The organism is Paenibacillus lutrae (assembly GCF_009757775.1).
Classification (GTDB): domain Bacteria; phylum Bacillota; class Bacilli; order Paenibacillales; family NBRC-103111; genus Paenibacillus_F; species Paenibacillus_F lutrae.
Genome location: NZ_RHLK01000011.1, coordinates 115,343 through 161,653, shown reverse-complemented (window position 1 = coordinate 161,653; position 46,311 = coordinate 115,343). Strand labels below are relative to the sequence as shown.

General features: G+C 50.6%; 46 protein-coding genes (1 of these 46 running past the window's edge). 17 read left to right on the top strand and 29 right to left on the bottom strand.

Features of this window, described 5'->3' with window-relative positions:
• Positions 1–6 precede the first annotated feature (6 nt).
• A complete protein-coding gene (locus EDM21_RS17790) occupies positions 7–90 on the top strand; it encodes an IS3 family transposase (protein ID WP_338043979.1) in 84 nt (27 codons plus the stop codon).
• 181 nt (positions 91–271) lie between these two features.
• Here EDM21_RS17790 and EDM21_RS17785 read toward each other — a convergent pair whose 3' ends face one another.
• From EDM21_RS17785 to EDM21_RS17775, 3 genes are all read right to left on the bottom strand, one after another.
• Complete coding sequence (locus tag EDM21_RS17785) at positions 272–1,438, bottom strand: ROK family transcriptional regulator (RefSeq protein WP_157337688.1); 1,167 nt, start codon at positions 1,436–1,438, stop codon at positions 272–274.
• A gap of 63 nt (positions 1,439–1,501) precedes the next feature.
• Entirely contained in the window at positions 1,502–2,101 is a 600-nt protein-coding gene (locus EDM21_RS17780) for a YdcF family protein (RefSeq protein WP_157337673.1), read from the bottom strand.
• 121 nt (positions 2,102–2,222) lie between these two features.
• Positions 2,223–3,029, bottom strand: a complete 807-nt coding sequence (locus EDM21_RS17775; protein ID WP_157337671.1) for a Cof-type HAD-IIB family hydrolase — start codon at positions 3,027–3,029, stop codon at positions 2,223–2,225.
• Positions 3,030–3,333: 304 nt separating this feature from the next.
• Between EDM21_RS17775 and EDM21_RS17770 the strand changes: the two genes are divergently transcribed.
• Complete coding sequence (locus EDM21_RS17770) at positions 3,334–4,629, top strand: NCS2 family permease (protein WP_157337669.1); 1,296 nt, start codon at positions 3,334–3,336, stop codon at positions 4,627–4,629.
• Positions 4,630–4,899: 270 nt separating this feature from the next.
• Here the strand turns inward: EDM21_RS17770 and EDM21_RS17765 are convergent, their stop codons facing one another.
• A complete protein-coding gene (locus tag EDM21_RS17765) occupies positions 4,900–5,451 on the bottom strand; it encodes a DNA-3-methyladenine glycosylase (RefSeq protein ID WP_157337667.1) in 552 nt (183 codons plus the stop codon).
• Positions 5,452–5,684: 233 nt separating this feature from the next.
• On the opposite strand from EDM21_RS17765, the gene EDM21_RS17760 reads away from it, so the two are divergent.
• Positions 5,685–6,023: a DUF4183 domain-containing protein gene (locus tag EDM21_RS17760; RefSeq protein ID WP_235918254.1), complete on the top strand. Its 339-nt coding sequence runs from the start codon at positions 5,685–5,687 to the stop codon at positions 6,021–6,023.
• A 65-nt stretch (positions 6,024–6,088) separates the two neighbouring features.
• On the top strand, positions 6,089–6,526 hold the full coding sequence (locus tag EDM21_RS17755; RefSeq protein ID WP_157337665.1) for a DUF4183 domain-containing protein: 438 nt from the start codon (positions 6,089–6,091) through the stop codon (positions 6,524–6,526).
• Between the two features lie 448 nt (positions 6,527–6,974).
• Here EDM21_RS17755 and EDM21_RS17750 read toward each other — a convergent pair whose 3' ends face one another.
• Both EDM21_RS17750 and EDM21_RS17745 read right to left on the bottom strand, forming a co-directional pair.
• The gene (locus EDM21_RS17750; protein WP_157337663.1) at positions 6,975–8,027 is read right to left on the bottom strand and encodes a hypothetical protein; all 1,053 of its coding nucleotides are present in this window, start codon (positions 8,025–8,027) and stop codon (positions 6,975–6,977) included.
• A gap of 70 nt (positions 8,028–8,097) precedes the next feature.
• Positions 8,098–8,670, bottom strand: a complete 573-nt coding sequence (locus EDM21_RS17745; protein WP_157337661.1) for a hypothetical protein — start codon at positions 8,668–8,670, stop codon at positions 8,098–8,100.
• Between the two features lie 314 nt (positions 8,671–8,984).
• Between EDM21_RS17745 and EDM21_RS25275 the strand changes: the two genes are divergently transcribed.
• On the top strand, positions 8,985–9,107 hold the full coding sequence (locus tag EDM21_RS25275; protein WP_268893093.1) for a hypothetical protein: 123 nt from the start codon (positions 8,985–8,987) through the stop codon (positions 9,105–9,107).
• A gap of 18 nt (positions 9,108–9,125) precedes the next feature.
• Positions 9,126–9,416: a hypothetical protein gene (locus EDM21_RS17740; RefSeq protein ID WP_157337659.1), complete on the top strand. Its 291-nt coding sequence runs from the start codon at positions 9,126–9,128 to the stop codon at positions 9,414–9,416.
• Positions 9,417–9,508: 92 nt separating this feature from the next.
• Here the strand turns inward: EDM21_RS17740 and EDM21_RS17735 are convergent, their stop codons facing one another.
• From EDM21_RS17735 to EDM21_RS17725, 4 genes are all read right to left on the bottom strand, one after another.
• Positions 9,509–9,811 (bottom strand): hypothetical protein, encoded by a 303-nt coding sequence (locus tag EDM21_RS17735; protein ID WP_157337657.1) that lies wholly within the window; start codon positions 9,809–9,811, stop codon positions 9,509–9,511.
• Positions 9,812–9,997: 186 nt separating this feature from the next.
• Positions 9,998–10,132, bottom strand: a complete 135-nt coding sequence (locus tag EDM21_RS25270; protein ID WP_268893092.1) for a hypothetical protein — start codon at positions 10,130–10,132, stop codon at positions 9,998–10,000.
• A 74-nt stretch (positions 10,133–10,206) separates the two neighbouring features.
• A complete protein-coding gene (locus EDM21_RS17730) occupies positions 10,207–10,803 on the bottom strand; it encodes a DedA family protein (protein ID WP_157337655.1) in 597 nt (198 codons plus the stop codon).
• Between the two features lie 395 nt (positions 10,804–11,198).
• Positions 11,199–12,098 carry a LysR family transcriptional regulator gene (locus EDM21_RS17725; RefSeq protein WP_157337654.1) on the bottom strand — a complete coding sequence of 300 codons (900 nt, stop codon included), beginning with the start codon at positions 12,096–12,098 and terminating at the stop codon, positions 11,199–11,201.
• A gap of 120 nt (positions 12,099–12,218) precedes the next feature.
• Here EDM21_RS17725 and EDM21_RS17720 point away from each other — a divergent pair, with 120 nt between their 5' ends.
• Positions 12,219–12,962, top strand: a complete 744-nt coding sequence (locus tag EDM21_RS17720; protein ID WP_157337652.1) for an SDR family NAD(P)-dependent oxidoreductase — start codon at positions 12,219–12,221, stop codon at positions 12,960–12,962.
• Between the two features lie 349 nt (positions 12,963–13,311).
• Here EDM21_RS17720 and EDM21_RS24645 read toward each other — a convergent pair whose 3' ends face one another.
• From EDM21_RS24645 to EDM21_RS17705, 4 genes are all read right to left on the bottom strand, one after another.
• Complete coding sequence (locus EDM21_RS24645; RefSeq protein WP_166542077.1) at positions 13,312–13,485, bottom strand: hypothetical protein; 174 nt, start codon at positions 13,483–13,485, stop codon at positions 13,312–13,314.
• A gap of 272 nt (positions 13,486–13,757) precedes the next feature.
• Entirely contained in the window at positions 13,758–14,549 is a 792-nt protein-coding gene (locus tag EDM21_RS17715; RefSeq protein WP_157337650.1) for a formate/nitrite transporter family protein, read from the bottom strand.
• Between the two features lie 223 nt (positions 14,550–14,772).
• A complete protein-coding gene (locus EDM21_RS17710) occupies positions 14,773–16,761 on the bottom strand; it encodes a methyl-accepting chemotaxis protein (RefSeq protein WP_235918253.1) in 1,989 nt (662 codons plus the stop codon).
• Positions 16,762–17,191: 430 nt separating this feature from the next.
• Positions 17,192–17,356 (bottom strand): hypothetical protein, encoded by a 165-nt coding sequence (locus tag EDM21_RS17705; protein WP_157337648.1) that lies wholly within the window; start codon positions 17,354–17,356, stop codon positions 17,192–17,194.
• Positions 17,357–17,681: 325 nt separating this feature from the next.
• On the opposite strand from EDM21_RS17705, the gene EDM21_RS17700 reads away from it, so the two are divergent.
• On the top strand, positions 17,682–18,713 hold the full coding sequence (locus EDM21_RS17700) for a YrpD family protein (RefSeq protein WP_235918262.1): 1,032 nt from the start codon (positions 17,682–17,684) through the stop codon (positions 18,711–18,713).
• A 220-nt stretch (positions 18,714–18,933) separates the two neighbouring features.
• Complete coding sequence (locus EDM21_RS17695) at positions 18,934–19,929, top strand: peptidoglycan-binding protein (protein ID WP_157337644.1); 996 nt, start codon at positions 18,934–18,936, stop codon at positions 19,927–19,929.
• Positions 19,930–20,074: 145 nt separating this feature from the next.
• Here the strand turns inward: EDM21_RS17695 and EDM21_RS17690 are convergent, their stop codons facing one another.
• A complete protein-coding gene (locus tag EDM21_RS17690; RefSeq protein WP_157337642.1) occupies positions 20,075–21,085 on the bottom strand; it encodes a HoxN/HupN/NixA family nickel/cobalt transporter in 1,011 nt (336 codons plus the stop codon).
• The gene (gene larE / locus EDM21_RS17685; RefSeq protein ID WP_420850674.1) at positions 21,082–21,939 is read right to left on the bottom strand and encodes an ATP-dependent sacrificial sulfur transferase LarE; all 858 of its coding nucleotides are present in this window, start codon (positions 21,937–21,939) and stop codon (positions 21,082–21,084) included. The genes EDM21_RS17690 and larE overlap by 4 nt, the downstream gene beginning before the upstream one ends.
• A 267-nt stretch (positions 21,940–22,206) precedes the next feature.
• Between larE and EDM21_RS17680 the strand changes: the two genes are divergently transcribed.
• The 3 genes from EDM21_RS17680 (at position 22,207) to EDM21_RS17670 (ending at position 25,403) form a co-directional block, all read left to right on the top strand.
• Entirely contained in the window at positions 22,207–23,358 is a 1,152-nt protein-coding gene (locus EDM21_RS17680; RefSeq protein ID WP_157337630.1) for a Gfo/Idh/MocA family protein, read from the top strand.
• Positions 23,359–23,475: 117 nt separating this feature from the next.
• Entirely contained in the window at positions 23,476–24,333 is an 858-nt protein-coding gene (locus tag EDM21_RS17675) for an AraC family transcriptional regulator (RefSeq protein ID WP_157337628.1), read from the top strand.
• Positions 24,334–24,554: 221 nt separating this feature from the next.
• Positions 24,555–25,403 (top strand): sugar phosphate isomerase/epimerase family protein, encoded by an 849-nt coding sequence (locus EDM21_RS17670; RefSeq protein WP_157337626.1) that lies wholly within the window; start codon positions 24,555–24,557, stop codon positions 25,401–25,403.
• Between the two features lie 80 nt (positions 25,404–25,483).
• On the opposite strand, the gene EDM21_RS17665 is transcribed toward EDM21_RS17670, so the two are convergent.
• Complete coding sequence (locus tag EDM21_RS17665; protein ID WP_157337624.1) at positions 25,484–25,645, bottom strand: hypothetical protein; 162 nt, start codon at positions 25,643–25,645, stop codon at positions 25,484–25,486.
• Between the two features lie 119 nt (positions 25,646–25,764).
• On the opposite strand from EDM21_RS17665, the gene larC2 reads away from it, so the two are divergent.
• Positions 25,765–26,253, top strand: a complete 489-nt coding sequence (larC2, locus tag EDM21_RS17660; RefSeq protein WP_157337622.1) for a nickel pincer cofactor biosynthesis protein LarC2 — start codon at positions 25,765–25,767, stop codon at positions 26,251–26,253.
• Between the two features lie 254 nt (positions 26,254–26,507).
• On the opposite strand, the gene EDM21_RS17655 is transcribed toward larC2, so the two are convergent.
• The 5 genes from EDM21_RS17655 to larB form a co-directional block, all read right to left on the bottom strand.
• A complete protein-coding gene (locus EDM21_RS17655) occupies positions 26,508–27,467 on the bottom strand; it encodes a YitT family protein (protein ID WP_157337620.1) in 960 nt (319 codons plus the stop codon).
• Between the two features lie 81 nt (positions 27,468–27,548).
• Positions 27,549–28,784: a cation:proton antiporter gene (locus EDM21_RS17650; protein ID WP_157337618.1), complete on the bottom strand. Its 1,236-nt coding sequence runs from the start codon at positions 28,782–28,784 to the stop codon at positions 27,549–27,551.
• Positions 28,785–28,788: 4 nt separating this feature from the next.
• Positions 28,789–29,283, bottom strand: coding sequence for a cation:proton antiporter regulatory subunit (locus tag EDM21_RS17645; RefSeq protein ID WP_157337617.1), 495 nt, complete (start codon positions 29,281–29,283; stop codon positions 28,789–28,791).
• Positions 29,284–30,192: 909 nt separating this feature from the next.
• On the bottom strand, positions 30,193–31,254 hold the full coding sequence (gene larC, locus EDM21_RS17640) for a nickel pincer cofactor biosynthesis protein LarC (protein WP_157337615.1): 1,062 nt from the start codon (positions 31,252–31,254) through the stop codon (positions 30,193–30,195).
• Between the two features lie 5 nt (positions 31,255–31,259).
• The gene (larB, locus tag EDM21_RS17635) at positions 31,260–32,048 is read right to left on the bottom strand and encodes a nickel pincer cofactor biosynthesis protein LarB (protein WP_157337613.1); all 789 of its coding nucleotides are present in this window, start codon (positions 32,046–32,048) and stop codon (positions 31,260–31,262) included.
• A gap of 235 nt (positions 32,049–32,283) precedes the next feature.
• Between larB and EDM21_RS17630 the strand changes: the two genes are divergently transcribed.
• Positions 32,284–33,399, top strand: a complete 1,116-nt coding sequence (locus EDM21_RS17630; protein ID WP_157337611.1) for a VanZ family protein — start codon at positions 32,284–32,286, stop codon at positions 33,397–33,399.
• A 146-nt stretch (positions 33,400–33,545) separates the two neighbouring features.
• Here EDM21_RS17630 and EDM21_RS17625 read toward each other — a convergent pair whose 3' ends face one another.
• The 4 genes from EDM21_RS17625 to EDM21_RS17610 all read right to left on the bottom strand — a co-directional run bounded on the left by EDM21_RS17625 (position 33,546) and on the right by EDM21_RS17610 (position 39,475).
• Complete coding sequence (locus EDM21_RS17625) at positions 33,546–35,516, bottom strand: glycerophosphodiester phosphodiesterase family protein (protein ID WP_338044010.1); 1,971 nt, start codon at positions 35,514–35,516, stop codon at positions 33,546–33,548.
• 347 nt (positions 35,517–35,863) lie between these two features.
• Positions 35,864–37,621, bottom strand: a complete 1,758-nt coding sequence (locus tag EDM21_RS17620; protein WP_157337609.1) for a fibronectin type III domain-containing protein — start codon at positions 37,619–37,621, stop codon at positions 35,864–35,866.
• 397 nt (positions 37,622–38,018) lie between these two features.
• Positions 38,019–38,300 (bottom strand): GNAT family N-acetyltransferase, encoded by a 282-nt coding sequence (locus EDM21_RS17615; RefSeq protein ID WP_157337607.1) that lies wholly within the window; start codon positions 38,298–38,300, stop codon positions 38,019–38,021.
• Positions 38,301–38,512: 212 nt separating this feature from the next.
• Positions 38,513–39,475 (bottom strand): DUF4097 family beta strand repeat-containing protein, encoded by a 963-nt coding sequence (locus EDM21_RS17610; RefSeq protein WP_157337605.1) that lies wholly within the window; start codon positions 39,473–39,475, stop codon positions 38,513–38,515.
• Between the two features lie 243 nt (positions 39,476–39,718).
• On the opposite strand from EDM21_RS17610, the gene EDM21_RS17605 reads away from it, so the two are divergent.
• The gene (locus EDM21_RS17605) at positions 39,719–40,123 is read left to right on the top strand and encodes a hypothetical protein (protein ID WP_157337603.1); all 405 of its coding nucleotides are present in this window, start codon (positions 39,719–39,721) and stop codon (positions 40,121–40,123) included.
• Positions 40,124–40,214: 91 nt separating this feature from the next.
• On the opposite strand, the gene EDM21_RS17600 is transcribed toward EDM21_RS17605, so the two are convergent.
• Positions 40,215–41,114, bottom strand: a complete 900-nt coding sequence (locus EDM21_RS17600; protein ID WP_157337601.1) for an aldo/keto reductase — start codon at positions 41,112–41,114, stop codon at positions 40,215–40,217.
• A 360-nt stretch (positions 41,115–41,474) separates the two neighbouring features.
• Between EDM21_RS17600 and EDM21_RS17595 the strand changes: the two genes are divergently transcribed.
• Entirely contained in the window at positions 41,475–43,055 is a 1,581-nt protein-coding gene (locus EDM21_RS17595) for a M4 family metallopeptidase (RefSeq protein ID WP_157337599.1), read from the top strand.
• Between the two features lie 103 nt (positions 43,056–43,158).
• On the opposite strand, the gene EDM21_RS17590 is transcribed toward EDM21_RS17595, so the two are convergent.
• Both EDM21_RS17590 and EDM21_RS17585 read right to left on the bottom strand, forming a co-directional pair.
• Entirely contained in the window at positions 43,159–43,650 is a 492-nt protein-coding gene (locus tag EDM21_RS17590; protein ID WP_157337597.1) for a DinB family protein, read from the bottom strand.
• 180 nt (positions 43,651–43,830) lie between these two features.
• Positions 43,831–44,706 (bottom strand): helix-turn-helix domain-containing protein, encoded by an 876-nt coding sequence (locus tag EDM21_RS17585; protein ID WP_157337595.1) that lies wholly within the window; start codon positions 44,704–44,706, stop codon positions 43,831–43,833.
• Between the two features lie 374 nt (positions 44,707–45,080).
• On the opposite strand from EDM21_RS17585, the gene EDM21_RS17580 reads away from it, so the two are divergent.
• On the top strand, positions 45,081–46,311 hold the 5' portion of the coding sequence (locus EDM21_RS17580) for a S8 family serine peptidase (protein WP_157337593.1). It continues 2,066 nt past the right edge of the window; only the first 1,231 of its 3,297 coding nucleotides appear in the window; the start codon lies at positions 45,081–45,083; its stop codon lies off the right edge, out of view.

Below are 46,311 nucleotides of genomic sequence, written 5' to 3'. Positions count from 1 at the left end.
GAATTCATTTATTTTTACAACGAAGACCGGGCACAACGTAAACTAAACAAGCTGACTCCGGTTGAGTACCGAAGCCAGCTTGTTGCCTGAGGCTTTTTCTGATGTCCACTAAAAGGGGTCTTGACCAGCACGCCGCAAGGGAGTTTTTTTGCTTGCTTATGCCCGGGTTCCCGGAGTCGGAGTTCTCATCGTCGTTGCAGCGTCAATAGCCGGCCGCTTCGCCCACCCGGCGGACAATTCGGCTCCTATCCGGGTTCGGACAATCGGCATCCTATAATGACAAACTATCGACAGGCACGTCAAACAGGTTCTTCATCACAAAGCCGACCGCAAGCGCCGTCTCATCCGGAGAAGCGGCTAATTGCTTGAGCTCCACATTCCTGCATGTTTCCGGAATATCCGTCTTAAGAGTATCACGGAGCCTTGGCATCAGCTGCTCACTAAGCGCTTCCGTAACCCTTCCTGTCAGCAGTACCTGATCGGGGTTGAGAATAGTAATCAGATTCGACACCGTCACTCCGATTGCGGTCATAATCCGTTCTCTTAGTTCCAATGCCTCCGGTCTGCCTTCCCGTAACCTTTGCAAGAATTCCTCGAATGTCTGGCCGGTATTCCCTTGAAGCCCGCTGATCGAAGCCAGCGTAGTCAGGCATCCCGTTCCTCCGCAGAAGCACCGGTGAGCGCCCGGTCCGAAGAAAGCCTTATAGTGCCCGACTTCTCCCGCTACGAACGAAGCTCCCGCAACCAGCTTATTGTCCGATATAATCGCGCCCCCGATGCCGTAGTCAAACTTGATTGTCAGATTGTCTCTGGAGCCGCTTAAGACGCCGTTCACGTTCTCCTTCAGCGAGAGAAGGTTCACATCATTCTCAATGAAGATGGGAATGCCGTATTTATCTTCCATCCGCTCTTTCACAGGTATTCGTACCCACCGGAGTCCCGGAGAACGGAGAACAACCCCATGCCTGGAGTCCACAAGACCCTGGACGCTCAGCCCCACACCCTTCAAGGTGCTCCGGTCCGGAACGTGCTGAAGAAGATCATCCATACAGGCGTAGATAATATCCAGCAGATGCTGCTCGCTCTCATATTTGGTTACCTCGCGCTCAAAACTGCCGAGCCGGTTAAAGCCAAAGTCCAGGAGAGAACCGCGCACATACTTGCCCGCGACCACAATACCGATTCCGTGCAGGTGAGAGCCTTTGATCGTTAAGGGGACGGGTTTGCGGCCTCCGGTGCTGGACACCGGCTCCCCCTCCTGCACGAGCTTTTCTTCCAGTAGACGATTCACTATATTGGTTACGGTCTGCTGCGTCAGACCCGTTTTCTCCGCTAATTCAACCCGCGAGATCGGTCCTTCCGTAAAGATCAGATGGACCACCTTTTGCTGGTTAATCGATTTTAAAAGCTGGTGACTGCCGAATTTTTCGAGTTGCATCAATAACCTCCCCCCTTCTTATTTTAAATTATAAATGACTCGCTCCCTTACGCATACGGCCTTCTATCTTTTACCCATCATCTCCCGCTTCTCCATCTGCGCCACCTTCTTAAGCCAGGGCAGTGTCAGCCGGAAAGCCTTAATTTCCTGCCAGGTCATTCCCCACTGATACAGCACAAACAAAGGGCGTCTGCTCGCATAGAACATCGCTTTCATCCCCAGGGAATCCGTAATATATTTCATCCGTCTGATGTGAAAAGAATTAGAGACCACCAGGCACGTGCTCAGGCCTTCCTCTGCCATCATGATGCCGCAGTTCACCATATTCTGAACGGTATTGCGGGATAATGTCTCCAGGCGGATTCTGCTTTCCGGCATCCCGTTCCGAGCCAGGTACCGCTTCATGATCTCAGCTTCACTAAGGACCGAAGCTACCGCACCGCCCGACAAAATAACGGTATGGTAGCTGTGCTTTTCGAACAAATAAAGTGCCGTATCCAGACGATCCTTCAGAAGCGGATGCAGAGAATCCCCTTCGCATTTGAAGCCCAGCACAATGAGCGCATCCGCATCCCGGCCGGACATTCTCGAAGAATGCATCCAGATAAAGTAGGCCAGGTATAAACCGGCCGCCGCCATAACCGCCCACACCAAGATAAGCATATTCTCATCCTATTCTACCTATATATTAAGCTTTGCGGAAATCACCGGGACATTCTGGGCAGGCTGACAAATTGTATTGTCCAGGAATTCTCTCCTGCATTACGGTAAAACGCCTGCCCAATCAGGTGATCGAACGCGCATCCCCGCGCTGATACGTACCCGTCTTGTCAGGTGTCAGCGGCTGCGGCTCCAAGCCAAAAACATACCGCTGAATCGCCCGTGCCACCCCGTCCTGCTCATTGGTATCCGTGACAGCATCCGCCGCACGTTTGAGCTCCTCCTCCGCGTTGCCCATCGCTACGCCCCAGCCGGCAGCCTGAATCATCAACATATCATTATGGTGATCCCCGATTGCCATCACTTCGTGCATACCTATTCCAAGCAGCTCGCATACCTTGCGTACCCCATACTCTTTGCTCACTCCCTGACGGGTAACTTCCATATTAATATCCGCAGAGCGGGTAATCTCCAGATTGCCGCATGCAGCCGCATCTTCACGCAGCTTGGCAATTGTAGGCAGATCGTCATGCCGGATCCCGAATTTGAGCCAGTCGCGCTCGAACATCTCTTCTGTCCATTCCCGGGCACCGGTCAAGCTCTCTACACTGTACCCCCAGAACCATGCTCCCGCATCGACCGCAAGCTTATGCAGATTGCGGATTTCCTGACGGGACAAATAATGACGCTCCCACAGCTGGCCCGGGCCTTTCCAGATTTCCGCCCCATTGAGCATGACCATCGGAACCTCCAGCTGCAGGTCATCCCAATAGATGCTTGCCGTCTGCATCCCCCGCCCTGTCGAGAAAATAACCGTGACACCCGCTTCCATTGCGCGTTTAATCCAGTACCGGGTTTCATCACTAATACGTTTGTCTTCGGTCAGAGTCGTACCGTCTAAATCCAGGGCCACTAATTTGTATGACGTCATTATGCCAATCTCCTATCTTTGAAAAAAAGTATGTAACAAGCTGTTCCTGATAAAAATATGCATCCGCCAAAACTTAAACAAACTTAATCAAAACAAATGATTAAGTTTATCTTATAAGACCCTTTCTAATTAAGCAATGTTTTTCTGGGTATACTGGCAAGACACATATTTTTCTAACCTTCCCTTGGCTCCTCTTCTATTTTCCTGTAAAATAAAAACATTGATTACGTATAACCAAGAGCTTCGAACCCCTCGGACGCTTGCTTCCGCAGGGATTTTTTTGTTGTAACGGAAGGAGAACATCATGTTTCAGCTCAAAGAAAGATCAACGAATGTTAAAACAGAGATACTGGCGGGACTAACCACTTTTCTCACACTGGCTTACATTATTATCGTGAACCCCAAAATTTTGTCCGACGCCGGGGTTCCGTTCGAGCAGGGCTTTACCGCCACGATTGTGGCAACAGTCGTCGGTACGCTTTTCATGGCGCTTCTGGCCAACTACCCGATCGTCATTGCTCCCGCTATGGGACTCAATGCTTATTTCACTTACTCGGTGATCGTAAATCACCAGCTGCCTCTTAGCGTAGGCTTCTCGACTGTTTTCATAACAGGCCTGCTGTTCCTTCTGCTGTCCCTGACCAAATTCCGCTCCAAGCTCATTGAAGCGATTCCGAATAATCTGAAGCATGCCATAGCGGCAGGGATCGGCTTATTCATCGCTTTTATCGGACTCCGGCTCTCGGGCATCGTCACGGATCACCCGACTAATCTGGTCACCCTCGGGGATTTCAGTTCTCCGGGCGTCGCCCTTACCCTCATCGGGATAGCGGTCACGATTGCGCTCATGGCGCTGAATATCAACGGTGCGCTCTTCATCGGTATGGTGATTACCGGTATTATCGCTTATGCGACCGGGCAGCTGCAGTTTAACGGAGGAATCGTATCCGTCCCTCATTTGCCGGAAGGCCTGGTCGCCGTGAATCCGATTCAATCCATTCAAGATATTGTCGAATATGGATTGTACGGGGTGGTGTTCTCCTTCTTATTCGTGATGCTGTTCGACACGACCGGCACTTTGCTGGCGATCACCCGCCAGGCCGGACTGCTGAAGGACGGCAAGCTCGAACGCGCCGGACGGGCTTTCACCGCCGACTCGGTAGGCACCATCGCCGGGGCGATGACGGGCACGAGTCCGACGGCGGCGACTGTCGAGTCTTCCGCCGGCGTAGGCGCGGGCGGCAAGACCGGCTTGACGGCACTGACGGTCGTCGTGCTGTTCGCGGCCGCATCCTTCTTCGGCCCGCTGATCAATACGCTCGCCGGGGTGTCCGCGATTACAGCGCCGAGCCTGATCATTGTCGGCTGCCTGATGATCCGCAGCATCTCCGAGATCGAGTGGAACGACTTCGAAGAAGCGTTCCCCTCCTTCCTGATCATCGTCGGCATGCCGCTCACATCCAGCATTGCGAACGGGATCGCACTGGGCTTCATCGCCTATCCCGTGATGAAGATCGCCAAGCGCAAGTTCCGTGAGGTGCATCCGCTTGTGTATGTGTTCGCGGTGCTGTTCCTGCTTCAGCTTATTTTTATAGCTTAACTTGACAAGATCAATTGGATGGAGCTCGTTCATTCATGCCCCTCTCTTACGTCCATACAAGCAAAAGCTGCTCCTGTCTGTACAAGGAGCAGCTTTTTTGGTTTTGGATGCAGGGACTATCCCCGCTCGTTAATTATTGGCCCCGTGAATTTTTAACTCGGGAAATGATTTCCCAAGTTAAAAATGAACCACCCGCGACATTAAAAGGGCCAACAAAGATAGCGGGAAACAGGCAGCACGACTTCAGCGCAGTTCGCCTGAAGGAACGAGTCATTCCGCTACAAACCGCCACGGCAGATCAACAGCTTTGCTGATACCGATTCTCGGCGTGGCCCTAATGAGGCCCGTGTCCAGTTTGCCTCTCTCCAAAGACAATGCCCTGTCCGGATTCAGGAGCAGATCATGCCCGTTCAGCTCCAAACCGATGCCCAGACCCTGAGCCAATTTCCCCGGTCCGCTTAACAAATTCCGTTCCGGCACATTGCCCCTGTTAGCACGGATAAGGTCCACTCCTTCCAGCGGCCTGGCCCCGCGCAGCAGTACAGCCCCTACTCCGCCGGGTTCATGAGCCACTACGTTGATGCACCGGTGTATGCCATAAATCAGGTAGACATAGAGCATTCCTGCTTCACCGAACATCAGCTTATTACGCGGCGTTACGGCCCGGCAGGCATGACTGGCGGCGTCTTCCGCTCCTTTGTAAGCTTCCGTTTCTGTAAGGACTACACGGATAAGCCCATTCTTGGTCTCTCTGACCAGTTGACAGCCTATTAATTCCCGGGCCACCAGCACCGGATCCCGCTCTAAAAATGCTTTATCCATCGTTCTTCCCCCTGTCGGCAACATCCCTCTTCACATACCTTACCCAAAATTTTAACGACCGCTATGAAAAAAGTCGGCAGGGCTTCCGGCAGCAGCCCGGTTAAACGGCTGTATCCTTCTTTTCACGCCACTTCTTTTCACGCAAGAAAAGCGGTCCAAATGTCCCGTTTACCAACCTCTGCTGCCGTGCATATAGATACATTACAAGCAGGAACCGGAGGAGAGGGCGCACAATGCGAGCAAAGAAACCCGGCACGAAAACATGCCGCCCGCTTCGCGTGATGAAAGCAAGAGCCACTCTGTTTGTTACCTTCTCGGATGGAATTAAGCGGTCGTTCCGAAACCGGGACCAAGATCCCTCATACGGAAAAATCCGTATCCCGTCATCCCGCAGCGTATCCTACACGAACTTATTCGTTAATGGGGTTCTGCAGCCCTCCAGCGTATACAAGGTTAGCTTGGGGAAGCTCACACTCCTCCAGCCAGGAGATTCCCGAGAAAGGCGTTCCGATTATCCTCCAATTCGTTTCAATATTGGGTGGCAACTGCCGCTGCCGCTGCCGCAAGTTTAGAAGACCACGACATTCCCGCTCAAGGTGCATACAGTAAAGTAAACAAGCCAAAGAGGTGATCGCGTATGCCCCCGTCCTTAATTAAACTCTTCGTTACCGCAAGCAGTGTAGTAGCCGGAACCGTGACAACTGTCACGACGACAACTGTAGATGACAATGTAAGAAGATATCATGCCGTTGTAACGCTTGGAATGATCGATGGCACAGCAGGCACTACAACAATCCCGGATACCAGCTTCCTCGACGATTCGGGTACAGCGGTAGCAGCCGGAGCCCTGCCTGTCCTGCCTGTCCTGCCCGCCGGAGGTTATTACAGTCTGTATATAAACGGCGTTCTGCAAGAAGGCGATCTATCTGCGCTTTCGACTACCGAACTGGTCATCGCTTCCGCCGCGCTCCTGCCGGGGACGCCTGTCATTATCGAAACCCACGACTACTCCGGCACGATCTCCGCTTCCGCATCTACTCCTGCTTTGACGGTTACCACGACTATGAACACGTAAGAGGGGATTGGAGTGTGCTGCGCCGTATTCCGGTGGATTCAGCTTCTTCGTTCGAGCATATGTAATATGTAATATATTCTTCAACCTGCCGACAACCTGCGTGTATGCGAGGAGAGAAATCCAATTGCCCGGAAACAGACAGTAAGTTAGCAGCGGAGTCGGATAACTCTTGACGTGAAATCGAAAAATTAACTATTCATTGCAATAAAAGAGCAGCCCGATTATAAAAACGATCTGCTCCTCTCCAGTTTTATTTATTTTTGGCGTATAGAAAATTATAATAGGCCGCGTGTTTAACATCTGCTCAAAAAATAAAGCCTCCGATTCCACTTTGACAGTGGTTTTGGAGGCATCTACCTTTTTTCTCGGGTAACTCTTCCGAATACAAATATTCTGAGCTTTTCCTTTTATAAATCCAAGAAATATGTTTCCACAATCTAAGCCGATTCTATTTAGGTTGAAGTGGGAAAACTTCGATAACTTGCTGAAACGAAGTAGGGAATGCTTTGTTCATTTCATTTATAGACATCATATCGGTTAACATAGATTTCCCTCTATTATTCAACAATAAGAGAAACTGTCTAGAATTTTCATGGGTTTTATTAAATATTTCTGGTGGAAAGGTCAGATTAGTTTCTCGTCCTTCGTACATCTGAATGTTTCTTTTAACTACCTCAATTTCAAAATTTTCGTTTAGTAGTAGTAAATCTGATACCGTAGAGTATGGAGTTGCTGATATCTTTAAAGAATAAGATTTTGTATTAGACAACATCATCTGATTTTTATCTAAGACTAATTTAGTAGGATTACCATCATCTCCAATCCACGTAAGTGTAGGCACTGGCGTAATCCCTTCTTGAGAAACAAGTTTATCATTTATTCCTGATTGTTTACGTATTTCATCCTTACTAATAGTTGGACTATTTGTGTTTTGAATATAATAACGAACAAGTCCTAAATTTCCACCAGAGTAGTATTCTCCATGCTCATCTTTTTTGATTGGAAATACAATTAAATCTTCTTCTTTATCAGGATTCCATTTTATTTCTACTGGGATTTTTGTTGTTGAGTTAGCGGCAAAGTTAATACGCAAAGAGTTGTTCCATTTATCATCATTTTTAACTCTGAGTGGAGCAACTTCGTATCCCTGGATTGCCACAAGAATTATCTCGTTCGCATCATCAATCGTATCAATAGTATACTCACCGGAAATAATATCTTTTTTATCTTTATTTATATAATATCTAAAATAATCATCGTCTCGTAATTCATACTTGACTTCCATATTAGGGTCTAATCGAAGCCGTTGTGCGAAACTAAAAGCGGAGCTACTAAATGAAGCTGTGTTTGAAAGTAATACGTGTTCATTTTCTAAGACATTGATCTCGTTTAACGTAACATTTCTGACTTGGCTATTCATTTTATCTCCATTAAAAAAATAATATTTAATAGCTAATGCAAATATACAAATAAATAATACTATTAGGACTATTTTCTTCACACTATAATATTCTCTCCCTGAAAGAAATAATAGATGGGAATTTAAATCCCCATCTTACGAAATTTATTTTTTAATATACTGTTACAGATTCAGAAGTTTTTAATTCATACAGGGTAAAGTCATATACACAAGAGTGGTAAGTAATACCACGATATGAACCACTAACTACTGTATTGTCAACTAGAGTAGTAGATCCTGTTGTTGATGATGCAGTTCCGTATGCAATTGCCGTATTCTTTGGACCAGTGTTTAGTAAACCAGCAGAGAAATTACCTTCAAACCAGATAGATGCAGTTGCAGAAGTGGTTACTGATATTTTTTTTCCTTTAGTGCTTCCGCTGGTCATAACATGTTTTATACTGGAAATATAATCGGTGTCAGTCGTTCCTGAAGCAACGTTAATAAAAGCAAGTGAAGAAGGGGATACCTCATTCTCATTACTTCCACTTGGTGCACTTGGCGCGTTAATTGTTCCAGTTTTAGGCGCTTTTTCGTAAGTGATTTCTGGAGAATAACTTGTAATGATTTTAAGATTTTCCTCAATAGCTTTATCTTCTTTTGAATTCGCATATACAGATCCTGGAATAGATAGGGCAGTTACTACGCTAGCAATCGAAACTATTTTCAATAATTTCTGCTTCAAACTCTAATCACTCCTTATGGATTATTGGTAAAATCTACTAAATATTTTCGTTATAGCCTAATATGTTTTTAAAAGTCAAATTATGCCATATTGTATAACCAGAGCATATTTCTATAAAATCGCGGCCTTTTTTATATTTCTGGATTCCTATTCCCTAAAGGCCTATTACGTGAACGCATGCCTTATAGTGCCCGAGAGGTCTTTGTCCATTTTATTCCAAACATGTCATCTTTGCCGGAAGTGTAAATCCGGAACCCTTAGTCCGCTTTATCATATGATGTAGAACATAACTATGAAATTAAGGGTGGGCACATATGAGCGACGATGACGGCAAGTATCTGATCAATTTAATCATTTTGTTTGTGATTGCTTTCGGATTCATTGCGGGGATTGGGACGGATGGCGAAGGCGGTGACAGTGAAACCGTTATAGTTTGATATGGATGGTGACGACCCATGATAAAAAAAGGGAATGGGAATGGCAGCGGCAACGGCAATGGTAACGGCAATGGTAAAAAAGGCAAAAAGAAAGCCTCGTCCGCCCAGCTCACCCCCCAGCAAATCGCGGTCGTCGTCGGACTGCTGACGAATGCTCTCGAAGTCCTTTCGGTCTTAATCGACAAAGACCAGAACATTCAAATTGTCCTGCAGGGCTCCATCCGTAAGAAAACCAAGGCGGACCGGCTTGCCGAGGAGCTTGATGAGGTCAGTGTCGGGGACCTGATCGAAGCATTTATACGCAAATAAATCCGGTCACTCCAGTCACAAGCTACGGACCGGACTCGTCCGCCTTGAGGACATGCAGACGGGAATGTCTCCGCACTTCCCGGCAGCCGTCTTCAGAGCATGCGAAACCGCTCCAACTGCTCCCACAACCCCTCTTTCCGCAAAATTTCTACCTGCTTAGGACCAATCAGGTCAAAATGCGGGAAAGGTGAACGGTTATGGATGTAGCGCGGACTTAAGCCGTTCTCTATGCACCAATTGGACAAGCGGTCCAGATCTGCACAACCTACCTTCGTAACGGTAGTCACACCCGGAAATCTGGGCTCCAGCCAGTAGTGAGTCAAGTAAGCAATTTCTCCCCGGGAGACCGCTTCTTTCCACAGCTGCAATTCTTCTCTCTTGATGCCGAAGGCCATCTGCTGTCCGTCCTCCTTTTAGGCGCGTTATATCTATAAGATTAGTTTATTATAACGCCGAAAAGCCGCCTGGCAAAAAGGCGGCCGCTCTATGTTAGCATCCGGCAGGGAGTGAAGAGGACTGCCCCTCCAGAATCCGGGACAGAAGGAAGGTTTCTGCTTAGACCTGTGATGGACAACTCTCCTTCAGATCCCCCCTCTGTCACCTTGTTTCCTGCGGCCCTTCGCCGATTTCATAATTCCCATGACAGCCGCCGACACGAAAATAAGCCAGCTCAGATGGACTCCCACATAATCTGCGGTCATATACATTTCATCCATTATAATTCCTCCCGAATTTGTATGATGATTTCATCGTCTATGTTGTCAGTGATCAGTGAAGAAACTATCTTCTGTCATACACCCGACTGGGATTTCCTTATTCCTTTTTTCCAGATTACAAAGACTCCTGAAGCAAGAATCGCAACAATGAGAGCGGTTTTTATCTCGGTCCTGGCCAGCAGTGCAGTTAAGCTTTCCCCCCACAACACGCCAAGTCCGAATACAAGTAACGTCCACACAAGAGCGCCTGAATATGCGTATACCGCAAATTTCTTATATGGCTTGCCTGCGGCACCCATAAATACCGGCAGTAAATAGCGGACGATCGGGATAAACGTGCTGACGCACAGCGCCGCGCTCCCGTACTTGTCCAGCAAGCTTTCGGCCGTTGAATAGTAGCCGCTGAACCGCTCATTGCGGCGCAGTCTTCTAAGCAAAGGCGGTCCGAAATATTTGCCCAATCCGTATCCGGCCGTCAATGCAACCAGCAGACCGGATAACGTGCTGCTATATACAAGCCACGGATTCAGCAGTCCGCTGTCTCCAATCATACCTGCAGTCATCACCGTTACTTCGTTCGGTACAGGAATGCCGAAAGGCCCCAGCGCCAAAGCCAGGAAAAAGATGAAATAACCGTACTGATCCACAAGTTGAAGGATGGTGTCATTCATCGCCCTCGCCTCCTTTATCTATATATGTACCTTTTCAACCCTTATCCTAATCTAAAAATCTTACTAACTCCGGTCGGTAATTCTGAAGAAAATCTTAAGAAACGGAATTCTTACGATTAAGCGTCCACAATTACCCCCGAATTGTTCCTTGCATTTCCTCGATTGGAAGCAAAAAACAAGCCGACCCCCGTCCGGTCCGGCTTGCCTGTCTATAGCTGCAGCTTTTCTTTTAAGGAGATAATCAGTTTCCTTCATCGTTCTTTTATCTGCACAACTTAACGCTGGTACATCGCCGACCGGCACGGCCGATCCACAGGTCCGAAGCCAGCCAAACGAGCGGTTGGTGAGCGGATCGCCCGGCCTTCATCAAGACCCTTATTCGCGGCCGGCTGTATCTATTCGAACTGTTTTCTCAGTTGTTCAACAAATGTTTTGGCTATCCGCGAAAAGTGCCTCCCCTCCGATCGTACCCAGCCCAAGTAGACCGGCTGATTAACTGCAAACTCCAGTTCAGCCGTCATAATTTCCATATCTGCATAATAGGAAGGATCTCCCCTGAACGAGTAATCCATTCCGACGGTTACCGCGTTATGATCTCGAACCGCTTTACGGATCGCATCCGTATTATTGGTCGTGAATAACACGTCCACCGGACCATATTCAGCAGCGAACTTGTTCATGAACCACTGGACATACTCATCGTCGTACAGAACAACCGGCTGGCTGCGGAGTTCGGCGGGAGTCACCCTTTGGCGGATGGCCAGCGGAGATCGGCTGCTCATCCCCACCACCATTTTCCCTTTTAACAGCCGTTCGAAAGAAAGGCCCTCACTTGTCTCCAGCAAGCTTTCAAATAAAATAACAAAACCGAGATCCAGCCTATGATGACGGATGTCATCCAGAATTTCCTGTGAACCTTTCTCTGCGATTTCCATCTGCACCAAGGGGTAATCCTTCTTGAAGCCTGCTACCGCATCGACCAGCAAGGACATCGGACCGGGAATCGCGCCCATCCGAAGCTCGCCGCTCAGTGTATCGGCCCAGCCTCTCGCCGCTTCCTTAAGCTCGTCCCGTTTGCTAAGCACTTCAAACGCTATGCGGATAATCTCCTTGCCTTGGGCAGTCGGAACCGCTCCCTGTCTCGAACGCTTGAATAGAACAACGCCCAGTTCATTCTCCAAGTGAGTAATGGACTGGCTGACGGCCGACAAAGACACATGAAGATTGCGGGCCGCATTTGTAATGGAACCCGTCTTGGCCACTTCCACTATATATTCCAGCTGCTCCAGGTGCATGCTGTCACCATCCTCTTTCCTTAATTACAGCTTAAGTATAGCTCACCATGTTTAAATAGTGCCTTATGAATAAAAAAGATACAATACATACAAGATGATAAAGAAACGGAGTGAATTCATATGAGATTTCAAGATAAAGTCGCCATCGTTACGGGCGGAGCCAGCGGAATCGGGGAAGCGACGGTCCGTCTGTTCGCACAGGAAGGCGCGAAAGTCGTCATCGCGGACTTTTCGGACCGCGGACAAACTGTGGCCGATGAACTTCAAGCAGCCGGCAGCGATGCCCTGTTCGTCAAAACCGACGTGACCAAAGAAGAGGACGTTAAACATATGGTGGCCGAAACGGTCAAACAATATGGCAAACTGGATATTCTGTTTGCAAATGCCGGTATTGCCAAAGACGGTCCTGCCGATCAGTTGAGCTGGGAAGCCTGGCAGAAAACGATCGACATTAACCTGTCGGGCGTATTCCTCAGCGACAAATATGCGCTGGAGCAAATGCTTGCCCAGGGTACCGGAGGCGCTATCGTCAACTGCGGCTCCATCCACAGCCATGTCGGCAAAGCGGGCGTAACCGCCTACGCTTCCGCCAAGGGCGGCGTCAAGCTGCTGACGCAGACGCTCGGCATCGATTATGCTCAGCGCGGCATCCGCGTGAACGCAGTGTGCCCGGGCTACATCGACACACCGCTGATCGCCGGGCGGACCGAAGCCATTACGAACCATCTGACCGCCCTGCATCCGATGGGACGACTGGGCAGACCGGAAGAAGTGGCGAAAGCCGTGCTCTTCCTCGCCAGCGACGATGCTTCCTTCGTCACCGGCACGACTCTGCTGGTAGACGGCGGCTATACGGCTCAGTAAGCGGACGGCTGATTTCATGGGACTCATGATTGCTTCCATGAAGCTTAAATCCCGTAAGATGAACCTCAAACCACCTTAACGGGCAGCATAGTCGATTAGGGTGGTTTCCTTTTTCAACATTAATAGTGCAAATAAGAATGAGCCCCAATCTTCTACCCGATTAAAAGATCTGCGGGTTAAAGAAAGTGCGCACAATAAAAGACATCCACACCGAAAGTGCGGACGCCTTTTGTACATAAACATATACATAGTTAGAATTGACTGGTTAGATTGATTAGTTTTGTCTGGTTGGATTGATTAGTTTAGTCTGGTTGGATTGATTAGTTGGATGAGAGGACAGGCTTCTTCATTATCTTCTGCCTGAACTCAGTTCATATTCATTCTGATGGAGCTCCTTAATCATGCTTCGGAGGAAACTGCTTTCCTGCATGCCGAGCCCTTTTTGATTTTCTTTGAGGATCATTTCTCCGATGGTGCGTTTTAGAATCTCACTGCGTCTTCCCAACATTTCAGCATACGTCAAAACGATTCAACTCCCGGTTGTTTTAGTTTCATTTTGCTCTCTTATAAGTATAGGGAAAGATCGCTTTTATGGAAAACGCGCTGATAATGGCTCACTCCAGCTGAGCCGGGGTGAGCCGGGGTGAGGGGAAGTCAGCGGCTGGCGTTCAAAAACATCCTGCCAAATCCTCCGGTATCCTATAGAAAATGGTAATAATAGCTTGTATGGAGCACGGGCAATCTGGTTATTGGACATAATGAGGCTTTCTTGCGTTTTCTTGTGAAGTCTTGTCCTTATGCTTCCTCTTGCTCGTCCATAAACGGTTTATTCACATAATGATACATGACGCCCATGAAAATAGACCCGCCGATCAGATTGCCTAAAGTAACCGGAATCAGATTATGAACAACCCCGCCCCAGGAGATCGTCTCCGGATGATCGACCACCAGCGCGATTGCAAAAGTACACATGTTTGCGATGCTGTGCTCATAACCGGAGATGAAGAAGCAGAAGACGAACAGCATCATCGCGAACAGCTTCGCTCCGTCCCCTTTAAGAGACATAGGAATGAAGAATGCCAGACATACCAGCCAGTTACATAGAATGGCCCGGAAGAACAGCTCCATCGAAGGGGCGTTCATCTTTTTCTCCGCCACACTGAGCAAGAACGCATTGACCTCGTGTTCTCGGAACAAGCCGGTCGCAAGAATAAGCAGCGCGAAAGCTCCAGCCCCGAGAATGTTGCCGCCGTAGCTTGTCAGCCACAAGCGGATGACCTCCGGCCAACGGAGCTTTTTGCGCAGCGCCGCGAACGTGTAATAGAACGTATTGCCCGTGAAGAGATCCCCGCCGCCGTAAGAGATTAGAATAATTGCGGCACCGAAGGTCAGCGCAGCCATCGGGTAAGTGAACGGCGAATGTTCCAGATAGAAGAAGCTTCCTGTCTTGAAAGCCACAATGACACCAAAACCGATAAACATACTTGCCAGCGCTGAACGGGACAAGTAACGCAATTTGCTCTGCCTGAAAATTTTCATCTTCTTCAAAGCCAGCTTCTCTACCTGCAGCAGCGGCTGTACTTCCATGCTCCGATCTACCACCCTCCCGGCGGACAATCCGCCCGTACCTTGTTTTTATTTTCCATTACCAAGTAGCTTACAATGATTTGAGCTTTTTTTAAAGGACAGAGATCATTGAATTTAAGATAGCCGGTCTATCCATACATATTTAAGAACCCAACTGGTATTCATGAACATATAAAAAAGGACTTCCCACATGGGAAAGTCCTGCTACCCTTTGAGCAGCTCTCTACACTTTAAACTTGCTCAGCTCTTCACGCAGCTGCTTCATCATACTGTCCAGCGAGTGCATCGATTCCTTCATCTCTTCCATCGCACCCAGCTGTTCCTGCGTAGCGGCAGCCACCTTATCCGAATCCTGCGACGTATGCTTGGCAATCCCCTGCATTTCTTCCAGAGACGCCGAGACTTCCTGGGCACCTGCGGACATTTCTTCGGAAGCTGCAGACACTTCTTGGATGTTGGCGGCCACATGACGGGATGAGCGGAGAATATGACTGAACTTATCGCGCACTTCCTCGATCAGCTTCAATCCTTCCTGCACATTCCGGTTGCCGTCAGACATGGCTTCAACGACGCGGTCGGTCTGGCTGCGGATATCGCTGAGCAGATCCGAGATTTTACCCGCGGAATATTTGGACGCCTCGGCCAGTTTCTTCACCTCTCCGGCCACCACTGCAAATCCGCGTCCGTGCTCACCGGCACGGGCCGCTTCAATTGAAGCGTTCAGCGAGAGCAGGTTGATCTGCCCGGCCAGTTCCGTAATCGTATCCACGATACCGGAGATTTCGCCGGAGCGCTCGTGCCACTGCTCCGCTGCATGCAGCGCATTCGAGGTGCCGCTGCTGATCTCGCCCATCTGGTGGACGGTATGCTCGACGACCTCCGCTCCTTCTTCCGCTTCGCGTGCCGCTTCAGTAGCCGATTCGGCTACCATCGCAGACGTTTCGGCGATCCGCACGATACCGCGCGACATCTCGTTCATCGAGATGGCCATCTCTTCCGAAGCGTATGCCTGGGACTGCGCGCCTACCGCAATTCCGGCGATAGCCTTGTTCGTCAGGCGGCTGGAGTCTGCCGCGCTGTCGATCCGCTGCCCAAGCTCGCTTCCCAGTTGAATAACCTCGTTCGAAGATTTCGAGACCCCTTCGATCAGATGCTTCAAGTGACCGACCGTCAGATTGAAATCTTGTGAAAGCGTAGCGATTTCATCATTCCCCGCAACCTCGACGGAGTTGGACAGGTTTCCTTCCGCCACGAGTTTTACCGCCTTATTAAGGCGAACAATAGGCTGTATGAGCCTGGTCGCGAACAAATAAATCAATCCGCTGGCAATCAGCAGAGTAACGACCGATACCAGCACAAGGATAACCGACAGCCGGTCAACCGGCGCAAACAGTTCTGCAGTAGGAGCCGTGATGAAGATCCCCCAATTCAACCCCGTAGGGGCGTAGGAGACATACTTCATCTCTCCGTCTAATTTGTACTCAGCCGTGCCGCTTTCGCCGGCTGTAATTTTGCTGAACGCCTGCTGCAGCTCCGGAACGTCGACGTCCTTCAGGTTGGATTTCAGAATCATCTCGTTATCGGGATGCCATAGGAACATGCCGCTCTTAGTGACCAGATAAGCGTAACCGCTTTCGCCGAATTTCTCCTCGGACACATACCGCTGGATTTCGTTAATCTGAATCGTTGCACCTGCATAGCCGGTTTGAGTTGTGCCCTTCATGATCGGAACAATCAAGGTCACCACGTTATTCCCCGTCCTTATGGAAACATTGGGCTCGGAAACGACTATTTTGCCGGTCGCTTTGCCCGCTTCCTGGTAATGCGGACGGTCGCTGAGGTCCTTGGATTCCCCTTGGAAACTGATTACCTTTTTGCCGCTCAAATCATGAGAAAAGAAGAACGTCTCAAATTCGGGATACTGCTCTTGAGCCTGTTGAATCGTCTTCAAATCCTGATTGTAATTCGAGTCTTTGGAGAGAAGCTTGGTAACGGTCTCCGCAATAGCGATTTTGCTCTCAAAGAACTTATCCAGCTTCATAGCCAGCTGCTTCGACTGCAAAGCCGATTCCTCGTCCAGGGAATTCGTCAACATGGCGGAAGCCGTTAAATAACTTGCCGCATACACAGTGCCTAAACTAATGACAAGAATAAGGCACATAAGCACAATCAATTTCTTTTTCAAACTGTCGAAAAACATCAGACCCTTCATACACCGTTCCCTCTCCTGATCCGTTCTGTCATACTGTCTGCTTTATGGTAACAAGCAAGCTCTAGGCTGGCTGACCACGCAGATGGTTGTTTCCGCTTTGTAGGTTTTTCCAAACTTGTCCATTAGGTCCCTTAATTTATATCGGCTTTTTACGGTACTTCTTTATGCCTAATTTCGACATTTCACGATAAATATTGTTGTTATTTGTTGAATCATGGTGTTTTAGATTAAATCATTAGCGATAAAGATCTAAATCTATACATATAAAAAAGCCATTTCCAGTTTTAATTAAATAATTGGAAACGGCTCTAAGTCATAGGCTAACCTATTTATAGCTATTCACTTGATTCCCCTTTAGCATCCTGAAAAAAATCACCGATCCGTTCCGAGGTCGTCGCCGTCACAGGATCGAAGTCTCCAGAGTCCTCGCTTAACTTAGATCCCCTTTCACATAATCCAGACTCAAACCATGGAAAGGAAATGCTTCTGTCCCGCTCAATTTCTTATCGTCCACGTATACAACCTTATCTTTTCGCAAAAGAATCGGCTTATCATTCAGCTCCAGGACACAGTTTCCATCCATGCTTACCGACATGACCACTACGACCTCGTTCTCCGGCCTTGCTGGATGCCCCGTTCAATCGGACTATTAGAGCAGCCAAGGCATAAAATGATAGTTTAATATTACCATCTCATCAATGTCCTGGGTAATAATTAAATGCCTGAATATGATATTTGTTTAGGATTATTCTTCAGCGTTTAAAGAGTAGTGCATGATTTGGAAAAATAAACCACAAAATATTACCTCATTTATTTTTACATTTTATATTAAAAAAAGAATTACTTTACAAATTTATGGAACTTGTATACACTTTTCTTGTAATAAAAAAACTATAAAGGATGTGTATCGATTGAAGAAAATGAATGTTACCGTTGCCTCCAGTCTTGCTCTACTATCCCTTGTAGTCTCATTAAACCCGATTACAGCTGCGTCTGGCGGCAAGGACCTGGAAGGCGATATTGCTGCCGGAATTGCAGGAAGCGAGCGACAGCTCATGCTGGATGTTATGAAGAACATTCCTGAAGAAGAGCGGGAAAATGTTATTTATATTGACGATAACGGACAAGTATATGCTAATAAACCTGAGTTAAAAGACGTATTCGTCAAAACAGACCCGTCTGCCGATCATACAGTAACGGTCAACGGCGGAGAGAAGTTCACCCTATTAAACGAATCTACTAAAGTCAGGCAACAGGCAGCTCCATCCGCTATCACTCCACTTGCGGGCTATGCTTGCGGAAATGCGGGCGGTCCGTACAGACGCGTATTCTCACAACCCGGTTATTCGTGGTGGTCAGGCAAAGTTTATCTCCCTTCTAGCACCAATAATGAAGTATACGTAAATAACACGAATTCCAATGATACTCCGTATATTTACACCGGCGGGCATGCCAGCAACGGGGCCTCTGAAGTCGATGCCGGTTTCCAGTACAGCAAGACTTATAACAACTGGGCGCATTCTATATTTACCGGCGGCCAATATTACCACAACACTTCGTTCCGGTTTAAGGCTGGTCAGACTTTGACTTTTAAATATTATGTACCTGCCGACGGGCAGGTCGCACTTTATGCAGCCGGGGTCCGCTATGATAACAATGCGGCGGACAATTACACCGTTGTAACGAATGCCGCAGGCTGGAAAAAAAGCGGAGCAGGAAATGAGATCAAAAGAATAACGGCCATTGCGAGCAACGATCCGCAGCCTTACGATACCGGCTCGTACTTGAACAATGTTAAATGGTCCGCCTCCATGATCGGTACCAGCTCTACGAGCAATCATCAATGGCTTGCAGCGGATACAGGCGGATACTGTTCATATCCGAATTCCACGCAAGTAAGCACAAGCTTTGTCAACGCAGGTGAAGAAACCGTCAATATCAAGATGAACTGATACTTGTTCTTGTATGAAAAGTAAAGTAAAGCTGTCTTCTTTTTAGACAGCTTTATTTTTATTTAACACACCCGTTGAGCCCATATATATTAAGGGTCTACCTGCTCTCTACCCTCGGTCTTTCTGGTCTAATTTGGAATTAATCGGTTAATTATCGGGTGATAAGTTTAATAATAATTGGTTCGATAACCAAAATTTATAGCAACGGAGGGAAATTATAATGTTAAAAAGACTAGGCAAAAAGTCGATGATCGCGGTAACTTGTACGGGACTGATGTTCTCCTCTCTTTCACTCGCAGGCTCAGCATCCGCATCGGAAACATGCGGAGGGTATTTAACAAACATGACGGACCCGCTCGCTATTAAAATGGAAAACGGACAGAAAGTGATCTGGGATAATGTCGATCCGGATCTGATAAAAAAAAGAGACACCTATGTCAATTTAATCAAACAGAAGAACTGGACCATTACTTTTAATTCCGCCTACCGGCCTTTTCAATACCAGCGTCACTTGTATGAGATTGTAGAAAATGCATCGAAATCAACCTGTGTCGCCAACGAGAAGGCGGCTCACGGCCTCGGCTCTGTCGTAGCCAAACCGAGCAGCACCGCGCCGCATACGCGGGGAATCGCCTTCGATGCGACCGTCCGGGACGCTGCCGGGAATGCGCTTAACGGCAAAACTTTCGTTAACAGCCAGCTTAAGACTGTCGCGCAGCAAGCCGGACTCAGCCTCCCGCTTCCCACTACGGACGGCGTGCATCACGTACTGGCAAGCGGTGGTGGCGGCGGCGAAGAGCCGGACGACGGTGTCCTCAAGGTAGGCGATTCCGGCGAGCAGGTGAGATCCATGCAGCAGCAGCTGAATAAAGTCGGCTACACGCTGGGTGCGGACGGAATCTTCGGAAGCGGCACTGAAACCATCGTCAAGCAGTTCCAATCCGCACACGGATTGACGGCGGACGGGATTGTCGGACCGGCGACATCCGACAAGCTGGACGCGCTTGCGACCACAACGGCTGTTCTGCGTAACGGAAGCTCCGGAGATGCAGTGAAGGTACTCCAGCGTCTGCTGACGAAGAAGGGTTATAGTGTCACAGCCGACGGTGCCTTCGGCAGCGGTACAGAGACAGCCGTGAAGAAGTTCCAGACAGCCAATTCGCTGACTTCCGACGGGATTGTCGGCTCTGCAACCTGGAGTAAGCTGAGATCTTAATAGAATCCATCGGCCCCATCTGCCGAACAGACAAGCACCCGGGTTCCTTATGGTTCCCGGGTGTTTTTTATTTGCTTTGCTGCGGGCGGTATTCGGGCGTGAATAACGGTATTCCTCCCGTCACTCCTATGTCGAACAATTGGCCTTAAATCTCTGAACTCTTCAGCTTTTTCATACGCCAAATCCCCCTCGACACTGCCCAGCTGAGCAGGAAGAGTGCCACAAGCGCGTAGCCGAGAATACCAAAATCAATAGCTTGGAACCACATCCAGATCGTTCCCTGCCCGTTCATTTCCGAGGAAAAGACCTGCGCCAGCTGCACAGTGCCTATGACGAATGCCGCAGTCACGCCCAGCGCGGTTACGAAAATATTGTAGTACAGCTTCCGCTGCGGGGTATTCAACGCCCAGCGGTAAGCGCTGGTCATGAAGATCCCGTCTGCCGTGTCCATTAGTACCATCCCTGCTGCGAATAGAATCGGCAGAGCGAAGATCCCTACGACCGGCACGCCGCCCGATATCGCACTGCCTGATACGACGAGCAGCAAAATTTCACTGGCCGTATCAAGACCGAGACCGAACAGGAAGCCGAGCGGGTAGATATGCCAGCTGCGGTTCACTACTTTGTAAAGCGGCCGGATCCATCTGGATAATAAGCCGCGTTGATGCAGAAGCTCCTCGAACTCTTCCTCTTTATAAGCGGTACCGCGCGAGCGCCGGAACAACCGGACGAGATCCAGCAAAACCCACAAGTTCAGAAATCCGATGAAAAGCAGGAACAGGCCCGATATCGACGGCCCGAAGATCCCGCCCATTCCCCGGAGGACCTCCAGATTCGTGTTCATCCAGTGCATGGACAGAACCATGATGGCCACTGCGACGAACACGACAGAGGAATGGCCTAACGAGAAGTAAAAGCCCACACCTGCCGAATTGCTCTTCTGCTGGACGAGCTTGCGGACCGTATTATCAATGACGGTGATATGATCCGCATCAAACGCGTGGCGCAGGCCAAGTGTATAGGCGAGCAGGCCCAGTCCCCACAAGGCCGGCCGTCCACCTGCCGCAATTAGGAGGAACAACAGTCCGGTAACATGCAGAATAAGTACAGGAATCATGTAGAGCAGCCACTTACGGTTACGCTGAAAATAATTCATAACAACCTTCCTTCCGCCTGATTGTGCGTGCCGAGAGCTCTCGTCTCCTTCGTCAACACTTCGTTCATGCTCCCAGACCGGTACCCCTGCAAATCCAGGGTGACGTAAGCGAATCCGAGTTCCTTAAACTTCTTATAAATGGCATCCCGGTTCTCGATTACGAGAGCCGTCTCCTCCGGCATCACTTCGATGCGGGCCAGCTTGTCGTGATGGCGAACCCGCACCTGGTAAAACCCGAGACGGGACAGGAAATATTCTCCTTCATCCAACTGGTCGATTTTCCATTTCTCGATCCGGGTGCCATACGGAATTCTGGAAGATAAGCAGGCAAAAGACGGCTTATTCCACGTCGGCAGCCCAAGCTCCCTGGAAAGCTGACGGATTTCCTGCTTGGACAACCCGGCTTCCTGCAGGGTACTCCTTACTCCCTGCTCGTTCTTAGCCTGGAGCCCCGGACGGTAATCGCCCAGATCATCGACATTAGACCCGTCCAGCACGTAGGGGTACCCCTTCTCCGCAGCCATCTCCCGCAGGTGAGTATACAGTCCTGTCTTACAGTGATAGCAGCGGTCGGGATTGTTAGCTGCAAACCCCTCGTTGTCCAGTTCTTTCACTTCGGTCGCCCAGAGCTTCACGCCCATCTCTTCCGCCAGACTTACAGCAGCATCAAATTCACGGGACGGAAACGTTTCGGAAGCGGCTGTTACGGCGAGCACCTGATTGCCAAGCTCCTGCTGAGCCCGCTTGAGGACGAAAGTACTGTCAACGCCTCCCGAGAAGGCTACCATCACACGTTCCATACGGCGGAGAATTTCACCCAGTTTCCGGTCTTTCTCACGGGTTGTTTCCTTTATATCCATCGCTGCTTCCTCCCTGGCGTCATCTTTGCAAAGCTCACCGCTGCCTGGCTCAATCGGCACACTGCTGCAGTTTCCTTGCATAAGCTCCCTATATGCGCTGCACAAGCCTGCAAACTTTCCTGCATGCCTCATGCACATAGGACAATTTCAATCAAATTACAGACGGAACAGGCAAACCCCAGTAAAACGCTTTCATTATCCGCATGCTACACTAGTCACAAGACAATCCCCAGATTACAGCCGGAGAGGATGATAACGATCATGGATCAAGTCCGTATTGGTATCGTTGGTTTAGGCAACATGGGTACAGGACACGCCAGGCATTTAATCCAGAACAAAGTGAGCGGAGCCGTATTGACGGCCGTATGCGACCAGAGCCCGGATCGTCTGGAATGGGCCAGGCAGGAGCTGGGAAATCAGCTCGCGGTTTTTACAAATGTAGAAGACATGTATGCCTCGGGTGCAATTGACGGAGTGATTATCTGTACGCCTCACTATGCTCACCCATCGGAAGCTATCGCGGCCTTCGGGCACGGTCTGCACGTACTAACCGAGAAGCCCGCCGGTGTCTACACCAAACAAGTGCGTGACATGAACCAGGCAGCCAAGGAATCCGGTAAAGTGTTCGGCATCATGTATAACCAGAGGACCCAGCCTCTCTACAGGAAGGTGAAAGATCTGATTGCCGAAGGCGAGATCGGCGAGATTCGCAGAACGAACTGGATTATTACCCTCTGGTACCGGGCGCAGAGCTATTACAACTCCGGCGGCTGGCGCGCCACTTGGGCCGGAGAAGGCGGCGGCGTGCTGATCAACCAATCGCCGCACCAACTCGACCTGTGGCAGTGGGTGGTCGGCATGATGCCCATCCGCATGCGCGCTTTCTGCTCCTTCGGCAAATACCGGACGATTGAAGTAGAGAATGAAGTAACGGCTTATGTCGAATATCCCAGCGGCGCCACCGGCGTGTTCATCACCTCAGCCTGTGAGACACCGGGCACGAACCGGCTGGAGATCATTGGCGATCGCGGCAAGATCGTAGTAGAGGACGACCGGCTGACCCTTTACCGTTCACGCCAGTCCGAGACTGAATTCAATGCTGCCTTCACAGGTATGTTCGGACAGCCGGAGTACTGGAAAATCGACATTCCCGTGGGAGAACCGCGCGGCGAGCATTATCTGATCACGCAGGACTGGATCAACGGAATTCTCCAGGGCACGCCTCTGCTTTCCCCCGGTGAAGAAGGAATTCACGGCCTTTCGCTTTCGAACGCCATGCTGATGTCCACATGGACTGACGACTGGGTGGACTTCCCGCTCGACGAAGACCGGTTCTATGAACTGCTTCAGGAACAGATCCGCAATTCCAAGACTGCCAGGACAGAGGAACCAGCCGGCACCGGGCCTATGTAACCGCTTCAAATCCGCTTGGTGAACCAAAAACGTCATGGTACACTGGATAGAGCGGATTTGCTGAAAAGCCGCCTCTGAGTCTGCTCATTTCCAGATGAAATGTGGTGCATAACACCTATGTTCTCCAATTTCTCTGTTCAAGAGGATACGCTCGGTATTACATACCGCAACGACAACCCGGTGGGCTCCGTCTTTCATTCCCACACCTACTATGAGGTGTACTATTTTCACAGCGGGAGCTGCAATTATCTGATCGGAGGCAACATCTATATGCTTCAGCCGGGAGATCTTATCCTGATGAACGGGATGACCCTCCACTGCCCGAAGGTAGATACATCCGTTCCTTACATCCGGACGACTGTCCATTTTGAACCGGCTGTTCTGAAGCCGTTCCTTGAGCTCCCCCATGCCGTCAACATGCTGCAGCCTTTTCAGGAACTCAAGAATTGCAAGCTGTCTTTGCGCGGCGGGGAGAAGGAAGAAGCGGAGCGCATTCTGCTTGAAATGCATACGCATCATACATCAGGCGGCATTATCGGCTATAACAGGCTGCATCTGGCTTTCGTCGATCTGCTTTACTTCATTCATGAGCAGTGTCTGCGGACGCAGCGGACCCGGCGCGAATTTACGTCGGAGAAAGAGAGACACGTACAGCGGATCGTCAGCTTTCTTGAGGAGCATTATGCCGAAGACCTGCAGCTGGAGCACCTTCAGAAACATCTGAATTTCAGCAAATTTTATTTATCCAAAATATTCAAAGAAATTACAGGTCTTACGATCTTTCATTTTATTTACCGGCGCCGCATTAATGAAGCCAAGACCTTGTTCATGCATGATCCGACTCAGTCGGTAACCGGGGTATGCCTGCAAGTCGGATTCAAACACCTCGCTCACTTCAGCCGCTTGTTCAAACAGCAAATCGGTCTGACACCGGAGAAATACAAGAAAATCATCCGGGACTCCCTGTCTACTTAAGCTTATTCATCCACTATGCCGTTACATGCATATGTCATTACATGCACAGATAGTAAGATCCCGGATCTTGGGATCTTGGGATCTTGTATAGCTGCGCAGGCGGACGGGATGCCGGCATCGGGCTGGCGGGCTGGCGGGAAAAATGCGCATGCATATGCCGGCTGCTTCCTACACCTTTACATGCTCAACCACTATTCGTTTATTGGGAGGTCCCCGGCTTCATGAAACTTTCCGTATTCACTGCCGCTACGCCTGATCTGACGCCGGAGGAACTTGCCTCTGCTGCACGGGAAGCCGGAATCTCGGGTGTCGAGTGGAGATATAAGGATGTACCGCCCGAAATGGCTCACGAAGCTCCTTCTTACTGGCGCAATAACCTCTGCTCCATCTCCTCAGGCTGGGACGAAGCTGAGCTCGTCCGGTTCAGACAGGCGGCGGAAGCAAACGGCCTGATCACGGTAAGTGTAACGCCCTACCTTACCTGCGGTGATCTGGATGGCACGAAGCGCGTACTGGAAGCGGCGCGCAAGCTCGGTGCCTCCTTCATCCGGCTCGGCGTCCACCGGTATGACCGCTCACGCCGCTACGGCGGCTTGTTCGAAGAACAGCAGACTTATCTGAAGGCAGCCGAAAGTCTGTGTGCCCGGTATGGTGTCAAAGGGCTCGTCGAGACCCACCATGTCACCATTGCCCCCAGCGCCTCAGCAGCTTTTCGGCTGGTAGAAGGCCTGAGCCCTGACCACATCGGAGTGCTCTATGATCCGGGCAACATGGTCTATGAAGGCTTCGAGAATTACCGCATGGGCATGGAGCTCTTGGGCCCTTACCTGGCTCATGTTCACGTTAAAAATGCCGGCTGGGAGCCAGGCCCCGAGGAAAACGGCATCGTCCGCTGGACCTCAGGCGGATGCTCTTTCCGTTCGGGCATGGTGGACTGGCGGCAGGTCATCAGCGACCTCCAGGCCGTCGGTTACCAAGGCTGGCTCGGCGCCGAGGACTTCAGCGGAGAGCTGTCCGGGCGCGAAATGCTCCGGCAGTACGGCCAGTTCATGAACTCCCTGCTGAAGTAGCCCAGAACTGGTAACCGTCTCCAAGCCGGCTGCCGCACGTTAGTGATGTCAGGCCTGCTCTGGCAGCTCCACTAGTAGTGCTAGGACTGCTTGTTCCACTTGTTCCGCTTGTTCCGCTTGTTCCGCTTGTTCTGCTTGTTCTGCTTGTTCCGCTTGTTCCGCTTGTTCCACTCGTTCGGCTTCCCGCCGCCTGATGAACCGCCAGAAGCTGCCGTTGAGCCGATCGTCTCCAGGTCACACATATCTTCCGATGATGGTTAGGCGCGCTCTTTGTCAGACGGACAATTTGGCGGCATCTATTCTTCAGCGGGATTTACACTTCATCCTTTTGTACTGCAATCCTATAACCGGAGGTATACCAATGAGTTTTGATCACAGGGAAGAGCATCGCGATCCTGCCATGCTGATGGTCCAAGCCAATCTCGATGATATGAACCCCGAATGGACCTCTTACGTGTCCGACCGGCTGTTCGAAGAAGGAGCCAACGACGTCTACTGGATTCCGATTCTGATGAAAAAAGGCCGCCCTGGCATCATGCTCAATGTCCTCGTGGAGGAGACCCGGCTGGAGGCGGTAGAAACGGTTATTTTCCGCGAAACGACTACGCTCGGTATCCGTTATACCCCCGCCGTATGCCACCGGTTATCCAGGGAATTCCGTTCAGTCGAGACTTCCTGGGGTCTTCTGACGGTCAAAGCCGGCTACCACAGAGGCAAACTGGTCCAGTATGCGCCTGAATATGAGGAGTGCTCTGAAATCGCACGGAAGCACGGAATTCCGCTCAAATCCGTGTACGATGAAGTGCGGGTGCAATTTAGCAAGCTCATGCCTGCGCCTGAGCCGGAGTAATCCGTTTCGTCGTTGAATGGAGGATTGCAGGGCTTAGGCTTAGCTGTTGCGGTTGTAATTAAGGGATGCCTATATGAATTGATATGCCCAATTACAATAAAGTGCAGAAAGCACAAGAACCTTCAATCCCACTGTTAGAGTGGTTCCGAAGGTTCTTGTGCTTATCTGTTAGGACTGCCTCACTTGAGCTGCCTGAGCGGCATGCTCCATTCTTCAGCCCTTAAGATCCGTGTCCGATCTGTGTCCGATCCGCATCAGTGAACAGGTCGTCCGTCTCTTCTGACTCCCTGTTCTTCCACTGTAATCACCGCAAGCGGGTCGGCAGCCCCGACGATCGCTTTGAATTTCGTCATTTCCATGAAATGAACGACATAGGAGAATGAATGCGGTGTGCGGCGGCTTCTGTGCCTTGCTCCTTCTGCATCTTCTTCCCCGGTCAGTTCCTCCCGATTGTTTACGACTTCATTAGCCGGCTGCTGTGGGTACTGGGCTATACGTCCGAGGCGCCTTTCCACCTCCTGCTCAATATCCTCAGGCCATAAGCTGGTAATATTCACCCGCCGATGAACGGTAAATCCCCTCATCGCAAAGTGAACCATTTCATAAGCCAGCAAATAGGCAAGAATAGAATACATGGCCTGTTCCCAGCCGTAAACAAAACCCGCGCCGGTTAAGATCATCAGATTGAGCAGCATCACTCCGTGGTACGCGGCCCCGGCATCTTTTATTTTCCAGGTGCCGTTCGTCATTTCAAGTGTATCAAGCGTCCCTCCATACCTGACCACAAGACCGATCCCCAGACCTAAAGCCAATCCTCCGCCTAATGCGGCAGGAAGTCCGTTCTCAAGCAGGGCCGGTACGGGGTGCAGGAAGAGAGTGCTCACCGAGAAAACAAACAGTCCCAGGAAGGTGACGAGCACCCATTCCCTGCGTACACGGCGGTAAGACAATAAGATAAGCGGCAGATTCAGCACAAACAGGAACAAACCGAGCCGCATTTCTGTAAAATGAGCGAACAGTGCGGAGACACCCGTCATTCCGCCCACAATCATCCCGTTCGGGATAAGAAACAGTTCAAGCCCGACAGCGGCCAGAAAACTGCCGAGAACGACCATCAACAGCTTAAATCCCCACTGCGTTCGGGTTAGCCTGGGGGTTAGCCTGCCAAAGTCAGTTTGCTTAGCCGGTAATGCCGGAACACGTACAAGCTTCATTCCGATTCCTCCTCTTCGCTAGGTCAATTCCACCCACAAGGATGGTTTCTTGCCAAACAGCGCTTTGGATCTGAATACAGATCAGCTTCCTCCTTCTTTGGGTAGAACCTGTTTTTTCTCCTTGGAGGGCGTTTTGAATTTAAAAATTTTATCCAGCGCTTTATAAATGTGCTTGCTTTCTTTCGTCAGAAGCGGCCCCAGAATAGCAAGGATGAGTACATAGAGCGCCGCAAAAGGCTGAATAATCGTGAGCAGGCCGCCTGCTTTGGCCATGTTGGCCATAATAATGGAAAATTCACCGCGGGCCACAATCGTCAGACCGATATTAGACGAAGCTTTGGGCGAGAGGCCTGCCGTTTTACCCGCGAACATACCCGCAACGAAATTGCCGAACAGCGTAATGAGAACCGCTCCCAGCGACAGCCATACCGCCCCGCCAAGCGCGAAGGGATCGATCGTGAGGCCGAAGCTGAAGAAGAAGATCGCACCAAAGAAATCACGGAACGGCAGAATGAGGTGCTCAATCCGTTTGGCATGCTCCGTTTCAGCCAGGACGAGTCCGACAAGGAGCGCGCCGATAGCTTCCGCGACATGGATCGTCTCCGAGAATCCCGCAATGAGGAACAGAATGGCAAAAATGACGAGCGCGAACAATTCATTCGAGCGGATATTGAGTGCTTTGTTCAAGAAGGGCACAGCCTTCCTGCCTGCAATGAGCAGCACCAGCATGAAGCCGAGCGCTATCAGGGCCGACATCAGGACGCCGCCGAGCGTAGAAGACCCGCTGAGGACGAGACCCGAAAGAATAGAGATATATACGGCAAGGAACACATCCTCGAACATGATAATGCCCAAAATCATTTCCGTTTCTGCATTGGCTGTTCTTTTCAAGTCAACAAGCACTTTAGCCACAATCGCACTGGACGAAATGGTAGTGATCCCTGCGATCACCAGAATTTCCTCCAGCGGAAATGATAAGGACCAGGCAAATAATACACCCAGTGAAAAGTTGATGAGAATATAAATCGTTCCCCCGATGGCGATGGAACGGCCCGACTTGATCAGCCGGCCCACGGAGAACTCTAACCCCAGATAGAACAAGAGGAAGAGGACACCGATCCGTCCCATAAATTCAATCAGCGGCTGGCTTTCGATAAAACGGAAGTCAAAATGCCACCACTGCAAAGCATGGGGGCCTACCGCCATTCCAACCAGAATATAGAAGGGAATGACGGAAAAGCGGAGTTTGGCAGACAACAGTCCGGCCCCTGCAATAAGTGCAATGGCCAGACCTACCTCAAATACAAGATGATTCATCTATTCAACCACTTCCGTTCAGTAAAATTTGTTTGATAAGTCTCTGCTGTTCCCGTTCACCTGCGGCAATCAAGGTCGTTTCGGCTTTGAGCACAACTTCCGGCCCCGGGTTAATCTGCTGCTTCTGGTTCCGCTCTACGATGGCGATCACCGTTGCCCCGGAGTTCTGCCGCACATCCAGCTCCCCGATTGATTTCCCCACACACTTATAATGGGATTCGATTTTATACCACTCGATAATAAGATCGTGAAGGGCGACTTCGATCGTCTCCAACGCTTTGGGCTTATATGTCATTCCGCCTACGATAGCCGCGACTTGTCTAGCCTCATCATCATCCAGCGTAATCATCGAAATGCTCTCATCGGGATCTTCATGGTCAAAATGGTACATTTCACGCCTTCCGTCATCATGAATAATAACGACCAGCTTATCTCCGCCCCGGCTGTCGATCACAAACTTCTTCCCGATTCCCGGTAAATCCGATTCTCTAACGTACATACTCGTATTGCCTCCCATATCTTTCATAGTTATAACGGAATCTTTGCGGCAGCAAAGCCGTTATTCTGTCTGTTTCCTGCCGGCGCAGCGATACAAGGACTCAACGGCTGAAGACAGACGGGTGCCTTGGTTTACCGGCTGTTTTTTTGACCGGATTAATCTGAAGTGCCCTGTATCATTCCGTTGTTTAATCACTAACCCCGTCACAAAAATCAACTTACATTATTACGATAACAATCCGACAGGCGTACTTATAGAAACCGGCTCAACCGGCGTTTTTTTAATTAAATCCGTACATCATTCATGAGTGAATAGATAAAGGAGCTAAATCAAACAAGAAGGAGTGTGGCCCACGAACGTGGAGGTGAATTTTATGGGGTCAAGCAGTTGTCTTCGTTTTAACAGGGATATGTAGGGTCTGAAGGAAAAACTCGTAATAAAAGCGCTGAGGGCAAGGAACAGAGGCAGAACAAACAAGACCAGTAAAGTATTGGCCACATTAACCAGTTTTTTAAAAATTTTAGCGAAATGAGGAGCGCTCTTGCGGACGGTATTTTTCGAAGTGCCATCCTTAAGCGGGATCGAGGTATCAAAACTATACTCGGTAAACACGTTGTCATGTATTTTGGCAGGAACGGAGATGCTGCAAATCAGGGAGAGGATCAGGAAAATAACCCAGTTGATTCTAACAAATGAATATCTCAAATCCTCTCCCCCTTTGATTATCTGTTACTAATATGATAACACATTTGGAGCCTATCTCCAAGTAAACGCCTACATTTTATGCGGTATCCATTAGTTCATACCTATGACTAAATTCCCCCGTCCATGTCAAAAAACAGCTCCCCTAATATACGGAAGCTGTTTGAAGTGAACATCGGGTTGAGGCCTGGGATTACGGCAGCCCTTTTAATGATTATGCTTAGGGCTTTGCTCCAGTTCATTAGGAGGTTCGGACTCTTGAACCGGTTCATGGCTGTGATCATGCGTATGGCCGGGGCCATCATCGTGACTGTGCGCATGCGCATGGCCGTGGTCATCACTGTGTACGTGCGCATGGCTGTGCCCCTGATCGGGACTATCCTCGTGCACGTGGCTCTGGCCATGATTATGGCTGTGATCTTGCACGTGGCTGTGGCCGTGGTGATGTACAGGATCATGATCGTGGCTGTGTGCATGTTCATGCTCATGCGAGTGAGTATGCGCATGGCTGTGCGTATGCGCGTGCTGCCTCAGGCCGGACGTATCCGTTCCGACTATGACGCGCAGCACGTTGGGCTGCTCCGGCAGGTCGCGTGTACCCGCCCCGTAGCCAATCGCCTCTACGATCATCGGCGGAATCCCGTCGCAGAACTCATCGACGATTCCGGAGACGACGCCCGCTCCAGTCGGTGTAGTCAATTCGTAGCGGAGATTCGTCGAAGCAACAGGAAGCCCGCGCATCATCTCCAGCGTAGCCGGGGCAGGCACCGGATAGACACCGTGGTCAATCCGGATGGTCCCTGTGCCGAGCGGAACCGGTGATGAATAGATTTGATCTACCTGAAGAGAATCTATAGCAAGTGCAATACCGACGATGTCCACGATAGAGTCAATCGCTCCGACCTCGTGAAAATGAACGGTTTCCAGCGGAATTCCATGAATTTTGGACTCCGCCAGACCGATTTTCTCAAACATCGCCAGACTTAAGCTTGTAACGCGTTCGTTAAAGCCGGCCTCGGTCAGCATAGCAACGATCTCGGAATAATGCCTGTGATGAACAGGCGGGTGCGCGGGATCCGGCACAACATCGAATTTCAAGGAGGAGATGCCCCGCTTAATGACACGTTTCCACTCAAGGGTGAACGGTTCCAATCGAATCCGCTGAAGCTCTTCTTCCAAGTACAAGCGGTCCGCCCCGGCATCCACCAAAGCGGCAACCGTCATATCTCCGCTTAAGCCGGAGAAGCAGTCGAGATACAAAATTCGCATAGGACTCATCCTCTTTCATGAGTATTTGATCGGATCATACTTGCGTAATAACCGCCGCCGAAGCCATTGTCGATATTCACGACCGCGACTCCGGGAGAGCAAGAGTTGAGCATGGAGAGCAGCGGTGCCAGGCCGCCAAAGTTAGCTCCGTAGCCGATACTCGTCGGAACGGCTACGATCGGCTTAGAGACGAGTCCGCCAACCACGCTGGCAAGCGCTCCCTCCATTCCGGCAACCACCACGATGGAATTGGCCCCGCGAATGAGCTCCAGCCGGCGGAACAGCCGGTGAATCCCTGCCACGCCGACATCATAGATGCGCTCTGCGCGTACGCCCATATACTCGGCGGTTACAGCCGCTTCTTCCGCTACAGGCAGATCAGAAGTACCGGCGCAGACAACCGCCACATACCCTTCATGCAGCACAGGCGGCTGACTGCCGCTGCGGTACCAGGTAACGGCCCGGGCAGCTGTGTGATAGACAGCCCCGTTCACAGCGCCGGTGAGCGCCGCGGCTTTATCCGTATCAATCCGGGTGGCAAGCACGCGATCCGAATGCTCGGACAGCTTCTGAAAGATAGCCAGCAGCTGTTCCACCGTCTTGCCCTCGCCGAAGATCACTTCCGGACAGCCCGTCCGCGTCTCCCGCTGCAAATCCAGCTGAGCGAATCCGAGATTCAGCTCCTGCTCCGCTCCTGCACGGCTGTGCATGGCTGCGGTGATTTGCTTCCCCGCCTCGGCCGGGTCCAGTGCCCCGCTCTGAACGAGCTTGAGTATATGTTCAAGATCTGTCATAAGGCTTCCTTCCCCTTTCATTAGGGAATATCCGTGACAAAATCATTGTAGCACAATCTTTCCGCTCTGGAATGCTTCGTGATACGGGCACAATAAGGGTCACGTCGTCCGGCGCGCAACGTATGGTCCGAAGCAGTCGTCTACATAGAAGGAGTCTTTTTATCACCCAGATCCATTCATTCCCTAACCTTGACTTGGCTAACCATCACCAAAACTCTACGGGCAGGTGTTCTCCATGCTTACCTTTTATTTGTTCCCGATCTCTTACGCTATCGCCACCTTTCCGATTGCGGCTGTTCTGTTTACCCTGCCCTTCCTGCTTTTTCAGTACCGGAAGCATGGTTATATTAACAAATACCGGGCTTTCCTGCTGTATTTGTTTCTCTTATATATGATGAACGCCCTTTACCTGGTCATTCTGCCGCTGCCGGCCAGCATCCATAATGAGCCTCCGCAGGCAGCCTCCTACGTCCAGTTGGTTCCTTTCCACTTTGTTCTGGATATTCTGAAAGAAACAGCCGTTGATCCGCAGCAGCCGGCCACCTATCTTCATCTTTTAAAAGAAAGGGCATTCCTTCAGGTCGTGTTCAACGTCTTGCTCACTGTCCCGTTCGGAATTTTCCTGCGCTATTATTTCCGGGTGAGATGGGCCGCCTGCCTGCTGCTTTCTTTCAGCCTGGCTCTCTTTTTCGAAATTACGCAGGTCACAGGCTTATACGGCATCTATGATTACCCTTACCGGCTGTTTGATATCGACGATTTGTTGACGAATACCACAGGGGGTATGGCGGGTTTCGTTGCAGCGGCCTGGATATCCGCTGTACTGCCGCGTATGGACAAACTCGATGAACATGTGGATTTTTCAGCTAAACGGGTCACTTATACGCGCCGGGGGCTTGCTTTTATGATGGACTGGTTTCTGGCGCTGCCTCTGCTGACCTTCCTTACCGCACTCGACTTTCCCTATCCCTTCGTATCTATGGTGCTGGTCTATTTCATGGTCATCCCGTATGCCACGAACGGATTTACTGCCGGCAAATGGATCGTCCGGATCCGTCTGCAGGGAAAAGGAAAACGAATCCGTCTTAGCGAACTTCTTATCCGGTACGGTCTGCTCTACTTGCTTCTGGGAGGCCTTCATGTTCTTATGCTCCCGATCGGAAGCAGCTCTCTGCCTAATGTGGCCAAAGCCCTTTGCACCGTCGGTCTCTTCGTCACCGATATGACGCTTGGCATTCACCTGCTGCGCTGTGTGTTCAACCGCAGCCGCCGACTGTTCTACGAAGCGAAAAGCGGAACGCGGCATGTCATCCATTGGGATGAGGAGAATAAGTCCCGCGTTCAAGCATAAAAAAGACCTGGCTCCCGTTTACCGAGGCCAGGTCTTCCGTATGAACCTATGAACCGCATCGTTCCATGGGACACGTCTCTTATTGATGCGTTAAGCGCAACTTATGCGCGAATACCGGCGGCTTGAAGCTTTGAGGCCTGCGAGCACTAGAGTTTAACCGCCGCTCCGCCTGTCTCACTTACTTCCAACGTGACGGGCTGCGTGTACAAATCATAGCGGCCTCCGCCTTCGATTGAAGCGGTGTATCTAAGCAGTACATGAGCGGTTCCCTGCTCTTTCGCAGTCACTTTGCCTCCGCTTACAACAATCTTATCCTGGCCGTCCAGCACAATAATTTCCGCTTTCGAATCCGTCCTCGTTCCTTTGAAGGTTTCCACGATAACGGACAAACCCGTGCTCTCATTCATGTCCAGCACTACTTTTTCTATGCCCGGTGTGACGGATGCGGCCCAGTCCGAAGCCCAGAATGCGTAGTCTGTCGTAATGCCGTAAGCCCCGTAACCGAAGTACCGCATGAAATTCGCTTTGTCGTTAAACGTCCACGGAGAAACGATTAGTCCCCTGTGCTTCGCGGCCTCCATAAAATTCTGACCGAGGCCTGAATAGGTAGTATTAAGCGTCGTATTCCGCACCTGCATCAGCTTGAGCGTACCGGACAGCGACTGATCGACTTTCGATTCATTCGCTATTTCACCGGTCAGCAGCCCGCATGGCATTTCCGGCATCAGCTCGGACAGCCTTCTCAACTGCTCGGCATCGAAAGACATCACGTTCATGAGGTCTTCGGCATTCTTATCCCTGATAACCTGAACCAGCTTCTCCATCGCCGCCGGATTCTTCGATTTCATTTCCGCCAGGATCATTTTTCCCTTGCTGCGGGCCAGATCAATCTGCTCCTCCAGTGTCGGGATTTGTACATTCGGGTATCCGCTTGGAAAAAGCTTATTCGCATTCAATTTCTTGAGCTGCGCGAGAGTAAAGTCTTCTACCTTGCCTTTTCCGTTCGTCGTGCTTTCTACAACAGGATCATGAATGATGACAAGATGACCATCTTTGGTCAAATACATATCGTTCTCTATAAAATCTGCCCCGGCTTCGAGTCCTAGCCGGCCGCTTATGATGGTATTCTCCGGAGCCTTGGACGGCATTCCGCGGTGTGCGATAATGTAAGGCTTGCGAACGAGTGTCTTCTCATGGGAATACAGCTTAAGAGCTCCGAGCGCGATCTTCGGCGAATCCGTGACAATCCCGTTCACTCCCGCTGTGATAAGCGTGTGAACCGCCAGATTGGTACGGGGCGCATCGGAAATCTCCTTGGCCCAGACGACGATCAGGCGCTGCTGGAGATAGTTCACCGCCTCCCTGGAAGAAGCCGCCGCAGGCATAATGGCGATCTTGGCCAGGTTCTTGGTGGTCTGGCGCCGGATGTTCATTAGCCCCTCACGGGATAGATCACCCGCTGCGCTAAAATCAACAATCCCGCGTACAACCGGGTATTCGGTCCGGGCTCTTTTAACCAGCTCACCCTGATCCGAGACGACAAAGGCATCCTCGATGCCTTTTCTTTTCAGCATACTGACCAAACGGTCCACCGTTTCCTTGTTCTTCACATAGAACGCCGGGATCATCTGCCCGTCCACCGTACTGAGCACGGTTTCAAGACTTCCCAGTTCCGTCTTGCCGGCGGGATCCGTTACGATCAGCCCGCTGTTCACATGCAGGATCAGAGTAGCAGGCAAGGCCGGAGCCTTGAGCTTGCTGAGCTCTTCCTTGTTCTGCAGCTCGGTGACAATGGTCGGAGCAAGCGCAATCCGGGTATCCGGCTCCATGACCGGTATCAGCTTATTTCCTGCTGCAGACGGTTTGGATGCTGCACCGGCCCCGGTGCTGCCTGCCTTGCCTTCGCCCTGCGGCCCGGTTTCGCCTTTGGCATGACTGGCCTGTCCGCCGGATTGCGCTTTATCCAGGGTACGGCCGGGGTTCGCACCCGCACTGATTTGCCCTGCAGGTATCCTGCTGCTTTCAAGCACCTTACTGTCCGTATCGGCCATTTGGGCATGCGGCAATCCCGCTTGCAAAGGAATGACGATGCTAACCAAGGCCAATAGAACTCCCACACACAAAAAACTCCAGCGACGTGTCAACAGTTTCCGTTCTTTCCCTGTGGACGGTTTCAGGTACTTGAAAAATTTTGCAGGATGCTGCACGGCTCTCCCCCTGACATCAATTGAATTATAGTGAACCGCTAACTCTGATAGACACTAAAACGAGGGACTGAGCAACCTTATATCTTGGCCTGTATAATAAACCTATTTGTACATTTGTATTGTATCAATTTCTTATGAGCCGGAAATCAATTCCGGATAAAGAAACGTTGAACTTTCCTCAAACTTTTCTGACAAATTAAAAACTTCCCGAAGGGTTTTGTGCCCTTCGGGAAGTTTTTTGTCGAATAAGTACGTTTTTAAGGCATACTGTTCAGTTGCGGCTTCACGGTTTTGGCAAAGGTGTATCCGTTCGAACCGTCCCAGTTAATAGACCAGGTCATAGCTCCCCGGATATCCGGATATTTGGCGACCGGCTTATAGCTGCCGCAGCTGTTGCCCGTAGCCAGGCAGTTCAGTGCCTGGTTAACGACTGCGGCCGAGACATAACCGCCTCCCGCAGCAGATGGAGTGGCCGGTACTCCGAGGCCGAGTTGTGACGCCGGTACCCATTGCAGCGTCAGATCAGTCAGTGCGGTCAGGAAGTCTACCGTTCCCTGAGAGTAGCATTTGCCGTCGCGGCCGAGCATACAACCGGAGTTATAGTACTGCGTATTGATGACCGTCGTAATATCTTTGACATTCGCATAGAACTGCAAATAGCTGCTCTGATTGCTCTGCATATCGATCGTTTGAGGAGCCATGGTCAGAATGAAACTTGGCCCTACTTTCTGCTGAAGCTGACGGGCTGCACTGGTCATATTCGGCACGTTAAAGCCGTGCTCCAGATCTACATCCAAACCATCAAAACCATATTGAGTAATGAGTGCGGACATGCTGTCCACAAAATTCTTTACGTTCGGGGATGCCGAGCTAAGGTCGATGTTGCCCTTCTCGCCGCCGATGGACAGAATGATTTTCTTGCCCTGAGCTTGCTTGGCCTTGATATCGCTTAAAAATTCAGCTTCGGTATAACCGCCGAGAGCCGTTGCCAGACTCGGATCAATGGCAAAAGTCACGCCGCCCGGTTTGGTACGGTCCATCTCCGCGAAAGATACGGCAATAATGTCATATTCCGCCGGAACGTCGCGCAGCTTCAAGTTCTTGGCGCCGTTGACAAAGTTCTGCCAGTACCCGGTGAGAATATGCTTAGGAAGCTGACCGCTGCCTCCGCCGCTAGGCTGGGTCTTGGCACTAATCGCCGCGCTTGCTGCCGACACGTTGCCGGCACCGTCTTTGGCTTTGACGGTAAAGTTGTAAGAGGTGTCCGCAGCCAGTCCCGTTACGGTTGCAGTTGTACCGGTCACTGCCAGGGCCAGCGTACCGTTCCGGTATACTTCATACTGTGTAACGCCTACGTTATCCGTAGAAGCGTTCCAGGATAAGGAGACGCTGGAGGTTGTTGCTCCTGTCGAGGCAAGTCCCGCCGGGACTGTCGGAGCTTGTGTGTCCGGTCCGCTGCTGCCCGGCTGAGTCGCCGCGCTGAGCGTGTTGCTTACTCCGGATACATTGCCGGCCGCATCCTTGGCTTTGACCGTATAGGTGTACGTTGTATTCGCGGTAAGCCCGGTATCCGTATAAGTCAACGCCGTTCCGGAAGCGCTTCCAATTAAGGTTGTACCACGGTAGATGTCATAGCCGGTCACACCTACATTATCCGAGGCTGCGTTCCATGCAAGCGCAATGCTTGTCGTCGTCGACGTCCCGGATACCCTCAAATTCGATGGAGCAGATGGAGCCTGAGTATCCGGCGTACCGCCGCCCGTAACTACTTTCCAGAGTGCGGGCACATTCGGCGGCTCCCAGCCGTTCAAAGACGTATGCGGCTGTACAACCTGATAGGTTTTACCCCCGTAGCTTACCGTGTCGCCGGATGCATACGAAGTCGAAGCTGTCCACGCTCCCCGGTCTGCCGCTGAAGCCATCGCCGGAATCAAGCTTAAGAAAAGAGTAGTCGTCAATACTAATGTAGACGCTTTCTTAAATATCGACTTTTGTCCCGTCAAATCTTTTTTCATTAATTTATCCCTCCTAGAATTGGGTTGTACAATAAATGCCCCGCTTTGGTTCCATTCACATGGCATCCCTCAGTCAACTTTAGCATCCGCACCTCCATTTCCAATCAAAAGGAAAAGTATGGAACTCCGGGCCCGATAAATCCGGCCCTATTTCCATTAAACCATGCAGCGTTTTCCAGCTGTAGGGGTAAATTGCTTGAATACAGGGAGAAGATTTCGTTATACGCCACAAAAGCCCGGCTCGTCCTGCCGCCGGACTTCAGTTCTTATTCACACAGGCAGATGCCTGCCTGTAGTCATTTCCGCAAATACCTCACTACCCGCCCAACTGGAAAAACCGTTTATTAAATTGGAAAAGTAATCCTCATTCTTCCAAAATTTTATCGCTTAGACGGATCTACTCTTCCTCACGCACCCATAAATCCTGATATTCTTTCTTTCTTCTAAAAAGCGCATGGGCAAATGAGCACGCGGGTACTATTTTCTTGTTATTTTCGCGCGCATGCGAAACGACTCGGCTTACCAGCTCTTCTCCGATCTTCCTTCCCCGCAGAACTTCAGATACGAACGTGTGAGTAATAACCAGAGCTTCCCCCTGGGGCACGAAAGTAATTTCTGCGACAACATGCCCGTCTATTTTCATAGCGAATCCATTGCCTTCCTGTACCATTTCCTTCATTTTTCTCACTCCTATCAAGTATGTATGGCGTACGAACGGCCTACCTATAATTCCCTGGTTTTATTAACGTCAGCCTTTTTAGTCTAACCGCTTCTTTTACCCTTAACCGTCATGAGAGCGCACTAATCCGACAGAAATTGCCCGAACGCCGACAACAGTCAAAGAGAGCACCGATTCTGATAGAATCGATGCCCCGATAGAAGATAAGTATTCTAGCCTTCTTCGAGCTTGAAATCTCCCGAGCTTGTTTGGACATTCAGCTTAACATCGCCGCTGCCGAACGTTCCTCTCAGAACGTCGCCCTCTTCACTCTTCTCCTGGTACTCAATGCCTGTAAAGCCTATTTGACCGTTGCCGGAGCCGCCCCGGAAGTCAACTTCGAGTGATTTAGGCTGCCGGGCCAGTTCAACGGTCGCATTCCCGCTGCCCAGCTTCAAATCGGTATTATGAAGCAGCTCTTCCGCCTCTATGCGGACATTGCCGGAGCTGACATGCCCCTCCACAGCGGATTGACCGTCGAATAACTCAACGTTGCCGCTGCCCAGATCGAATTTTAATAGATCCGCTGTATACTTCGTCACATTCAAATTACCGGAGGCAAGCTGCAGATCCATCTGATCCGTCTCGATTTGAGATAACGTCGCATTCCCGCTTCCGCCGTTTAATTCGATCTTTTGGAAGGCTATTTCCTGCGCGCTGATATTGCCGCTCCCCACTTTGATCCCGATGGAATCGCCCTTTAGCTCAGCCAAATCTATATTCCCGCTTCCGGTCTCCAGCTTGGCTGATTTCCACTGCTTCTCGGGCAGTTCCACGTTCATTTCGATGTCCAGCACTTTAAATCCGATGCTGACGACATCCTGATTCAGTCCCAGTACGAGTGTGTCTCCTCTGGTTTCCACTTTCAAATCCAGTTTGTCGGCATAATTCGAACTTGCTCTCCCACTCAGAGTGACCCTGGCTTGATCGCCGCTTCCACGCGTCACTTTCACATCCGCGCTGCCAACGTCCAGTTCCAGTTTATTCAGCGAGCTTGAATCCACGGATTTCTCTAAATAAATTTCTTCAGTTCCGAAAGAAAATCCGGTCCAGGTAAACACTCCAATCGGATTCAGAAAATACAGCAAGGACAGCAGCCCCGCTCCTATCAAGAGGAATCCTACATTTCTTTTCAAAGTTATCTCTCTCCATTCCTGTATCGATAAATACGGCCGAAACTTACTTGGCTCCATCAGTATACCACCATATTTTTCCTTATACATTAGACTTCCGAACGTAATTTTTCCCCGTCCTAAGTCCAGGTCTATTCCGCCTCCAGAGGGATTCCCGGTTCTTTGTAGAGGAGACGGCTGCACAAGCGCCCATCGGATTCATATACTGAAATAATTGCATCTGTTCATCAAGAAAGGAGGGACTGCATGCTTCCCCATTCTTATTATATATGGCCAAGGCAGGCTGACTATCCGCCTTGGCCCTATGCCGCCGGCTATCCCGCCTACGGGTACGGCAATCCGGTCCCGGAACGCAAATATCCGACCGTCAATACGAGCACGCTCAGCCAGTCTATCCTGGCCTTTCGCAAGTTAATGGCGGACGGAAGCCAAGTGCTGGCCAGACTGGCGGATAAAAGCTTCGCTCATCAGGTCATGTCCGCCGCTCAGGCTGGCAATAAGCTGGAAGTAGACCGCCTGATGAAGTCGATCGGGGTCAGCTCGATCATTACTACCCGGTACACACCCAGTTCCATTATCCTGGAAATAGATCCCGATATCGAAGGCACGCCCTGCTGCAATTTAACGATGGCTTTAAAATGGGGACAGTAGAAGAGAGACCCTGCACGTCCGGAATCTGCCGCATGTCCGTTTTGAAATGCCAAAAAGGCCACCCGCTATATATACGGGCGGCCTTTCGGTCTTAAATGATATCCAGCGGTATCTTACTCACAGGAGCCGGAAATTCTTCATCGAGTCTTACCAAGTCATCCTCCGAAAGCTGAATAAGCGCAGCGCCGGCATTCTGCAGCACATGTTCTTCCGTCGATGCTTTGGGGATGGCCAGCACATCTCCTCCTCGGATACACCAGGCCAGCAGAAGCTGCATTGGCGTAATCTCATGACGCTCCGCGATATCCTTCACCGCCCGGCTCTGAAGGAGCTCACTTCTTAACGAACCTGCCTGTGCAAGCGGACTGTATGCCAGGACCGGCATACGATAATCACGCTGCAAAGGCAGCAAATCGTATTCAATCCCACGGGAGCCCAGATGATAGAGGACCTCATTCGTGGCGCAGTTTACTCCGCCCTGCAGACCGGACAACTCCAGCATGTCCGCTGCATCGAAGTTGGAGACGCCCCATCTGCTTATTTTCCCCGCTTCAACCAGCCGCTGCATTCCTTCTATCGTCTCACTCAACGGGACATTGCCCCGCCAGTGAAGCAGGTAAAGGTCAAGATGATCGGTTTTCAGCCGCTTCAAGCTTGCATCACAACTCTTCTCCAGCTGATCCAGTCCGGCATGGTGAGGATAAACCTTGGATACAAGGAAAATATCCTCCCTGATTCCCTGAATCGCCTCTCCGACAAGCGCCTCCGATCTGCCGTCCCCATACATTTCCGCCGTATCAATGACTTTCATGCCCAGCTCTACGCCAAGTCTGAGTGCTGCAATTTCATCCTGCCGCTTAGAGGGATCCTCTCCGATCTGCCAGGTTCCCTGTCCCAGCCTGGGCAGCAGGGTGCCATCCGCCAGTCTGATCGGATTCGTGTTCATAGCCTGCTGAATAGGTTCTATTGCAGTTTTTTTAAAAACAGTCATTGCCCCACCTCATTTTCGTTGTATTCCGCTGTCTATTATTTTTCCCGAATACGTTGAGACTGAATCAATATCTGAATATGGAACATATCGGAATTGCTAATAACAGGCAATTTACCAAAAATTGTTTGACAAATCTATTTCGCCTTTTTATAATATCCATATAAACCCATGAGAATAGTAGGATAAACATCGGACCCACCGATCCTTCGGAGGCTGTCGTTATAAACGGCAGCCTTTTGCTGTTTTTTGAAAGGGGGAATGTCTAACGGATTGTGCGGCCCTATTCGCGGCTCAGATCAATCTGAGTACATCGGTCCACATACCGCAAAGCGGTAATCAACCATTCTGGAGGGATTATTAATGAGAAAAACGTTCACTTCGCTCACTTTGACAGGCGCTCTGCTCTTAGCGGCCGCCGTACCGGCAGGCGCAGCTTCTACCGAAGCCGCGGCAACCCCCCAATCGGTCGCGCCCAAGTTCCTCGGAGAAACGTGGAATGCGCCCGCAGGTTTATCGAATGACGAGAAAGTCTGGAGCTTCCTGGACAGCAAGAAAGGCGCCATTCAACTCGGCAAGTCCGCCAAGGAGCAGCTGAAAATCGTGAAACGCCAAAAAGACGCCGCTTCAGGAACGGAGCATTACCGGCTGAAGCAGTATATCCAAGGTATACCGGTCTACGGTGCTGAGCAGACGGTGCATTTGGATAAGAAAGGGAACGTTTCTTCTTATCTCGGCAGCATCTTACCTGATGCTCAGCAAAATGTAACCAACGGACTGACAGCCGCCATCAATGCTTCCGAAGCCATCGCCAAGGCTAACGCCGATGCCGAGAAAAAACTCGGTAAACTCGGCGAACAGCAGAAAGCTCCTCAGGCGGAACTGACGATTTATCCCCTGGAAGGCAAGAACCTGCTCGCTTATGTGACTGAAGTGAACGTGCTGGAGCCCTCTCCGGCCCGTACCCGCTATTTTATTGACGCGGTAAGCGGCGAGATCATCCGCAGCTATGATCTGCTCCAGCATGCGGTAGGCACAGGTACCGGCGTTCTGGGCGATACGAAGCAGTTCATCACCACACAGAGCGGAAGCAGCTATCAGCTCAAGGACACGACTCGCGGGAAAGGGATCCAGACCTATACCGCTAACAACCTGTCCTCCCTTCCCGGCAGCGTGGTAACCACCACGAATAATAACAATTGGACGGATCGTGCGGCCGTCGATGCTCATGCTTATGCGGAGAAAGTCTATGATTTTTACAAAAACAAGTTCAACCGCAACAGCCTCGACGGAAACGGCCTGCTGATCAAATCAACCGTCCATTACGGTAAAAAATACAACAACGCCTTCTGGAACGGCGTACAGATTGTATACGGAGACGGCGACGGAACAACCTTCCTTCCTTTCTCCGGAGATCTGGACGTGATCGGGCATGAGTTGACTCACGCCGTCACCGAGTATTCCGCGGGTCTTGAATACTATGGGGAGTCCGGGGCGCTGAATGAATCCATCTCCGATATTTTCGGCAATACGATCCAAGGTACGACCTGGCTCGTAGGAGATGACATTTATACGCCTAATACTCCGGGTGACGGCATCCGCTCCCTCTCTAATCCGGAGCTCTATAACCAGCCCAACCACTACAGCAACAAATATACAGGCACAGCTGACAATGGCGGCGTGCACATCAACAGCGGCATCAATAACAAAGCCTTCTATCTTCTCTCCCAGGGTGGCACTCATTCTAACGTAACTGTAACCGGCATCAGCCGGGATAAGGCAATCAAAATTTATTATCATGCACTGACTTATTACCTCTCCCCTTACTCTACTTTCGCGGATATCCGGGATGCGGCCGTTCAATCTGCCGTTGATTTATACGGAGCCGGTTCCGGTGAGTCCGTCTCTGTAGGCAAAGCTTACGACGCTGTAGGCGTATATTGATCAGACCTCTGTCTCATTTGTGCCAAAAAAAACAAAGCAGCTCCCCTTACCGGGCGGGCTGCTTTGTTCTGTCAGGCGCTGCCTGACACTAGTGTATGAGAAGTTAAGCTCCGTACAGCAGGAAGAAATTGATGTCATGCCCCAGCTGTTTCAGATAGTTGAACAGTTGGGAGCGGTGGTGAAACATATGAGTGACGACCTCAATCAGCCACTTGCTCTGAACCATTCCATGATCCAGATAGAAGGCCTTCGTCGACTTGCGCAGCAGTTCTTCCTCCGTTAGCCCGGTGATATATACCTTGAAGCTATCGAAATTCTCCCGCAGTTGCCTGGACAACTGCTCCGGTTCAGATATTCCCTGCACACGATTCTCGACAGCTTCCACCTCTGGCTGCTCTTTTTCCTGAAGAATCGCAAGATCCGAAGCCGGAATCGAGACAAGATGATGGACCAGCTGCTGCAGCGTACGCATGTTTTCCTGCGGCGTGTACGTCCATTCCTCCGGTTTAATTCTGTTGATCAGTGATTCACTTGTACGAACCGCGAGTTCCAATTCACCCAGGAGATGATCCCGGATTTCCAATACTCCGCTCATGTGATTCCGCCCTTTCTTCCATCCGTGATATAAAATTCCTGTCCGCAGCGGCCGCCTGCGTTCCGGCAGTCCGAGACGCAGGCGGTCCGTTCGACAACATCCATTCGACAACCCGTGCTCCCTGTCTGCAGAACTTGCATGCAAGGCTGCATGTAATTCCAGTATAACCCTAAATTCGGGTCAAGAATTGGACAAATCGGACATGCCCCGGTACTCTTGCGCAGCTATGACCGGCGTATCCCCGTAGAAACGCTTGAATTCCCGGATCAGGTGAGCCTGATCATAGAATCCCCTCTCCAGCGCAGCCGTCCGCCAATCGGTAATGCGGCCTGCCTTTATCTCCCGCAGCACGGACTGAAACCGCACAATCTCCATGAATTTCTTGGGGCTCGTCCCTATCCACTGGCCGAATTTCCGGTTCATCTGGCGTGTACTGACTGCCTCCGATGCCGCCATACTCTGTACATTCTCTTGGCCGCCCGAAATAAAGATGCGGTGGAGAAGATTTTGTATCAGTATGTCACCGTCTCTTTCTTGCTTACGCAAACGGGCAAGCAGATAGCTCTCCATCTCCCGGACTTGTTCCGTGAAGGAGGCGGCCCGCATAATCCGTTCCCGTACACCGCTCCCCAAATCCGGTAAAAGCACTTCCAGCGGTAAAGCCTGATTGGCTAACCCGTCCAGCGGAATTCCCATAAACCGGCAGGCCCCTCCGGGGAAAAAGCGGACACCAAAGCTTCGCACAGGCTGCTGCTCGCTATATTTAATCGTAAAAGCATGATCAAAAATGCCGCAGTAGATAGCAGCGCAGCGATCCCTGTACAGGTCCTGCTTCACGATAATATCCGTACACCCGTCCGGCAGTACACGGTCAACACTTGTACCGGATGAAGTATCAAGCGGCCGTCCATGTACCGGCGGAGCCGGTTCGGATATCCAGTAACAAGCCACATAGGGCCTGAGTGCAGGCGAGGGGGTCATTTCGCGGTACACATAAGCAGAGGCTCTGCCATTGCCCTGAACCGGGCAAAACAGAGGATGCAACCGGGCATCCATCGCACTCCTCCTTTTCTGCCATTCTGACTGGAAGCTATCTGGAAGAAGAGAGCTGTCGCTGAACTATCCTTCCGCCGGCGTCCGTTTCCATTATTTGAGATCACTATACCTCTATAAATCTATTAAGGCAACTATGCCGCCGGCTTGTCTGTTCCTCTTCTTTTAACAATGGAAACCCTACGCCTTCGTTTTATGACTTTTATATAGCTTCCAAGAAATTTTTACCAAAAATTATTCATTTTCGTGTAATTAACCAGTTGGTCAAACTGTCTTATTTAATAGTCACCTATTTCTAGTAGAAAGAGGAGGGAGCTTGCAGTTCAATTCATCTAGCTTGATGCAAGTCAAATTTCCGGATGAAAAGAGGGAACTAGTTGAACAATCACCGCCTGATCAAACAATTGTCCGTCGTATCACTCGCCTTTACGTTCATTGCGGGAACGAGCCTCGCACAGGTTCAAACGGCCCAAGCCGCCCAGAGCAACGGCTTTAAACTGAATACTCCCGGCGCAGACACAAAGGCACTGCCGGATCAAGCAGCAGGGTACATTTCACCGAAGATCAACACCACTTCTACTGAATCGGTACGAGTCATCGTACAATTGAAAGGCCAGCCGGCTGCAGTCGGCAAATATGCCGCCAAAACAGGCAACAGCTCCCTTGCAGCAGAAGCTAACGAAACCTCCGTTAATCAAGAGCAGACCACTTTACTGAACAGCGCCAGAAGCAGCGGAATCGCGATGACCGTCAACTATCAGTACAACACGGTACTGAATGGTCTCGAAATAACCGTTCCGGCGAACAAGATTCCCGAACTCGCAAAGCTTCCGGGCGTGAAATCTATCCACCACAGCGCTAACTATTATCCGATTCCTGTCGGTAAACCGGCAGGTCTCGATGCCAATAGCCCCACTTATGACAGCAATCCGCTCAAGCAGATAGGCGCCGATGCCGCCTGGGCCAAAGGACTGACCGGTAAAGGCCTCAAGGTCGGCGTAATCGATACGGGCGTGGATTACCTGCATCCCGATCTCAAAGACGCTTATAAGGGCGGCTATGATTCTTTTGAGAAGGACAATGATCCTTACGAGGAACCTCCGCTCACTCCGGAAGAAGATCCGTACCGGACCGGGTTCGAAGGCACCTCTCACGGAACCCACGTGTCCGGCACAATTGTCGGACGGGCGGCTAATAAGACTTCAGACATCGTGCAGAAGGGCGTCGCTTATGAAGCCGACCTCTATGTGTACAAAGTACTCGGCCGCAATACCGAAACCGGTTCTGCCTCCGGATCATCGGCGCAGGTTATTGACGGGATCGAGCGGGCAGTCAAAGACGGCATGAACGTCATCAACCTGTCCCTGGGCTCAGATTCCGAGAAAGATTCCAATTCCCCCGATGTTGTCGCGATTAACAACGCCGTACTCGGCGGGGTTGTCACTGTCATCGCCAACGGGAACGCAGCGGACAAGGGACCTTACTATTACTCCCTCGGTTCCCCGGCAACCTCTCCGCTTGCCATTTCCGTAGGTGCCGTGACGAGTACGACGAACCAGTACAAGGCTACCGTAACGGAAGCAGCCTCTGCCGCGGCCACGGCAGCTG

Bases quoted from the DNA above. Each gene is read 5' to 3' on its own strand.
- EDM21_RS17770 (WP_157337669.1), top strand. From the start codon at position 3,334: ATGTTTCAGCTCAAAGAAAGATCAACGAATGTTAAAACAGAGATACTG.
- EDM21_RS17775 (WP_157337671.1), bottom strand. From the start codon at position 3,029: ATGACGTCATACAAATTAGTGGCCCTGGATTTAGACGGTACGACTCTG.
- EDM21_RS17670 (WP_157337626.1), top strand. From the start codon at position 24,555: ATGAAACTTTCCGTATTCACTGCCGCTACGCCTGATCTGACGCCGGAG.
- EDM21_RS17705 (WP_157337648.1), bottom strand. From the start codon at position 17,356: ATGTCGGTAAGCATGGATGGAAACTGTGTCCTGGAGCTGAATGATAAG.
- EDM21_RS17730 (WP_157337655.1), bottom strand. From the start codon at position 10,803: ATGAATGACACCATCCTTCAACTTGTGGATCAGTACGGTTATTTCATC.
- EDM21_RS17680 (WP_157337630.1), top strand. From the start codon at position 22,207: ATGGATCAAGTCCGTATTGGTATCGTTGGTTTAGGCAACATGGGTACA.
- EDM21_RS17780 (WP_157337673.1), bottom strand. From the start codon at position 2,101: ATGCTTATCTTGGTGTGGGCGGTTATGGCGGCGGCCGGTTTATACCTG.
- EDM21_RS17655 (WP_157337620.1), bottom strand. From the start codon at position 27,467: ATGAAGCTTGTACGTGTTCCGGCATTACCGGCTAAGCAAACTGACTTT.
- EDM21_RS17715 (WP_157337650.1), bottom strand. From the start codon at position 14,549: ATGGAAGTACAGCCGCTGCTGCAGGTAGAGAAGCTGGCTTTGAAGAAG.
- EDM21_RS17590 (WP_157337597.1), bottom strand. From the start codon at position 43,650: ATGAGCGGAGTATTGGAAATCCGGGATCATCTCCTGGGTGAATTGGAA.
- EDM21_RS17600 (WP_157337601.1), bottom strand. From the start codon at position 41,114: ATGACTGTTTTTAAAAAAACTGCAATAGAACCTATTCAGCAGGCTATG.
- EDM21_RS25270 (WP_268893092.1), bottom strand. From the start codon at position 10,132: ATGGATGAAATGTATATGACCGCAGATTATGTGGGAGTCCATCTGAGC.
- EDM21_RS17675 (WP_157337628.1), top strand. From the start codon at position 23,476: ATGTTCTCCAATTTCTCTGTTCAAGAGGATACGCTCGGTATTACATAC.
- EDM21_RS17585 (WP_157337595.1), bottom strand. From the start codon at position 44,706: ATGGATGCCCGGTTGCATCCTCTGTTTTGCCCGGTTCAGGGCAATGGC.
- EDM21_RS17620 (WP_157337609.1), bottom strand. From the start codon at position 37,621: ATGAAAAAAGATTTGACGGGACAAAAGTCGATATTTAAGAAAGCGTCT.
- EDM21_RS17695 (WP_157337644.1), top strand. From the start codon at position 18,934: ATGTTAAAAAGACTAGGCAAAAAGTCGATGATCGCGGTAACTTGTACG.
- EDM21_RS17710 (WP_235918253.1), bottom strand. From the start codon at position 16,761: ATGAAGGGTCTGATGTTTTTCGACAGTTTGAAAAAGAAATTGATTGTG.
- EDM21_RS17700 (WP_235918262.1), top strand. From the start codon at position 17,682: ATGAATGTTACCGTTGCCTCCAGTCTTGCTCTACTATCCCTTGTAGTC.
- larB (WP_157337613.1), bottom strand. From the start codon at position 32,048: ATGACAGATCTTGAACATATACTCAAGCTCGTTCAGAGCGGGGCACTG.
- EDM21_RS17630 (WP_157337611.1), top strand. From the start codon at position 32,284: ATGCTTACCTTTTATTTGTTCCCGATCTCTTACGCTATCGCCACCTTT.
- EDM21_RS17665 (WP_157337624.1), bottom strand. From the start codon at position 25,645: ATGTGTGACCTGGAGACGATCGGCTCAACGGCAGCTTCTGGCGGTTCA.
- EDM21_RS25275 (WP_268893093.1), top strand. From the start codon at position 8,985: ATGAGCGACGATGACGGCAAGTATCTGATCAATTTAATCATTTTGTTT.
- EDM21_RS17605 (WP_157337603.1), top strand. From the start codon at position 39,719: ATGCTTCCCCATTCTTATTATATATGGCCAAGGCAGGCTGACTATCCG.
- larC (WP_157337615.1), bottom strand. From the start codon at position 31,254: ATGCGAATTTTGTATCTCGACTGCTTCTCCGGCTTAAGCGGAGATATG.
- EDM21_RS17690 (WP_157337642.1), bottom strand. From the start codon at position 21,085: ATGAATTATTTTCAGCGTAACCGTAAGTGGCTGCTCTACATGATTCCT.
- EDM21_RS17785 (WP_157337688.1), bottom strand. From the start codon at position 1,438: ATGCAACTCGAAAAATTCGGCAGTCACCAGCTTTTAAAATCGATTAAC.
- EDM21_RS17740 (WP_157337659.1), top strand. From the start codon at position 9,126: ATGATAAAAAAAGGGAATGGGAATGGCAGCGGCAACGGCAATGGTAAC.
- EDM21_RS17760 (WP_235918254.1), top strand. From the start codon at position 5,685: ATGCGAGCAAAGAAACCCGGCACGAAAACATGCCGCCCGCTTCGCGTG.
- EDM21_RS17720 (WP_157337652.1), top strand. From the start codon at position 12,219: ATGAGATTTCAAGATAAAGTCGCCATCGTTACGGGCGGAGCCAGCGGA.
- EDM21_RS17725 (WP_157337654.1), bottom strand. From the start codon at position 12,098: ATGCACCTGGAGCAGCTGGAATATATAGTGGAAGTGGCCAAGACGGGT.
- EDM21_RS17735 (WP_157337657.1), bottom strand. From the start codon at position 9,811: ATGGCCTTCGGCATCAAGAGAGAAGAATTGCAGCTGTGGAAAGAAGCG.
- EDM21_RS17595 (WP_157337599.1), top strand. From the start codon at position 41,475: ATGAGAAAAACGTTCACTTCGCTCACTTTGACAGGCGCTCTGCTCTTA.
- EDM21_RS17755 (WP_157337665.1), top strand. From the start codon at position 6,089: ATGCCCCCGTCCTTAATTAAACTCTTCGTTACCGCAAGCAGTGTAGTA.
- EDM21_RS17615 (WP_157337607.1), bottom strand. From the start codon at position 38,300: ATGAAGGAAATGGTACAGGAAGGCAATGGATTCGCTATGAAAATAGAC.
- larC2 (WP_157337622.1), top strand. From the start codon at position 25,765: ATGAGTTTTGATCACAGGGAAGAGCATCGCGATCCTGCCATGCTGATG.
- EDM21_RS17765 (WP_157337667.1), bottom strand. From the start codon at position 5,451: ATGGATAAAGCATTTTTAGAGCGGGATCCGGTGCTGGTGGCCCGGGAA.
- EDM21_RS17650 (WP_157337618.1), bottom strand. From the start codon at position 28,784: ATGAATCATCTTGTATTTGAGGTAGGTCTGGCCATTGCACTTATTGCA.
- EDM21_RS17645 (WP_157337617.1), bottom strand. From the start codon at position 29,283: ATGTACGTTAGAGAATCGGATTTACCGGGAATCGGGAAGAAGTTTGTG.